The organism is Leyella stercorea, assembly GCF_021531655.1.
Genome location: NZ_JADYUF010000008.1, coordinates 57,672 through 98,260, shown reverse-complemented (window position 1 = coordinate 98,260; position 40,589 = coordinate 57,672). Strand labels below are relative to the sequence as shown.

Sequence of the window (40,589 nt, the reverse complement as noted above, 5' to 3'; positions counted from 1 at the left end):
TGAGAATGACAAGAGATTGGCTGCACTTAGAGAGTATGCTCAAACGGCTTGAATTCTAAATCCGAAACTTGAGTTATATTTTTGCAAGCGTAATAAACAATTCTTGATATGAAAAACCTGAAATCTTTCGTAGGACTTGTATTAGTTCTTTTTGCATCATTATTTTTTGCATCATGTAATGATGACGTAGAGGAAACAATGGAGCAAGAATGGGCTCATGTATTGGACAATCATGGAGTTGCGTACTCTTTCAGTGACAATGGAAACTGTTTTGGTGATGGCGGTGGCATAGGCCAAGCGGACTTTAACAAGATGTTCATTGGGCATGGATGGAAGCACTATGCCACATGGGAAATAGACAAGAACGGCAAACGACAGTCTGGTAAATATTATAGCAACATGATAGGCGCGACTCCAGAAAATTACTATTTTGATAGTGACACGAAACTGACCACTTACTTCAATTCTGATGCTGACGGTGGCGCTGTAAAGAAGACGGAAGTTACTTATACATTTAATGGTAGGTACAATGGTACGCCGCGTACAGTTTTGTTGCTTGATAACAACGAATACATTCAGATAACGGGATGGACCCTTGGTGCTCAACCAACTTTCTGCATGGTTCATCCGTTGGCAACAAAAGCTGATGGAACAACCGTCTATGGTGTCTCTTTATATGTGCAGATGACAGACAAAGAACTGAAGGCTATGCAGGATAGCGCTAAATAAAATATCGGTCAAGCAAAGATGACAGCTCTTTGCTTGACCGATGTCGTTTATTCTTTCTTTATGTATTCTGTAATTTGTTTTTCCAAAATAGGATAAGTGGTATAATAGAATTGGGATATTTGGTATAATAAATTTGGAATAAATGGTATAACAGAATTGGGATATTTTGTATAATAATATATTAAAGCCATTCATTTTCAATGCATTTGAGAAATGGCAGTTATGGACTGATAGAAATAAAATTAGGTGGGGAGAAAAATATAGAAGAAGGAGCGAAGAATCTGAAACTCCTTGCTTCTAAAATAGACACCACAAAGATGAAAGCTCCATCCTTCCTGATGATTCTTACTGGTACAACAAAGTATGCAATACGACGTGAGGATGGGGTGTATATAGTTCCTATAGGATGTCTTAAAGACTAATTATCTTGTTCTTAGTGTCCCATGCGTGAGGTATCCACCTCCTTTACTGTCTTCTCCTTGTAGCCGCCGAACTTATAGATAACTGCGAAGGTGAAGGATGCCCAGTTGTAGTTTACCTTCATACGGTAGTCCTGGTTGCCTTGTACTGAACGTGTGTCGAATTGGTTGTTGAAGATGTTGCTGCCATTAAGGCGCAATCCCCATTTACCGTCATGCGACGACCATTGCAACTTGGCATCCATTCTGAAGATAGGACTTATGTCGTAAACTCCTTGTATTGCCTTTGACTGAATGAACGGATTAAGAATTAGACGCAAGTCCTGTGTGCTGCAAAGTTTTACGGATGCCGTGCCTCCAAGTATAACCGACAGTTTCTTGCGATCGAACGGCAAGTCGAAGAAGTGGCTGCTCTTGTCGTGCTTGTAGGTTCCTACTGCAAACACGTTGCCGTTGAGCCATTTGCCTGCACTGAATATGGCTGATGCCTGCAATCCATAACTATTGGAAAAGTCGAAGTTGGTTTCCTTCATTATCACAGCCATGCGGTCTGTGGTCTGATATGGCAACTGAACGAAATAGTCGGGCTTCAGGCTTGCAAAAGCCATGAGCGTATAGCGTCGCTTTATCTGCCACATCAGGTTGACATTATAATAAGAGAAGGGTTTCAAGTTGGGATTGCCATGTATCTCGGTGTAGGTGGACGAGTAGAACACATTGCTCATAGTGGACCAATAACTCGGGAACTCAGAGTTGGAACTGAATGATAGATTGAGCAAATGGTTGTCGTTGACGTTCCACAAAGCATTAAGCGTAGGATATACGCGCCACTCATCCCATACGGGCGAGTGGTATTGCTCGGCAGCAACGGATGCTTCAACACTAATAGCCTTGTTTATCTGCTTGCTGAAACCAGCATATATGTTCCATATCCGTTCATTATTGTCCACGCTGCTTGTTCCATCAGGCAGGATGGTTCCATCCTTACCAATCGTGGTCTGATAACTCTTATTGCTCGTGAATTGCCCTTTGACGCCATACGACAATCCCCAACCGTGTGCCAAAGAATGAGTTTGGTCGGCTGTGAACATCCATTTGTTGATAGTCTGCTTGCTGCCGCTTGTCAGGTTGCGTTCAGTTTCATTTTTGTTTTCCGTGGTCATCGTACCATCGAGGGCTTGTTGCTGAGGCGTGCGATAGTAGGTGTACGAACCGCTAAGGGTAAGTCCGAAAGGAAGCGCGTAGTTAACGTCTACATTGTGCAGATATTCATGACTGTCATGATGCATTCCGCTGATGCTCGATCCGGTCGTATGGCTGTTTGAACTTGTCTTGTCCCATTGTCCAGTATAGGCTACGTCAAGACGATGGTTCTTGCTAAAGGTATAATTCATACCCAGTCGGTAGTCGTGTGTAATGCCAAACGACTTCTGCCCGGTTTCGTCATTATAGTGTATACGATTGTTGCCAAGTGGATGATTGGCTATGCGTGAAGACTCGCCGTATGAATTGCCGTTAACTAATTTATACTGTGCATCCAGTCCGAACTTGCCTCTTTGCATGGAAAGATATAAATCGCCAAACCCTTTGGCGTATTTGTTTTGCACCAAGCCACCAATGATTTGTCCTGATAGTTGATTGGTGCCGGCATAGTCTTTAGTGACGATGTTGATAGCCATACCACGTACATGATAGCGAGCAGGGGCAGACAGCATCACCTCGGCTTTAGCCAACTGTGCGGCTGGCATTGCCTTCAAGCGTTCAGCCAGTTGCTCTTGTGTCAATGTGGTGGCTTGTCCATTGATAATCAACGTTACTTCATTGCCTGAGAAAGATATGCTGCCTGTGGCATCGCTGACACCAGGTATGCGCGTCAATGCCTCATAAGCATTGTCGGCAGGCAACTGCTTCATCAGCAACGGCATATTGTACGACAGCATACCACGCTCTGCCTTGACAATAGGGCGCGATCCTTTTACCATCACTTCAGGAATATTGTGCATCATGGTTTCCATGGTGAGCGAATCCTTCTGTGCATTGTCTTGTGCGTTGGCAGTTATGGCAGCCGCAACAAGAAGACCTGTAAGTAATAATCTGTTCATTTTAATTCGCTTTATATTGTATTTCTTTGTAAAAGTAACTAAAATCTAAAAAAAAACGAACAAATGTCAGATATATTTTGTGAAATGTACATTTTGTTGTTGTGAACAAAGTTCTTCTTCTTTTATGTATTCTGTTATTCTCATATATGAAATTTGCTATTGCGACAAAAAAACATTAATTTTGTCGCAAAATCTGCGACGTTATTCTATGCATAATGTCGCATTTAACAAAAAACGCTCTATGTATAATACTGCACCGTCGCATTACGTTGATTCTGTCGTATCGGTTATGCTCGATGCTGTAAACAATTATGACCAGCCATTGACCAAAGAGAAACTTTGTGCATGGCAAGCGTCATTCTTTCCGACCGGTTTCAGTGAGGGTTCACAAATAGAAGTAGGTAGGTATCGTACAAACGAGGAACATATTGTTTCGGGTATGTTTGGCAGAGAGAGGGTGCACTATATAGCTCCGTCACCAGAACGTTTGGAGAAAGAAATGGCGGCATTTATTGAATGGTTCAACAAGAATGAGAACATAAGTTCTGTAATACGTTCTGCAATAGCCCATTTCTGGTTTGTCAGCATTCATCCTTTTGAGGATGGTAACGGACGACTTGCACGAATTATTTCTGACATGTTATTGGCTCGTGCTGACAGAAGTGAGTTCCGTTTCTATAATATTTCTTCACAGATAAACAAGGACAAAAATCACTACTACGATATATTGGAGAAAATCCAACATGGTGATGGCGATATAACAGAATGGATTTCATGGTATGCCAATACTCTGTCCACTGCACTCGATGAAGCAGAAACCATAGTTACTACGATTCTGAACAAAAGTTTCTTCTGGCAGAAGGCGTCGTCTGTTGCATTTAGTCAAAGACAAACTGATATTCTCAATCTCTTTCTTGACGGTTATGAAGCTAAAATAACTTCGAAACTATGGGCATCATTGGCGAAATGTTCAAAGGATACTGCAATACGCGATATTCAAGACCTTATTGAAAAAGGCATCTTACGCGAGGATATACCAGGAGCCAAGCGTCCGAGCTATTCCATCGTATACGACCCTGACGATATAACAGTATTCTTCTCTGACATTAACATAACAGAAAACAATAATGCTATATATCTGACAGCATTGTATAAGGGCAAACAACAGGTACGTGAACGGATTTTGCCATTAGATGCAGAGCGCTTCAAGAAGGGTGATTTGCCATTGGAAAATCTGCTTGCCAAGTATTGCTCATATATAAAAATGAGTTAATGATAAAAATTTTACAGATTCTTTCAAACAACAAGGCGTACAACCTGAATCCGTGCGGTTTCGGTTGTACGCCTTGTCGTTATTTATTCTTTGTCTGATGGTTCAGACATTATAAGTTCTTTATTTCAGCACTACTTTTCTTGTTACGGTCATTCCCGTATTTGCGTCGTACGTGCTGCGCATATATACTCCAGACACTGATGGCTTGCCGTTAAGCAACATACCGTTGAGGTCGTACCAGCGTGTGTTGGTGTCGTCATCGGCTGTGATGCCGTCAATGAACGTGGTCTTTCCGAATGTCACCTCAAACGGCAACTTGTAAGAGCCGCATATAGCGTCTTCTGCAAAGTCGAGTGTTACGTCCGAAAGCCATGTCTGTCCGTCCTTGGCAAGCATGAATCTCAGTGTGCACTTGCCATCGCCAGGTACGGTGAAGTAAGCATAGCCATCGGCATCGGTAAACTCTGCCGTGCGACACTCGTCGCCTGCGAATACTCCAACCTCTGCATCTTGCTGCACTGCGCCGTCAAAGGTCACGCGAGCTGTTATGGTCATATTGCTCGGATACTTGTGGTGGTCGATGGGTGAGAAGCTGTACTGCTTACATTGGGCTGCTGCCTTCTTCTGAACATAGGCTGGCAACGATGAAGGATAGTTGAATGTCCTTACGTTTGCGCTTGCGCTCTGCAGCATATATCCCTGTCCGGGAGTGAGAGCCTTCAGCGAGCCTGTCCATTCGTAGCCGTCGAACAAGGCAAATCCATACTGTCCCTTTATCATGTCGCCGTCCTGCGGATCCATTCCTGCAAGAGCGTCGGCTACGGAAGCAGTCTGCGTATTGTTGTAGGCTATCCAGTTCCAACCAGGCACTACAGTGATGGTGCGGTCTTCCTTCGAACCATATCTGCCAATGAGCTTGAGCACCTTGGTGCTTGACATTCTCGCCTTGTACATCGAACGGTTGTCTACGTCGAATGTCTTGCCATACCATGTGCCCTTGTCGCAGTTGGCAAACTCGTCCTTGGTCTTCACCGTCTCCACACCGTCGGCAACACTGGCAAATACACTGCTGACGTTCATGTCGTCGGCATTAACGTAGAACGAAGTCCAGTTCCAACCAGTGCTGAGAAGCGTTGTCTGCTCTATCTTGTCGGCAGTTTCGATGAGAAGCGGAGCTGCGTACTTGCCTATGAGTACGTTGGCGCTGAACGTCACGTCTTGCGATGTTGTAGTGACGGGATACATGATGCCGGTGCTTGCGTCGTACGCCTTGAAGGTGAGCACCTTGCCTGCGTCGTCGTCATTGCCATATACATCGAGCAGCAGGAAACTGTTGTCGTAACGTTCATTGTATGCAGGATGGGCTATGCCGCGGCATTCTCCGTCAACGAATACACCTACGATATCGTCGGCATCATAGCTCGGCTTGCCGAGGATGGAGAGTGTTCCGATTATGCTCATCGTACTCTCATACTTGCCCTTGTCTACAGTCCAGTCAGGCTTGTCGCCTTCCATCGTGAGTGAGAGTGTGAGCGGTGTGGCTATGCCGTCGTTGCCGGTAAGATATACGGTCTCATCATACTTGCCCACAGGTGTAGCCTCTGTCACTTCGAAGCTTATTGTCTCCGTGGCGAGCGGATCGACGGTGCCAAACTCAGTGTCTGCCTTGAGCCATGAAGGCATGCCGCTAATGGTCCACATCTGCTGCTTGCCGCTCTTGTTGGTGAAGCTTGCCTCGAAGGTGTGGCTCTCGCCTGCCTTCTTTGTCATCTTAATAGAGTTCTCGCTCCATGCCAGCTCATTGTTGTTGATGTATGCACTCCAGCATACGGGCAGCGAGAGGTTGCCGTTGACGTCGCGCAGGTCGCGGACGGTGAAGTTGAGCGTACATGCTGCAATAGTGGCAGGAGTCTCGTTGAGGGTGATGACAATCTTGTTGTCGCTTGCCGTGAACGAATAGTCGACGTTAGTCTCAGTCTTCTTCTCTCTCAAGGCAGGAGCCTCGTCGGTGAAGGTGAGCGCGTCGGCATATACCGCCTTATGGTCTGTGCGAAGCATGTCGTCGTCGGTGCTCACGGTCACCACCTGATTGTAGGCATCGAGCGTATTCTTCTCAAACGGATAGTATGCCACGAGTCCTTGCTCGGTGCCGTTCAGTCGCATCTTGCGGCGCGACTTCAGAATGTCGGCACTAAGAGTAGCGTTCCATAGGCGTATCTCGTCAATGCCAGCCACGAGCTGTCGGTCGTACTTATACGCTCCGTCCTCTGTAAGTGTTCGGCGTGCGCCAACAATCATTCGGTCGCTTGCCGTTGTTCCGATGCCAGTCACGCTTGTTGCCATGGTGCGCTCACCGTCCACATACACGGCAGCATTGCCGTTGCGCAGGATATTGAGTGCCACGTGGTGCCAAGCCTTGTCTTGCAGCGAACTTGTGCCGGCAGAGAAGGTATTGTCGCCCGAAGTGAGTTGCAACACACCATCGGTGTTCATCCACAGTTCCACCTCGCCAGCCTGCAGCAGCTGGGTTTCACCCTTCTGCTTGTCGGCGCGCATCCACAGTTCGATGGCGCAGTTGTCGGCAGCGAGTGGCGATACGTCGGCGGTAGGAATGTCGAGGTGCGATGTTCCGTCGAGCGTGATTGCCTTGTTCTCGTTGTTGAGATACCAGTTTTCGCCAGGCATGCGCAGGTGTCGGTTGCGGGCATAGTCGGTGATGACGGTGCCTTCGCCCTCATCCATCTTCCAGTAGCCAATCAAGTGGCGCGTTGCCGGGTTCTTAGTCTTGTTCTTCTCCATCAGTGCCGCTGTCATGTCGTGAGCCTCGTCCCACAGTGTGAGTTCGTGAATTGCTCCAGTCATGTGCTGTCCGATGGCGAGTGGTCCGTTGCCTTCGTAGGCAGCCACAGTCTCATCAGTGAAGATATCGGTGGTGGTGGCGTCTTCTGCCACGGCTGCCTTCAGGGTATTGCCCTTATCGGTAACGGCATAGTTCATTGTGAGGTATGCCCACTTGTCGGTAAGCATCTCTGCCTTCGACGTATAGACGTTGCTGCCGATCTTCACCTGGAGGTGGCGGTTGTCGTCCACGCCTACTACGAGCTTCTGCTGTCCCTTACCGTGTGAGAGCAATGTGCCTGCGCCCTTGAGTTTGACCCAAGCGTCGATGGCAAAGCTCTTGCCTGCCAGATTGATGTCGGCCTCGGTAGAGGCTGTATTGGCTGTGCCGGTCATGCCGAGAGCGGTGGCGTGCGACACCTCAGCGCCGTTGAGCACACCGGTGACGATGAAGTTGGCGGTCTTCGTGAGTTCGCCCTTGAGGAAGTTCTCGTTAAACTCGATGCTCACGTCGTCCCCTGGCGATAGGATGCCGTTGGTAGGCGTAGGCATACCGAGCGGTTGCGGACGCTGCATGTCCTTTACGAGGGCTATCTCCTCACTGGTGTTGTACACCTCCTCATTGCCGTACGTGCTGACGGAGAGAATGCGGAAGGTGTAGTCGCCGTCGCTGAAGTTGTGCATAGGCAACTTGTACGACACGGTGGCTGTGCTGGGCAGCAGCTCGTTGTTCTGGGTCTTGTCGGCCTCGTTGATTACGTATTCGCGAACCAGTGTCCAGTCGGTGTCGCCCTGCTTGCGATACTGTATGCGGAACGCCTTGAGGTTGTGGTAGTCGCGGTCGAACTGGTTGAACGAGATGTTCAGGTCGTCGCCGGTCTGCGAGTTGAGCGTAGTGCGGTCGAGCTTCATCGTCACTGCCGATGATGAAGGCACGAACTGTGCCGATACGTATACGGTGTCGGCTATCTGGTCCCATGTGCTTGTCGGGTCGTACTGCGACTGTGAGGCGAGCACGATGCCGATGTTCTTGTAGTCGAGCACGCTGGTGTTGGTCTGCCAGAGCTGCATGGCCTTGGTGACGGTCTGACCAGCCGGAATCTTGATGATGCGGTTGTCGGTGAGCGGCATGCCGTCGATGGTTATCTTGGCACCGTCGGGATTGCTCTCGTCAATCATCAGGAGCTTGTAGTAAACGTCCTCGTCAATCTCTGAGGCGTTGGTGAGACGCAGCGTGTAGTTGGCGGCGCTGCCCGTAGGCACATTGCTTACCGTAGGCACATCCACCGTGATATGCGGCACCTCGATCTGCATGGTGGCTTCCATGATGGTGGTGCCCGGACGATAATACTTGGTCTTTACCTCGCCTTCGTACGGACCTGAGGTCTGTCCGCCGCGTGTGCGGAAGATGGGAGAATAAGCACCATACTTATATACGTCCACTGTCAGAGCGTCGTCGTCGCCTTCCTCAGCAAGGGTGTAGCTGAATGACGACAGCTTGGTGGTGCCGCTCTCCCATGTGTTATGCGTTCCACCTCCTGTGCGTGTGGAAATATGCGTTTCGACACCCAACTCGTTAAAGGCGGCAATCCATGTCTTGTCGAGAATGACGTTGGCTGTCAACGTCCAGTCAGTCGTACTTCCATGACTTTCTTCAACCTGTGTGCTCATGTTGACGCTGCTGCCCGAGTCGAACGAGAAGTTCTGGTCGATATGCTTCTCACGATTCTCATAGGCAAGCACCTTCTCCTTCTCGTTGGCGGCGAGCGTATTCTCCCAAATCTGGATTTGTGAGTTGCACCATTCCACTGAGTCGCTATAGCATTGGTTGTTATTGCTGGGCGCAATCATGGTGTACGACGGTCCACTGATGGATACATGCTTGGTGGCTTTCGAACCCCATGCCTTCTTGTCGTGGTTGGAACTTCCGAAGCGTGGGTCGTCGGCGGCAAGCGTAGTGAGGTAGACGGTATGTCCCGTGGTGTTGCTGAATCCCTGGGTGCTGGCAACGGTCTGTAGCAGACTGTTGCGCATGGCGCGCAGGTTGGGCAACAATACGTTCTCCACATAGTTTTCAGTGTAGTTGAACATGGTCTTGAAGTTGAGTCCCGTGGTCACAACGTCTTTCAGTTCCAATGCTGCCTTGTCGCTCGTTCCTTGTCGGCGGAAGTTGACATCGCGTGCCAATCCATAGATGAGATTGGTTGCTGAACCGATAAACACGTCGCCATTGGCACCCACATATTCGGAAGCCGACGAGGTGGATATGGTACGTGTGGTAGTTACGGAACGGCTCCAGGTAGAGGCACTCTCTCCTTGGGTAGTAACGTTCAAGCCGGCTGAGGCATCGTAAGTGTTTTTAATTTCATCTATCTTGCCTATGCCTATGCCTCCGGTGAGCGTTGTGATGTCGAATCCGAACTTGCCTGTGGCTATCACCTCATTCTCAGTGCTCCATACGCCACCATAGCTCGTTGATTTCGAAGTGACGGTTCCGCTGGTCCATTCGGCGCTTGAGCCGGTTCCGGGAGGGTCGCGCAGAATCATCTCCACAACGTCGGGACCGCTCGTCACGAAGTTGTTGCCCGTGGGCAGCGAACCGAGAATGATGCCGTTCATGCCACTGCCGTCCCAGTTGTAGGTACGGTCATCGATGTCATAGCTGATGGAGAGGGTGCGTGTGTATGGCGCGGTGATGTTGGGCAGACCTGCCTTCCATGTGTAAACGGCGCAACCGAGACTGTCGAGTTGCAATTGATTGCTCTCCAGTTCCACCAACGAACCTGCAGGTTTGCCAGCCGTGTTGTTCTCAAGATATACAGATTGCGAGGCTGAGAGGGCGTTGTTGATGGTCACCACATTATTGCTGAGCGGCACGCGCGATGCCACGGGCTGGTTCTTCACGTCGTGGTTGACATACTCCTCGAAGCCTTTAAGGTCGAAGGTGTAGTTCTCTTCGCTTTCGAAGATGGCACCACCATAGTTGTAGGTCACCTTGCCGTTGGTGTCGATGGTGTAGATGTCGTCGATGGCGAGCTTGCCGTTGGCATCCTCAATCTCATATTTCGACAGTCCGAAGGCTCCGTCGTCGTGGCCACGCTGGGTGACGGTGAACGAGGGTGCGCTATGATAGGTCTGACGAAGTTTGCAGTTGTAGGCATACTCATGACGCGCTCCATTCTCTGTGACCAAGGTGTCGGTCAACTGCATGAGCGGATTGGTGGCGTCGACGGTGGTTGCATCGCCAACGCTCAGGCCAGTTGCCACGACCTTTATGCTCTCCACATTATACATAAGCGGGGGAACCATGGCAGAGAACTCACCCGTGAGCGAGTCGGTGCGTATGAAAATCTTCTTGGCGGCATCGCCCGCGCCGCGCCATGAATGGCTGGCAATGGTGCTGGTGGCTGACTCTACGGTAGCCTTGGCGGTGTTGGTTTCGTAGCTATACGACGTGCCGTTCAACTTCTTCACCACGTTGAGACGATAGCGGTCGTTGGTGGGGCTGAGAACGAGTTCGGTGATTCCGATGTTGTTATGGCTTGCTCCGAATCCGACAGGCTTCTCGCCCTCAATGCTTCCACCTACCACACGGCCCGTGAAGTTGACGAGCGTCTGGTCGATGAACTCCATGTTCTTTATCTCGCGGTCGAACGTAATCTTCACGCCGGCTCCGTTCGGGTCGGCTGGGTAGCGTCCGGCTGATGCAAACACATGACCGTCCTTCTTCACCTGGATGAAGTGGTCGCCGATGGGCACGCTGATGGTGAATGTGCCGTCCTCAGCCGACTGTATGAGTTCGCCGTCGCGACTGCATATCGTGCCATCTACATAGAATGTGCATCCCTCCACGGGATAATCGGTGCCTTCGTAGAAGACGGTGCCCGATACGGGGAACGACGATACGTCGGTGAAGTCTACTCCGCTATGCACGAGCGACGAGGCGCTGACGTAGCGTGTGGAATAGGTGGGCGAGAATTCGTGTACGCCCAAGGCGGGGATGACCATATAGTTGGTGCCTTCGCCCGTGAACGGTACGCCACGGATGACGAAGTTGCCTTGAGTGTCAGTCAGGGCAAAGAGGCCAAGCTGTTGCGATGTCGGGATGATGCTTCCAGTGGGCAATGTGCCGGCGCCGAGGCGTGCGTGGTTGCCGTTTGCCACGCCACTCGTCTTCGAGTAGTCGTAGGCGGTGGTCTGTCCGCTGAAACCTTCGTCGACGGGCCAGTAGGCCACGAGTGCGTCTTCCGTTCCGCAAAGGGTGTGGTTGTAGTTGGCGAGAATCTCCTCACGGCTCAATGCCTTGTCGCTGAACACGCGCATCTCGTCGATGTAGCCCGTGAAGGCACGGTCGGCCGACGACTGGTAGCTGCCGCCGAGACACAATCCGGTGTCGTCGGCATCGGCAAACAACACCTTGGCGTTGAGCTTGTCGGCGAGTGGCACGACGGTAACAGAATCGTCAGCGTTGACGGCGGTAACGGTGGCTGCGCCCGCTGCATCAACGGCGAGGGTGAGCGATGTGAAGGCGTTAGGCTTCAGATAGATGCCCGTAGATGCCGAAGCGGATGCGCCCTTGAGGGTGAGCGGATAGCCCTTGCCATCGGTATCTGCCGCACCGAGCGTCAGTTGCAACTTGCCGCCGAGGTCGAGAATGGTTGGTGTGGTGCCCGTCTGCGAATCGTCGGGGCGAATCATCATCTGCAGGGTGTAGGGCTTTGAGGCGAAATACTTGTTGAGCGTCTCGCTGTCCTTGCTAAGGAACACGCCATCGCCGGCTCCCGACACGCGGAGGGCATAGAACTGTCCGCCCTGCTGCTGTGTGCCGTCGCCACGTACCAATGCCACGCGGGTGCCTGCCACGGCTGTTCCGGTGCCGTAGGTGATGCGGCCCGACACGATGCCGGTGGCGCGACTGAATCCGTCGTCGCTCTTCTCAAGGCGCGTGTCGCTGCCGTCGCACGTGGTGATGCTCACCACCTTGTAGTCGTAATATTGTCCGGGCAGCGCCGTCTGGTCCTCATAGTAATAGGATGAGGCTGTGCCGCTGGTCTTGTAGATGGTGCCCCATGTGTCGGTGCCCTTCACGCGGCGTGCCACCTCGTAGCGTGTCACGTCGGCTCCCACCTGGTCGGCTTCCCATGCCACCTTCACCAGTCCGTTGTAGTCGCCCTTGGTGGCGTTGACCGCTGTAACCTGCGAGTTGCCCGTGATGCGGCCCTCCAGAATGTTGGTGCTTGAGAAGAGCTTGTTCTCGAGCATCGTGGTCTGCACCTTATATATATAGGTGGGGCAGAGCTTTAGGTCGCGCGTGTCGGTATATTCGTATTGCGTCTTTCCCTTGTCGGTAACGTTGACGGTAGCCACCTCCGTCCAGTCGTCGCCAGGCTGTCCGTTCTTACTTTCGGTGCGGAGCAGCTTGAAGGCATAGCTTTCGTTGCCCTTAAACTCGGGGCATTGCCATTTCACCGTGATCGATTTCTTGTCAGACACCACGTCGGTGATGTTGATCGGGAACGAGCGCTGCACGAATTGCGTAGTGCTTTCCATTTATCTGGACAGCAGTTTGCCTGAAGGCGAATTGGTAGGTACAAAATAAATCTGATAGACGTATTTTTGGTCGTAATCAGGCACATCGTCCGTGTATTTTCGTGTATTATACGGAATGTCGCTTGCTACTTTCGTTTTGTCCTCTGGGTGCCCGTCAGGGTAACGGTAGATACTCCATGTGCCATTTGCATAACAAAGACCACCAGAGGCTTGCCATGTCAATAATATTTGTTTTTTCCACATGTCGGTGGTTGCATCTACATTGCAAGGAGCGTCGTACCTGTAAGGCATATCCATCTGCCAGCCAAATATAATCGTACTGGGTCGATCGTTGGGAGTTACAGTAATTGATTTTTGTCTATATAGATAGAATGAAGACCCATCCGTTTCGTTATACGAAAGCGTCAGTCCATTATAGGTGGATGAGCCCTTGCTGTAGGTCTTGTAAACCGCTTGGTTCATTGTGGAAGGGTCGAAGTAGCGCTTGCCGTTGCCGTAGTCTTTGTAATACGAGCCGTCGGTAGTCATAGCCACGGTGGTTGGGCCGTAGCTCGTGTTGAGCGAACTTCTCGTTACCTTCAGCGAGCCATAGGTACGTTCGTAGTTTGGGCTGTCCGAAAATATGTTCCTGATAGCTTGGGTTCGGAACGTGCGTTCCTCAAACTTGATGCTTCCGCCTGGATTGGAACTATCGCCGTTGAGCTTCCACTTACCGCGAATCTTTACGTCGTGCTCGGTAGCCACAGCCATCTTGTCCATGTAGATGACCATCTCCACCCAGAACTGCCCGTTCACTTTTCGTGGATCCCAGAAGCGTACAGTGTAGTTCACGCCGTCAACACTGTTGGTGTAGGTGCTGCCCCACCATCCGTTGTTACCGCGCTGGTCATCCAGTCCGGAGGCGTTGCCATTGCCTGAGGACCATGCCAACTCCCAGTCGGGTGAGCAGATGTATTTGCCATCTACATAAACGGCGGGACCTTTGTGGTCCCTCTCTGTTTCGTCGTGCAGAAAATAGCCGTCGCCGCCCCACGTGTCGTAGAACCAAAAATAGACGGTGATCCATGGCTCGTTCACCGTGGGATGGTGCGAGATGCGCGAGTTGTAGGTGTCTCCGTCATAAATAGTGCCGAAATGTGCTCCGGCATACGTCTGCCGCGGCACGACCATAGCCATGACCAGCAGGAGTAATGTCCAAAAGATGTTTGGTAATGAGTAAAGTTTGTTTTTCATAAACGTTTAGTTTTTTTTTGCAAATTTAAACGATTATGAACAAATGAGAAGCGTAAAAAAGTGCGTTGTGGTTACAAAAAGCGCATAATGTAACCAAAAATAGCCCTAAAGTATCACTATATAGTCTTCGTCTCCCAGTCGGTTGGCGACACGCCCGTCTTGCGCTTGAAGGCACGATAGAGGTTCACTCTGCCTGCAAAGCCCGTCTCTGAGGCGAGTGCGTCGAGCGTGTGCTGCTTGAGCCATCCATTCTCGATGAGTCTTGCTGCCTCTGCCACACGATACTCGTTGATGTATGTCTTGAAGTTGATGCCACGACAATGATTGATGGCTGTAGAGACGACACGATGACTCTTGCCGCATAAGGTTGCGACATTGGCAATGGAAAGGTCGGGAGTCTTGTAAAGAGCCTTCTCCTGCATCAGTCGTTCTATCTGTTCCATCAGCGATTGATCGTCTTCAGTAGCCGTGATGTCGGCTGATGCGTTGTCGGCTGAAACGTCAATCGGCATTTCTTCCGTATCAGTAACTTCGCATGCAGAGTCTTCCAATGGCTCCTTGATTTTCGGGAAGATGTACACGTAATTCATAAATCTTACGGCGAACACAGAGTAATAGACCACCGCCGTGAGCATGAACAGCAGTTGCGTAAGCGGTGTTATCATCCACGCGAACAGCAGGGCGATGATGCCAACGCCGAATGCACTGTAGAAAGCCACGGGCACCCAATGCAGTCGCTTGCGCTCGCTGTCGGAGAAATAGTTGTCCATGAGTTGGCGATAGTGCTTGTAGTAATGGTTGAACAGCGCTACGTAGCGTGCCATGAGCAACATGTAGAAAAGCGAAAAAGCATAGAAGACATACTGCCGGCTGTCTGGCGGACAAACGGCAAACAGCACGAAGGCTACAGCAATGCTGACAGCTACCACCAAGGTTTCGTTAAAGGCAGCACGCTTGGTGAAGAAGCTGATGTCGAGCAGTGCAATGAGCGAATAGGTGAAGAGGAAGGCTTGCGTTATGCCGATGGCTATTACTATCATACTGTTGAGCAAGTCGCCCACAAGCGACTGCTGCGAAAACGTCTCGCAGATGAGTGCTGCACAGTAGACAAGGAACGTGACCCCCATCACCTTGCGTGCAAATGCATAATTCTTGAGCTCTTCCTTATCGGGTATGGTAAGTAAGAAGAGGCATATACCGAATGCAAGCATCATTCCCGGAATGATGTATGCTGTCAGTAAGTTATATAGGAATATCAACATAATATAGCTGTTATAAAAGAGCCGCGCTGCATTCTCTGCGGCGCGGCTTTAAATTAATAGTAAAGTGATGACTATCAGTTTTTTTATTCTTTGAGAAGGTATTATTAGGTGATTGTTTAAAGGTATGGTTGTCGCCCGTTCCATCTCTTGCGAGAATGGTCTTGGCGTGTTGTGTCTGTATGGTTTAAATTGGTTGTTATGATATGATGATAATTTTCGACTGCAAAGATAGTTCCATTTTTTCGGATACCAAAACTTTTGTAAAAGAAATGTTTGAAAAAACTTGATTTTAACATTTCACGTCTTAATTTTCAGCCCGTTTACGGCTGAATATGTGTTTTTTTGCTAAGTTTTTCCATTTCCACTTCCTTCACTTTGCGGAACAGATCGGATGCGAAAACGAGGTCGTTGAGGTTCTCGTTTGTAGCTCCCATCACGTCGTCTTTGGTGCCCTGCCATTCCTTTCGGCCCTTGTATATGAACAGGATGTTTTCGCCGATGCCCATCACCGAGTTCATGTCGTGGGTGTTGATGATGGTTGTGATGTCGTATTCTTTTGTGATTGACGACAGCAACTCGTCGATGACGAGCGATGTACGAGGGTCGAGACCCGAGTTCGGTTCGTCGCAGAACAGATATTTGGGGTTGAGTACGATGGCTCGCGCAATGGCTACACGCTTCTGCATACCTCCCGATATTTCGCCCGGAAACTTCTGCTGTGCGTCGATAAGATTCACGCGGTCGAGACATTCTTGTGCCCGGCGTACGCGTTCACGATAGTTCATCGACGAGAACATGTCGAGCGGGAACATTACGTTCTCCAATACCGAGAGCGAGTCGAATAGGGCAGCGCTCTGGAATATCATTCCCATCTCGCGGCGCATTTGCACCTTAACGTCCTTACTCATTGCCACGAAGTTGCGGTTGTCGTACAATACCTCGCCGCTTGTAGGCGTCAGCAGTCCCACAAGGTTCTTCATAAGCACCGTTTTGCCGCTGCCGCTCTGTCCGATGATAAGGTTTGTCTTGCCGTCTTCAAACACAGCGTTGATGTCCTTTAGCACTTCCTTGTCGCCGAACGACTTATATAGATGTTTTACTTCAATCATAGTGGGTTGTTATGTTGTTATGTTGAGGTGTTGCTGTTTTAACTTAGCAACTGTGTGAGGAACACGTCCGAGAACAGAATCAGTACGCTTGAGTTGACCACAGCGTTGGTGCTGGCCTTGCCTACTTCTACCGATCCGCCCTCAACCGTATATCCGAAATAGCTCGACACGCTCGAAATGATGAACGCGAAGACAAGACTCTTGATTATACTCATCCACATAAACCATGAGTTGAACTGGTGTTGCAGTCCGAGCGTAAGGTCTTCGGGCGAGAGGATGTGTCCGATGTAAGCCGTGCCGTAGGCTCCCAGTATGCCCGTAGCAGAAGAGAAGATTACGAGGAAGGGCATGATTGTGACCAGTCCCAGTATCTTCGGCAGAATGAGATAGTTGGCTGAGTTGACACCCATGATGTCGAGGGCGTCAATCTGCTGCGTAACGCGCATGGTGCCCAACTCCGAAGCGATGTTCGATCCTACCTTGCCTGCCAGAATAAGACACATGATACTTGACGAGAACTCAAGCAACAGAATCTCACGCGTAGTATATCCCGACACCCATCGGGGCATCCACGGGCTCTGGATGTTGAGCTTCATCTGGATGCAGATAACGGCACCGATGAAGAACGAGATGAGTAGCACGATGCCTATAGAGTCAACGCCGAGCGACGACATCTCCTTAATGTACTGCTTGAAGAACATGCGCATGCGCTCCGGGCGTGCCAATGAGCGTCCCATCAGCATGAGATAACGTCCGAACGTGTTTAAGTATTTCAATATCAACATAATTATGGTTGTGCTTTATTTATATTGAATGCAAAAGTAGCAATAAAAAGACAAAAACTATTCATAAGATTTAAGTTTTTGTGTTTTATTTGGGGGAAATGATATTTTGTTTTACCTTTGTATCGGTTTTTATATATGCTAAACCCAATCAAGAACAGATATGAATGATATAAAAGAAGATATGGCGGCAGCTGCCGACACTAAGCCCCACTGCATGGTGCTCCGCGCCGAAGGACTTGTGAAGCGTTATGGCAAGCGTACCGTTGTCAACGACGTGTCGATAAATGTTCGTCAGGGCGAGATTGTAGGACTTCTGGGACCTAACGGAGCAGGAAAGACCACATCTTTCTATATGACCACAGGACTCATCGTGCCCAACGGCGGACACATATACATCGACGACAAGGACATAACCAGCTTCCCAGTGTACAAGCGTGCACGCTCCGGCATAGGATACCTGCCTCAGGAGGCGAGCGTATTCCGCAAACTGAGCGTCGAAGACAACATTATGTCGGTGCTCGAGATGACCAATCTCACACGCAAGCAGCAACTTAAGAAGTTGGAGGAACTTATTGCCGACTTCAATCTGGGCAAGGTGCGCAAGAATCTTGGCGACCAGTTGTCGGGTGGCGAACGCCGTCGTACGGAGATAGCACGCTGTCTTGCCATCGACCCTAAGTTCATCATGCTCGACGAACCCTTTGCTGGTGTCGACCCGATTGCCGTCGAAGAGATACAGCATGTGGTGTGGCGACTGAAATACCGCAACATCGGCATCCTCATAACTGACCACAACGTGCAGGAGACGCTTACCATTACCGACCGTGCATACTTGTTGTTTGAGGGTAGGATTCTGTTCCAGGGCAAGCCCGAAGAACTCGCCGAGAACGAAGTGGTGCGCGAGAAATACCTCGGTTCGACATTCGTGCTGCGCAAGAAGGACTTCCAGCTTATCGACGAACAGAAGCGCAAGCGCGACCAGGACCGCGAACTCAACGACTGATAATATCATTAGTACACGTCAGAACACACACATTTATGAAATACTTATTAGTATCCGACATACACGGATGTCTGCCGACACTTCAGCAAGTGCTCGATTTCTACGACCGCAACCAGTACGACATGCTGCTCATTCTTGGCGACATACTCAACTACGGACCCCGCAATCGCATCCCCGAAGGCATCGACCCGAAGGGCATCGTTGAGCTTCTCAACAACAGAAAGGACAGTATCGTCGCCGTGCGTGGCAACTGCGACGCCGAGGTAGACCAGATGCTGCTCGAATTTCCAATCATGGCAGACTACGCCATCATCGTTGATGGCGGTCGACGCATGTTCATCACCCACGGACATGTATACAACGAGCAGAACCGCCCAGCTCTTGCACACGACATATTTGTGTACGGACATACACATCTGTGGAAACTTGAGCCTGCCGAAAACGACGGCATCGTGTGCAATCTCGGTTCGATAACCTTCCCAAAGGGAGGCAACGAACCCACATTTGCCACCTACGACGACGGCCCAATGCGCATCAGACGTATGGACGGCAGCGTGATAAAGGAATTATTTTGAAATTTTTTGAAATATAGAAAGTCTTCCGTGCGTGATGCATAGAAGGCTTTTTTTCGTGTCAAATGTATAACAATAAAAAATGGGTTAAAATGTTGTTTGGCAACACTTTAACCCATTTTTAAGTCGGGATGACTGGACTCGAACCAGCGACCTCACGCCCCCCAGACGCGTGCGCTAACCAACTGCGCTACATCCCGAACTTCTTGTAAGCGGGTGCAAAGATACACACTTATTATGAAACAGCCAAATAAAATGCCGACAATTTTGGAAAATAAATTAAAATACTTATCTTTGCACTATATTATAATAAGGTATAGCCGGCAATGCCGGTTCAACAAATAAACAATAAATATATATGCAATACATACTCAAGGCACCTGCAAGCTTCAATGCCACCATAAAACTACCTGCATCCAAGAGCATCAGCAACCGCGCGCTCATTATATACGCTCTGTCCAACAGCGATGTGCTGCCGCAGAACCTTTCGGTGTGCGACGACACGGAGGTTGTAGTGAATGCCTTGATGAGCAATCCCGACGTCATCGACATCAAGGCGGCAGGCACAGCCATGCGCTTCATGACAGCCTATCTGTCCGTAACGCCCGGCGAGCACGTCATCACCGGAACCGAACGCATGAAGAACCGCCCCATAGGCATACTCGTTGACGCGCTGCGCTATCTCGGTGCCGACATCGAATACGTTGCCAACGAGGGCTATCCGCCGCTCCGCATCAAGGGACATCCGCTCGAAGGAGGCTATCTGGAGATTCCGGGCAACGTCAGTTCGCAATACATCTCGGCGCTGCTCATGATTGGTCCGGTGCTCAAGAACGGACTGGAGCTGCGCATGACGGGCGGCATCATATCGCGTCCGTACATCGACCTCACGCTGTGGATGATGCGCGAGTTCGGAGCCGATGCCGACTGGAGCGACATGGAGACCGTAAAAGTCAACCCCCATCCGTACAACCAGCACAAGTATCTGATTGAGAGCGACTGGAGCGCGTCGTCCTATTGGTATGAGATGATGGCGCTTACGGACGACACCGAGTCGCAACTGATGTTTGAAGGACTCATGGACGCTTCGAAGCAGGGCGACTCCATCGTCAAGTACATATACTCGCTGATGGGCGTGAAGACCCGTTTCGCCGAGCGCGCCGACAATGACGCTATGCCAACCGTTACGCTCAAGAAGCAGCATTGCATGTTGCCGCGACTCGACTACGACTTCATCTCGGCTCCCGACCTGGCGCAGACCGTTGTCGTGACGTGCGCATTGCTCGACATTCCGTTCAAGTTCACCGGACTGGCGAGCCTTAAAATCAAGGAGACCGACCGCATAGAAGCATTGAAACGCGAATTGCGCAAGCTGGGATATGTGCTGCGCGACGAGAACAACGACACGCTGATATGGGACGGAGCGAAGTGCGAACCCACCTTCGAACCTATCGATACGTACGAAGACCATCGCATGGCTATGGCGTTCGCACCGGCTGCTATCAAGTTCCCCGGACTCCGAATCAACGACCCGTATGTAGTGACCAAGTCGTATCCGCAGTTCTGGGACGACCTCGAATCGGCTGGTTGGACTATCGAGAAAATCAAATAGAAAACCAATAGTAAAACCATCGTCCAGCAAAAGGACTCCTTTTAGGGTGCAAAAGGACTCCTTTTACCATGCAAAAGGACTCCTTTTGGAGTGCAAAACGAACCCTTTTGAAGTGCAAAAGGACTCCTTTTGAAAACCATACGTATTTATCGCTAAATAAAACGATATAAAAATGCTGATTCTGATACTTTCAATACTCCTGCTCGGCGTGATTGTAGCCATAGCCTCAAAGGTGGCTTCGCGCGGCAAGAATATCGAAGATGCCCCTATAAAGGTGGAGCAGACATGTGCCACATGCAACGGTACGCCCGAGACGAAGTGCGAGCAAGACTGCATGATGGAGGCGTCGACCAAGCCGATAGAATACTTCGACGACGAAGAACTCGACGCTTTCAGCGGACGACAGTCGGACAGTTACACCGACGACGAGGCTGAGCAGTTCTCCGATGTGCTCTATACCATGCGCCAGGACGAAGTGGCAGCATGGTGCCGCAGCCTGCACCTGCGTGGCATCGAACTGCCCGACCAGATAAAAGACGAAGTGTATATGCTCCGCACCAATTAATAATTCAACATTTAACACTTAACATTCAACATTCCACTCTCAACATTCAACATTCAAAATCCCGTGTTTCAGCGTTCCCGATACATCATATTCCTGTTTGTTGCCGTCATCATCATCTCGGCGACAGGATGCTCTACGCAGAAAAACACGGCAATGACACGCCGCTGGCACGCCTTCAAGGCACGCTACAATACATATTATAATGGTACGCTTGCGTACATCGACGCATCCGAAGAGAAGGAGAACGGCAACCGCGACAACTACACCGAGCTGCTGCCGTTGTACACCGTGGCTAACAAGCAGAGCCGTGAGTTGGGCAAGGCAGGCTACGAACGCGCCATAGAGAAGTGTCAGAAGACCATCCGACTGCACAGCATCAAGCGCCGACCCGTGTGGGACAAGAAGCGGCGCAAGACCCAACGCGACCGTGAGTGGCTCTCCCGACGCGAGTACAATCCCTTCTTGTGGCGTGCATGGATGCTGATGGGACGCTCGCAGTTCTACAAAGGCGACTTCGACGAGGCTGCTTCTACCTTCGCCTATATGTCGCGGCTCTACCGCACGCAGCCTGCCATATACGGCAAGGCGCGCGCATGGCTTGCCAAGTGCTACATCGAGGAGGGATGGAACTACGACGCCGAGGACGTGATACGTGCCACACGGCGCGACTCTATACACTGGGCTGCACAGAAGGAGTGGGACTATACGCTCGCCGACTACTATCTGCGCACCGCCGACTATGCCAACGCTGCCAAATATCTGCGCCGCGTCATACGCCACGAGATGCGACGCAAGCAGCGTGCACGCGAGTGGTTCATCATGGGACAGATACAGACCCTGCTCGGCAACAAGACGGCTGCCACCGATGCCTATCGCCGTGTGATAAGGCAGAATCCGCCCTATGAGGTGGAGTTCAACGCACGCATAGCCATGACCGAGGTGATGTCGGGTACGCAGTCGAACAAGATGATAGCCCGGCTCAAGCGCATGGCGGCTTCCGACAAGAACAAGGACTATCTCGACCAGGTGTATTACGCCATCGGTAACATCTATATGGCGCGTCGGGATACTGCAAACGCCATCTCGGCTTATGAGCGTGGAGCTGCAAGGGCTACCCGTTCGGGCATAGAGAAAGGAGTGCTGTTGCTCCGTCTGGGCGACATCTACTGGCAGCGCGAACGCTATGCCGACGCACAGCGCACGTATGGTGAGGCAATAGGACTGCTCGACCACGACCGCCCCGGCTATGCTCAGCTCAACCAGCGCTCTAAGGTGCTCGACGAACTGGTGCCATTCACCGAGACCGTTCATCTGCAAGACTCGCTGCAGCAGCTCGCCCGTATGGACGAAGCGTCGCGTAATGCTGCCATCGACCGCGTCATCACGCAGCTCAAACGCAAGGAACGCGAGGAGCAACGGCTCAAGGCCGAACAGGAATCAAGCAACGGCACTCAGCCGGACGGTGCAATGGACACGGGCAATTCCAACCGGTTGAACCAGCAACGGCCTCTCAACAGCAGCACTTCAGCCGCCATGAAAGGCGATAAGGCGCAATGGTACTTCTACAATCCTATGGCTGTGAGCCAGGGCAAGACCGCTTTCCGGAAACTCTGGGGCAAGCGCGAGAACGTAGACAACTGGCGGCGCACCAACAAGACCGTTGTAGCTGTGGGCAATAACGACGATGAGGCTGTGGCTGACACTACAGAGTTTGTTGCCGACTCGATTCCTGCGACTCTGCCCGACAGCGTTGTTGCCGACCCGCACCAGCGCGAATACTACTTGGCGCAGATACCCTTCACCGACGAACAGAAGGCCGAAAGCGACCGTCTGATTATGGACGCACTCTACAATGCGGGCGTAATATTCAAGGACAAGCTCGACAATCTCACGCTCTCCGAGCGCAGTCTGCTGCGTCTCATACGCCAGTACGAATCGTCCGAACGCATCCCCGATGCCTATTATCACCTCTTTCTGCTCTATATGCGAAAGGGCGACAAGCCCACAGCCGACTCTTATGTCAGTCTGCTGAAGCGCAACTATCCGCACAACGAATTGACTGTGCTGCTGTCCGACCCCAATTATGTGGAGAATGCACGCTTCGGCGTACACATCGAAGACTCGCTCTACGCCGCTACATACGACGCTTTCAAGGCTGGACGCTACAACGAAGTGAAGGCTGGCGTGGAACTTTCGGGCAGCCGTTTCGCCCTCGGTGCCAACCGCGACAAGTTCGTCTTCATCGGCGGACTGTCCAAGCTGAACGACGGCGATGCCGCAGGATGCGTTGAAGACATGCGCACCGTGGTGGAGAAGTATCCCGAGAGTGGTGTGGCTCCGCTCGCCGGAATGATTGTCAAGGGCGTGGGCGAAGGCCGCAAGTTGTATGGTGGCAAGTTCGACATTGACAATGTGTGGCAACGACGTGCCGCCGTGCTTGCCGACAGCGACTCTGTTGCCACCCGACAGTTGTCGGCTGAGCGCAACACTCCGTTCGTATACATGGCGGTTTACGCTCCCGACTCGGTCGACGAGAACCGTTTGCTGTTCAATATAGCCCGTTACAACTTCACGAGCTATCTGGTTCGCAACTTCGACATTGCCATCGAGGACGTGGGCGGAATGCATAGCATGACCATAAGCGGTTTCCGCAACTACGACGAGGCTCTGCAATACGCCCGACAGCTGCACAGTCAGAAGCCCGTGGCACAGCTTATGGCTCACGCTCGCAGCGTGATAGTGAGCGAGGAGAACCGCCAGTTGCTCGGACAGCAGTTCAGTTACGACGACTACGACCGTTTCTATGCACGACACTTTGCACCGCTCAAGATTGCCGACGAGCCGTTGCTCAACGAGCCCGACTATACTCCTGAGCCCCCGTCTGACGACAATTACGCTCCGGATGTGCCCGATACAGCACCCGACGTTGATGCCGACAATGACAATAAGACCTACATCACTATCGAGGATAATGATGCCGCGACCGATAGGAAGAACGCTGCAACTGACAATACGACGACCGTTGTGACAGAAAAGAAACCTGCTGCAGCAGACAAGAAGAACGCTGCGGCAGACAAGAAGCCCGTTTCGGCAGACAAGAAGAATGTCGTGAACGATAAAAAGAAACAGAAACAGCCCGTTGAGGTGGACTTGAATGACGAGTATTACGACCTCGAAGGCTTCTAAAAAATATAGGAAACATGACTACAGGACACCTGTTGTGGGTTGACGACGAGATAGAAATGCTGCGCGCCCACATTATCTTTTTGGAGAAGAAGGGCTATGACGTCACCACCGTCAACAACGGCAACGACGCCATAGAGGAATGTCGTAAGCGCAATTTCGACCTCGTGCTGCTCGACGAGATGATGCCCGGAATCACAGGACTCGAAACATTGCAGCAGATTAAGGAAATTTCGCCCTCTACACCAATCGTTATGGTGACCAAGAGCGAAGAGGAGAACATCATGGATCAGGCCATCGGACAGAAGATTGCCGACTATCTTATCAAGCCCGTCAACCCCAGTCAGATTCTGCTCGCACTCAAAAAGAACATCCACAAGAAGCAGATTGTCACCGAAGTGACACAGACCGGCTATCGCAAGGAGTTTCAGGACATAGCAATGCGCATCATGGACTGCAACACTTTGGACGACTGGAAGGACATATACCGCCGCCTTGTGCGTTGGGAACTTGAACTCAGTTCTGCCGATTCGGACATGACGGAGATGCTGCAGATGCAGAAGGAGGAGGCAAACAACTCCTTCGCCAAGTTCGTTCGAAAGAACTATCTGTCGTGGGTGGCTCCCGGCACAACCCAAAGGCCGTTCATGAGTCCCGATATATTTAAGAAATGCGTGTTCCCGGCAGTCAATAACGGCGAGAAAGTGTTTCTCATTGTCATCGACAACTTCCGCTACGACCAGTGGCGCACGCTCGCCCAGGACATAGGCGAGATGTTTGATGTCAATGAAGACATGTATATGAGCATCCTGCCTACAGCCACGCAGTATGCCCGCAACGCCATATTCTCCGGTCTGATGCCCGAACAAATAGAGCGTATGTTTCCCGATTTGTGGGTCGACGAGGACGAAGAGGAGGGCAAGAACATCAATGAGGAGCCGCTCGTACGTACGCAGATAGAACGCTATCGTCGCCACGATACATTCTCATATCACAAAATCAACGACTCGGCAGCAGCCGAACGGCTGATAGAACGACTAGGCGAGCTGAAGAAGAACGACATCAACGTTGTGGTGTTGAACTTCATCGACATGCTGTCGCACGCACGTACGGAGTCGAAGATGGTGCGTGAGCTTGCCAACAACGAGTCGGCTTATCGCAGCATAACCCTCTCGTGGTTCCGACACTCGGTAGTTGGCGAGCTGCTTAAGGCCCTTGCGCAGACCGACAGCACCGTTATCATCACCACAGACCACGGAAGTATCAGGGCATCGAAGCCCATAAAGATAATCGGCGACCGCAACACCAACACCAACCTGCGCTACAAACTCGGCAAGAATCTCAACTGCCAGTCGAAGGAAGTGTTTGTTGTCAAGAATCCGCACGATGCGCAATTGCCTGCGCCCAACCTCTCCACGTCGTACGTTTTCGCTACAGGCAACTCCTTCCTGGCATATCCCAACAACTACAACTACTATGTGTCGTACTATAAGGACACGTTCCAGCACGGTGGAATATCAATGGAGGAAATGCTCATTCCGCTCGTTACGCTGAAGAAGAGGTAGAGGGAAGCCCCACCCCCAGCCCCTCCCCCGCAGGGAGGGGAGCGATATGAACCGACTGCTTAGTAGAAAATTTACAATAATCAATTAATAAATCATACAGCCAACTATCCCTCATCCCAACAAAATCACATTACTCCCCTCCCTGCTGGGGAGGGGTTGGGGGTAGGGCTTCCTCCCTTTCTATTGTGAGGGGTTGGGGATAGGGCCTTTATTTTGTTTATTTATGGAAATAAGAATAAACACATTGGCAGACATAAACGAGGCTGCCAAGCAATTCATTGCCAACATGGGCGACAGCAAAGTGTTCGCCTTCTACGGCAAGATGGGAGCCGGCAAGACAACATTTGTCAAAGCCGTATGCGAGGAACTGGGCGTAGACGATGTCATCACATCGCCCACATTCGCCATCGTCAACGAATATCAGTCGGCAACAACGGGCGACAGCATATTCCACTTCGACTTCTATCGTATCAAAAAACTCGACGAAGTGTACGACATGGGATATGAGGACTACTTCTACAGCGGTTCGCTCTGCTTCCTCGAATGGCCCGAACTCATCGAAGAACTCCTGCCCGAGGATGCCGTTAAGGTAACAATCGAGGAGACACAGGACGGCAGCCGACTGATAAAGTTTTAATAACGAATAGAAGGAGGGAATCAAAAGTCAAAGCAGTACGCCCCAAAGGGGCAGAAGCCCATAGCCCAGGGCAACACCCTGGGTAAATGTATCACAAACACCAATGCGCCCTGCAAGGGCAAAAGCGTTAATTATCAATGCTTTTGCCCTTGCAGGGCGTTGTGTTATTATTAATCCGTCTACCCAGGGTGTTGCCCTGGGCTATGTGCTTGTTGGGCTTTCAGCCCGCTTTGCTTGACTTTTGACACATCCTCCGGAGCAAACAATAACGGAACGGCGGACTCCCGTCCGACGCGCAAACTGACAGTATTGACATCTTTAATATAGATATTACTGATTTGGTTTGTGCGTCGGACGGGAGTCCGCCGTTATTGTTTTGGCTTAAACTCTTGGTTCGTACGATGTTTATTCAGATGGAAATTAGCAATGTGAATCAGCTTTCGGACGAACCTGACATTTTCCTTCCCGTTTACTCCTCCAGTGCCGCTGTAAACTCGCGGTGGAATGTTGAGAAGAAGTGGATGATTTCGTTGCGTGCCTCTTCGTCGAGAGTCCATACGCTTTCTTCGCCGTTGCGGTGGGCCTGTATGCGGCGTACGCAGCGTGCAATCTTTCGTTTGTTGTTGCGAGCCTGCAACTGGTCGCCCTGGATGGGGTTCTGCGAGATGTACGAGAAGGCAACGAGACGCTTCATGAATGTTTCGTATCGATTGAAGAGCAGAGCCTGGCGCATCATCTTTTCGGGGGCGTTGTCGAGATTTTCCATGTCAATCAGACCCTCAAGATGCTCGTGGCTCCAGTCGTCCTCGCTCAGCCAGAACCACTGGAATCCGTATTTCTGCTCCATAGCCATCAGTCGTTGTGCTATTGAGTCCTCGTCCTGGGCATCGGCAGCACTGAATACGCCGAAGGCGAAACGTGCCAGAGCCACGCCGTTGAGCTCTACTTCGTCGGCACCTTCAACGTCTTCGCCGCTCAGAATAACACGCCAGCGCAACGACTTGTTCTTGATGAGAGCCGAGTGTGCCCCCATCAGGATGTCAGAGAGCGGACCTTCGGCGTCAATCTCGCCCACCAGCGCCATACGGTTGCGCATGTCGCGTATTGACAGGCGCGCATCGTCGCCCAACACGCACATGTAGTTGAGCTTGTCGTCAGCCAACGACACCTGGAAGCGGTCGTTGTTGCTGTCGCCGACGAATGCGTAGCGATAGTCAGCCAGGTTGTTGTGTGTGATGTTTATGTCGCCCGTGATGCGCTGACCCTCAGCATCTGTTATGCAGAATCCCACATACGGGATGGTGAGACGTATTGTGAAGGGGTTGCCTTTGCGCGGAGTGAGTCGGCAGGCGATGCCGTCGTCGCCGAAATCGTCCTTGCGCAGCACGTAGCCTTCGTCCGTTCGCTCAGCCTTATCAATCACAACATTGCCGTAATGCCATGTAAAGTCGAACACAATCTCGTTCTCGTCGTTGCGCACAACCTTAACGAAGCGGTCGGGCGACACGCCCAGATATACTGCTTCGGCAGGCTTCACCTCCTCGTCGTCGTCGCCGAGCACAGCCATCTGCAGACGTCCGATAGTGGGGTCGTCCTCCCATTCGTCGTCGGCAGCGTTGTCGGTGCGGAACACCACGAAGGTGAGACGGTGCTGCTCGCGTGTGCCGTCGGGGCGGCAGAGGAAGTAGCTTGTCTCTTCAGGAATATATATAGGTGAGCTTATGTATGGGCTTATGCAACGAGCCGAAAATTCCAACTCTGTCCATGCAGAGCCAGTAGATGTAGTATTATTGGTAGCCATAAAAATTATAATGTTATCCTTTGGGGCTGCAAAGGTACTCATTTTTTGTGACATTTGAAAGCATGCAGGCACAAACAAATTGCATTAGGCAGAAGTTCGGATTTATGCCGAAAGCCTGAATTATTGTATATTTATACATTGCATATCCGCTTATCAGCTATGATAGACTATGCCTATAGTATTAGTCTACAATTTGTTTGCAGCATTTCGGCAGAACCTTTAACTTTGTATTCTCGTTTTCGGGAAACCGTATAATTATACATAAAAACGAATGAAAATCGTTGGTCTGAAAAAATGTAGTCCTTTTGGCATGCAAAAGGACTCGTTTTGGTGAGCAAAAGGACTCCTTTTGGAGTGTAAAAGGACTCGTTTTGGAATGCAAAAGGACTCCTTTTGAAAAACGCACCGAAAACGTCGGTCCAACGCTGATTGTTTTACAGTAGAATACAACCAATATTTACATGACAAAAATGTCGGAAAACAAAGAACAGAATCTTAAGAAACGTCCGTCTGCAGCGATGTCGCTCATGCCGCTCCTGGTTCTTGTAGCCCTGCTCACATTCGTAATACGTGCCTTTGGCAGCGACTCGCTTGCCGGTGCGTCGCAGATAGCCCTGCTTGCAGCATCGGCATTCTGTGTGCTCATAGGCATGTGGAGGCTCAATGTGCCGTGGTCGAGTTTTGAGAAAGCCATAGTCAAGAACGTTTCGAGTGTGGCAAGCGCCATAATCATACTGCTGCTCATAGGTGCGCTCGGTGGGGCGTGGATGCTGAGCGGAGTGGTTCCCACCTTAATATATTATGGCATGCACATCATCCATCCCGACATATTCCTCGTGTCGAGCTGCATTATCTGTGCCCTCGTAAGCGTAATGACGGGATCGTCGTGGACCACCATTGCCACGATAGGCATTGCGCTGATGGGCATAGGCAGGGCACAGGGCTTTGCCGACGGATGGATAGCCGGAGCCATAATATCGGGTGCCTATTTCGGCGACAAGATTTCGCCGCTGTCTGACACTACAACTCTGGCGTCCGGCTCGTTGGGCGTTCCGCTGTTCGACCATATACGCTATATGGTCTACACCACCGTTCCGTCGATAGTGATAGCGTTGATGGTGTTTGCCGTGGCAGGACTGCTGTGCGACACCAACACCGCCCAGGACATCGGTACGTTTGCGCTTGCGCTCAAGTCGCGCTTCTGCATATCGCCGTGGCTGCTGCTTGTGCCCGTGCTCACGGGCGTGTTGATAGCCAGGCGCGTTCCGCCCATCATCACGCTGTTCCTCTCGTCGCTCATGGCGGTAGTGGCTGCCGTGGTGTTTCAGGCCGATGCGCTGCGCGAGATTGACCCCTCGATGTTCAAGGCGGCTATGCGTTGTCTGTACGACAGCACTCAGCTTGCCACCGACGATGCCACCCTTGCCGGACTGGTAGGAACGCGCGGCATGGCAGGAATGATGGGTACGATATGGCTGATAGTGTGCGCCATGTGCTTTGGCGGATGCATGTCGGCAGGCGGAATGGTTGGCGGCATCACCCGACTGTTCATCCACATGGTCCACAGCCGTACGTCGCTCGTGGCGTCGACAGCCGCTTCGGGTGTCATGCTCAATATAGCCATAGCCGACCAGTATCTGTGTATATTGCTGACGGGCAATATGTTTCGCGACATTTACGACCGTGAGGGCTACGAACGCAGGCTCCTGAGCCGCACAACCGAAGACTCGGTGACGGTGACATCGGTGCTTGTGCCGTGGAATACGTGCGGAATGACGCAGAGCACGGTGCTCGGCGTGTCTACGTGGACATATCTGCCATACTGCGTATTCAACATTCTCTCGCCCATTATGAGCGTCATTGTAGCTGCAACGGGCTATGGCATAGTGCACAGAAAACCGTCGGTTAAGGATACAACAGAGTAGTAAAAGATAAAAAAATATAACAGAATTGCACGAAACGGCTGTATATAAATAATTATTAATAACTTTGTCGTATTATACTTTAAACCAAGATTGTACTAATAACTTAAAACAACAATGAAACGACAAATCAAATTGTTCGTTGCCGTATTGATTGCGGTGATGATGGCTGTGCCTACTATGGCTGCCAAGAAGAAGACAACTGCACAAGAACCCGACCGCAAAGTGTGGGCAGACCTGTGCTACAAGATAGCCCGTCCGGTGCTTGAAAATATGAGCAAGGGCAATTTCCAGAAGGACTTCACGCTCGAACTGAGCCCCAAGTGGGACGGCCGCGACACACGTGTGGCTTATCTTGAGGCTTTCGCCAGACTCATGGCGGGCATCAGTCCGTGGATAGCGCTGCCCGACGACGGCACTCCTGAGGGAGCGCAGCGCAAGCAGCTGCACACATGGGCAATACAGGCATACAAGAATGCGGTAGACCCTAACAACCCCGACCATATCACATGGCTCTGCAACGTGGCTCAGCCGCTGTGCGACGCTTCATATCTCGTGGAGAGCTTCATGCGCGCTCCCGAGGCAACATGGGACCAGCTCGACAACGTAACCAAGCAACGCTACATCGACGGACTCAAGAGTCTGCGCACAATAAGCCCTGCCTACAACAACTGGCTGCTCTTCCGCTGCATGGTTGAGGCTTTCTTCATGAGCATAGGCGAGGAGTATGACGGATATGTAATGACCGTCGGACTGCGCAAGATGAGCGAGTGGTATCTGAGCGACGGATGGTATAGCGACGGTCCGGAGTTTGCCATGGACTACTACAACGCTTATGCCATGCACCCGATGATGGTTGAGGTTGTGGAGATATGCAAGAAGCACAACTTCCCCACACCCGTTTCGCTCGACCTCGCAGTGAAGCGCATGAACCGATACAACGAAATCATTGAGCGATTCATCTCGCCCGAGGGCGCATACCCTGCCGTAGGACGCTCTGTAATATATCGTATGGGCGCATTCCAGACACTCGCCATGTCGGCTTGGAAGTACGGATTGCCCGAAAGCCTGAGCAACGGTGGCGTGCGTTCGGCACTCACCGCCGTAATGAAGCGTATGTTTGCCGTCGACGGCAACTTCACCGACAAGGGCTATCTGCAGCTCGGCTTTGCAGGACACCAGCCCGGACTTGCCAACTACTATTCAAACAACGGCTCGCTATACATGACATCGCTCGTGTTCATGCCGCTCGGATTGCCAGCCACGCATCCCTTCTGGACAGCTCCGGCAGAGCAGTGGACATCGCAGAAGGCGTGGAGCGGACAGCCGTTCCGTGAGGATTATCACACCTCACTGCGCAAGTAGACCATTCATAAACGAGAGTGTGCCACAACGCGTCATTGCCGTTCGGGGCACTCTCCATTATACTAATAAACTAAAATAAACATAGAAGAACAATGAAGAAAAGCTATTTGGCAATCTCGCTTCTCGCGCCGCTCGCTGCACAGGCAGCCTACGGAGCCAAGAAGGTGAAGACAACAACCGACCCGAATCGTCCTAACGTCATCATCATCCTTGCCGACGACCTCGGCTATGGCGACCTTGGATGCTACGGGGCAAAGAACGTCAAGACTCCTAATGTCGACCGGCTCGCAAGTCAGGGCATACGTTTCACCGACACACATGCTATCGCTGCCACAAGTACACCGTCACGCTACTCTATACTTACGGGCGAATACGCATGGCGACGTCCCGATACTGACATCGCACCGGGCGATGCCGGCATGATCATACGTCCCGAACAGTACACCATGGCAGATATGTTCCGCAGCCAGGGTTATCGCACTTGCGCCATCGGCAAGTGGCACTTGGGCATCGGAGCCGAAACCGGCACGCAGGACTGGAACGCTCCGCTGCCTGCATCGCTCTCGGATATAGGCTTCGACTACCACTATATCATGGCTGCTACAGCCGATCGCGTGCCGTGCGTATTCATTGAGAACGGCAATGTAGCCAATTATGACCCCTCGGCACCAATACATGTGAGCTACAAGAAGAACTTCCCGGGCGAACCTACTGGCAAGAACAACCCCGAACTGCTGTACAATCTGAAGTCGACACCGGGCTGCGGTCACGACCAGTCTATCGTCAACGGCATCGGACGCATTGGATATATGAAGGGTGGCGGCAAGGCTTTGTGGAAGGACGAGAACATCGCCGACTCTATCACATCGCACGCTATCAACTTCATCAAGGCCAATAAGAACAATCCGTTCTTTATGTACTTCTGCACCAACGACGTGCATGTGCCACGCTTCCCGCATCCGCGCTTCCGCGGACAGAGCGGTATGGGACTGCGCGGCGACGCTATCGTGCAGTTCGACTGGGCTGTAGGACAGCTCATGGAGACTCTCGACAAGCTCGGTATTGCCGACAATACCATCATATTGCTGTCGAGCGACAACGGACCCGTTATCGATGACGGCTATCAGGATCAGGCTGCCGAGCTGCTCAACGGTCACAAACCAGCCGGACCGTGGCGTGGCAACAAGTACAGCGCATACGAAGGCGGCACCGCAGTGCCTATGATTGTACGCTGGCCGGGCAAGGTCAAGGGCGGACAGACATCTGCAACGCTCACCTCGCAGATTGACTGGATGGCGTCGTTGGGCAATCTCATCGGTGCACGATTCCCCAAAGGCAGCGCTCCCGACAGTGAAAACCGACTCGGCAACTGGCTCGGTACCGACAATACCGACCGTCCGTATGTGCTCGAACTGGCTTACAACCGATGCATGTCGGTGCGCACCAGTGAATGGAAATATATCGAACCTAGCGACGGACCGAAGATTCTCAGCTGGGCACCGGGCATGGAGACAGGTAGCGAACAGCAACCGCAGCTCTACAACATTAAGAATAATGTGTGGGAGAAGGAGAATGTAGCTACCCAGCATCCGCAACTCGTGTACGACATGCAGAACATTCTGCGCAAGGCACGACAGAAGAGTGGCAAGTAAGAACTTGAATAACACTGCTTGCTTAGTAGGGGTGTCAAAACTCAAAACAGCACTCCACGAATGGGCAGAAGCACATAGAGGGTGTGCAAAAGTCAATTATACGGGCTGAAAGCCCAATAAGCACATAGCCCAGAGCAGTGCCCTGGGGATATGAATTGATAAAAAGCAAACGCCCTGTAAGGGCAAAAGCGTTAATAATCAATGCTTTTGCCCTTACAGGGCGTTTTGTTATTTGGGGCACTTTTTACCCAGGGTGTTGCCCTGGGCTATGTGCTTCTGCCCCTTCCGGGGCGTGCTGCCTTGAATTTTGTTGCTCTCTGGCTATGTGCTTATTGGGTTTTCAGCCCGTATAATTGTATTTTGTAATGTCCTGGGCGTTACTCTTCGTCGTTGATAGCCTCAAGAAGCTTCACTGCATCGACATACTGTGCAATGCCTTCAGCCACCATCTTGGCGTCGCGCATGGCAAGAACCACTGTTGAAGGACGGTTAACCACGTCGCCACCGGCAAACACTCCCTGGCGTGTAGTCATACCGTAAGGCTTCTCACGTGTAATGACGTATCCGCGGTCGTCAACGTCTATGCCCTTGGTTGTAGACACGATGCGGCTGGCAGGAGTCGAACCAAGAGCCATAAGCACATAGTCGGCCTTCTCTACACGGCGGTTGCCCTCCTTGTCTTCAATCACTACCTCAGTCATCTTGCCCTCATCGTTGCTGTGAATCTCAACGATGTTCGACTCCCAGATGAATCCTACGCCTTCCTTTACGGCATCGTCATACTCCGAACGCAATGCGCTCATCTCGTTGATGGTGCGGCGATAAACCACGTTTACGCTCTCTGCACCCATACGTATGGCTGTACGTGCAGCGTCCATGGCGGTGTTTCCACAGCCGATAACGAAGCAGCGGTCGCCCTTCTCGATAACAACCTCCTTGCGTTCGAGGTTGCCCTCGTTGTACAGACTTACGCGGCGCAAGAACCAAATGGCCTGGCGTACGCCCTTGATGTCGCCTCCCGGAATCTGAAGCTTCTGCGGACGGCCCGTACCTGTACCCATAAATATAGCGTCAAAGCCCTGAGCGAAGAGGTCATCAACGGTATAATCATTGCCGATAGTGGTGTTGCAGTGGATGATAACACCCAGTTCCTCCATCTTCTTAATCTCTCGGCGTACAATATCCTTAGGCAAACGATACTCTGGAATACCGAACATGAGCACGCCACCGGGTTCCGGTTCCATCTCGAAAATCTCCACATTGAATCCCTGACGCGAAAGATCGCCGGCGATAGTGAGTCCGGCAGGACCTGAACCGATTACAGCCACACGTCCGCGGGTCTTCGGTTGCAGTTTCTCACGAATCAGTCCCATGTTGCCGTCGAAGTCGGCGAGGAAGCGTTCGAGCTTGCCTACGTGTATTTCCTGGCCCTTCTTGCCGAGCACGCAATGTCCCTCACACTGCTTCTCGTGAGGACATACGCGTCCGCACACAGCCGGCAGATTACTCTTTTCGTTAATGATGTGCATGGCATTGCCGAAGTTTCCCATCGACAACTCGTGAATCCAGTCTGGTATGTCATGGCTTATTGGGCATCCCTTCTTGCACTGTGGTACCTTGCAGTGCAGACAACGCTTGGCTTCTTCGATAGCCTCGTGCATGGTATATCCCTCGTTAACCTCTTTGAATAACTTCTTTTCCTGTTCCATTTTATTGTTAGCTTTTAGTTTTGTTGAATGGTTCCATTGGGTTTCCAAACATGTTTTGCTGCAAAGTTAGGCTTTTTTCACTACAAATTGCTGCAAAAATGTACACTTATTTGTACATATTATGAATATTGGAAGATATATAAGTTAAATATGTTAAAACCTAAGTTGTCGCACGCACATACATTATTATTTTAAGTACTTTTGTAAATTATGACATCACTGATAAAAAAACTGACATCACTAAAACAATAATATGCAAACAAACAACAAATTAAAGCAACCGCGGCAGGCTGCGATTGCTTTGGCAATGCCCCTCGCTCTTGCCGGAATGACACTCATGCCACAGGGCATCAACGCCATTCCGCTGCGCTCGGGGCTTGTGATTGAACATCCAATCGCACAAACCGATGAGACATTTGCAGTAAAAAATGTGGCTCAGATCAATCCGCACACCATCGAGATCAACTACACCGACGGCCGGCAGATGACCCTCGACTTCTACGGCGACAACATTTTGCGGATGTTTCGCGACGATAAGGGTGGGGTAGTACGCGACCCTCTGGCTACACCTCCGGCAAAGATACTTGTCGAATCGGCACGTCGCAAGACCGGAAACCTTAGCGCTATCGACGTAGACGGAACTCTGCAGATAACCACACCTGCCGTAAGTGTCAACATCGACAAGCATACAGGCAACATGAACATTGTCGACCTGCGCACCGGCAAGACCGTTATCGAGAACCTCACACCAGCCAAAATAGACAACGGAAGCACATCAGTCACCATGCGTTCGCATGATGGCGAGTACTTCTATGGAGGTGGAGTGCAGAACGGCCGTTTCTCACATCGTGGCGAGAGCATTGCCATTGAGAACACCAACAGCTGGGTTGACGGTGGCGTAGCATCGCCCACACCGTTCTACTGGAGCACCGGTGGCTACGGCGTGATGTGGAACACGTTCCGTCCGGGACGTTACGACTTCGGCCACGACACTCCGGGTGAGGTGCGTCTGCAGCATTCAGAGGACTATCTCGACATGTTTGTAATGCTTGACGAGACTCCCGTACAGTTGCTCAACGACTTCTATCAGCTCACAGGCAACCCCGTTCTGATGCCGAAGTTCGGTTTTTATGAGGGCCATTTGAATGCCTACAACCGCGACTATTGGAAGGAAGACAAGAACGGAGCAATGGTTTTCGAGGACGGCAAGATGTATAAGGAGAGCCAGAAGGACAATGGCGGAACCAAGGAGAGCCTGAACGGCGAGAAGAACAACTATCAGTTCTCGGCACGTGCAGCCATCGACCGCTACGTCAACAACGATATGCCGCTGGGATGGTTCCTCCCCAACGACGGATATGGAGCCGGTTACGGACAGACTGGTACGCTCGACGGCAACATAGACAACCTGCGTCAGTTTGGCGACTATGCCCGTTCGAAGGGCGTGGAGATTGGTTTGTGGACACAGAGCGACCTTCATCCCAAGGCAGGAGTAGAGCCTCTGTTGCAGCGCGACATCGTTAAGGAGGTGCGCGATGCCGGAGTGAGAGTGCTGAAGACCGATGTTGCATGGGTAGGCTACGGCTATTCGTTCGGATTGAACGGCGTTTCCGATGTGGCTCAGGTCATGCCATACTACGGATCGGATGCGCGTCCGTTCATCATTACGCTCGACGGATGGGCAGGAACACAACGTTACGCCACCGTATGGAGCGGCGACCAGACCGGAGGCGACTGGGAATACATACGTTTCCACATACCTACATTCATTGGTTCGGGTCTGTCGGGTCAGCCAAACATCACGAGCGACATGGACGGAATATTCGGAGGCAAGAACGTTCCGGTGAATGTGCGCGAGTTCCAGTGGAAGACCTTCACACCGATGCAGCTCAACATGGACGGTTGGGGAGCCAATCCCAAGTATCCGCACATACTCGGCGAGCCGGCTGCAAGCATCAACCGCTCTTATCTGAAGCTTAAGTCGATGCTCATGCCATACACCTATACCATAGCCCACGAGGCAATAGACGGCAAGCCGATGATACGTGCCATGTTCCTCGACTATCCCAACGACTACACCCACGGCACCAAGACCGAATACCAGTTTATGTACGGTCCGTCGATGCTCATAGCTCCTATATACCGTGAGACACGTGCCGACAAGGACGGCAACGACATACGCAACGGCATATATCTGCCCGAAGGCACATGGATAGACTACTGGAACGGCGACGCATACGAGGGCGGACGCATCGTCAACGAGTATCCGGCACCGCTCTGGAAGATTCCGGTATTCGTCAAGGCTGATGCCATCATTCCTATGACCAATCCCAACAACAACCCGTCGCAGATACGTCAGAACTACCGTGCTTACGAAATCTACGCTTCTGCCAACGGAACTTCTGCCTTCAAGGAGTATGACGACGACGGCAACACGACCCAGTATCTGCATGGCAACGGCGTGACTACCGACGTAAGCGTATGCACCGACGGCAAGGGACGTATGCGTGTAGACATCCAACCGGCTCAGGGCACGTACGACGGATATGAAGCCGAAAAGCTCACCGAGCTGCGCGTCAATGTGACACGTGCTCCGAAGAAGGTGACGGCAAAGGTTGGTAAGACCACCGTCAAGCTCACACAGGTGCAGACACTCGCCGAATTTGAGAAGGGCGACAACGTGTATTACTACGATGCCGAGCCCAACCTCAACCGCTTCTCTACTCCTGGCACCGATGCAGCAAAGGTTGTGATAAAGAAGAATGCGCAACTGCTCGTCAAGATACAGAAGACCAACGTCAGCGACAACGCCATAGCTGTGGCTATAGACGGTTTCGAATTCAACACAGCCGGACGTATGCTCACACACAGCGGTGCGCTCGCGGCTCCCGAAGCACAGATTGCTGAGGCTGGATGTGGCGTGTTCAACCTCACTCCTTCGTGGAAACCGCAGCCCAATGCCGACTATTACGAGATAGAATACGACGGCATGCTGTATTCTACCATTCACGGAACGCAGTTCAGCATCGACCAGTTGCAACCAGAGACCGAGTATAGCATGAAGGTGCGCGCAGTCAATCGCGACGGAGCATCCGACTGGACAACGGTCAAGGGAAAGACCCTCAACAACCCGCTTGAGTTTGCCATCAAGGGCATAAAGGCACAGACATCGTTCCAAGACCAGCCCGGACAGAAAGTTTCAAAGCTCTTCGACTTCGACAAGAAGACCTCATGGCACTCACAATGGGGCAAGGGCGAAGCCATTCCGGGCGATGTGACAATCGACCTGCGTTCGGTCAACAAGCTCGACCGTATGGAATACATTCCGCGTGAGGATGCCGGCAACGGCACAATCATGGAAGGCACAATCTCTTATAGTATAGATCGCCAGAAGTGGTCGACACCGGTTCCGTTCGTATGGAAGGCCGACAACACCACAAAGACATTCACGTTCGAAGGCAATCCGGAGGCTCGTTATGTGCAGATGCACCTGACCAAGGCCGTGGGCAACTTCGCTTCGGGTCGTGCCATGTATATATATAAGGTGGCAGGAAGCCAGAGCGTGCTGCAGGGCGACATCAATCACGACAACCGCATCGACGAGAACGATCTCACCTCGTATATGAACTACACCGGACTAAGACGTGGCGACAGCGACTTCGACTATGTAAGTGCGGGCGACATCAACCGGAACGGACTCATCGACGCATACGACATATCGTGCGTGTCGAACGAACTCGACGGCGGAGTATATCCCAAGAACGACCATTGTTCGGGTTCGCTCGTGCTCACACCGAGCCGTACCACATTCGCCGCAGGCGACGTTATAGAGCTGAAGGTGCAGGGCAAGGCGCTCCACTGGGTCAACGCTCTGAGCTTCGCATTGCCTTACAACACCGACCAGCTGGAATATGCAGGCATCGAACTGCTCAACATGAAGGAGCTGGTAAACCTCACCTACGACCGTCTGCACACCAACGGACAGAAGGAACTGCTGCCTACATTCGTCAATCGTGGCAACAACTTCCTGCTCGACGAGGGCGACAGCGACCTATTCGTGCTCAAGTTCAAGGCCAAGAAGGCAGGCAAGTTCACGCTGAAGATGAAGGACGGCATGCTCGTCGACCGCAATCTCGGCACGACTCTGCTGAAGTAATAGAACCAAAATGTTAGAAGGACGTAAAGTCAAAAGTCAAAGCAGCACGCCCCGAAGGGGCAGAAACACATAGCCCAGAGCACCGCCATGGGGTAAAAGTATCACAAATACCAATGCGCCCTGTAAGGGCAAAAGCGTTAATTATCAATGCTTTTGCCCTTGCAGGGCGTTTTGCTTTTATCAATCCGTACACCCAAGGCGCTGCCTTGGGCTATGAGCTTATTGGGCTTTCAGCCCGTATAATAGACTTTTGCACACCCTCCTGAGCAAACAACGGTACAAATCATTAATAATAAAGATGATATGGCTGACTGCTCAGGCTATGGCGAGGACGCCATAGCCTCCTACTGTTAACCCAATATTCTGCTTCATAATCTCACAAATCATACCACTCCCCTCCCTACGGGGGAGGGGCTGGGGGTAGGGCTTACTCCCCCCTCTTTCAAAAAGGACTCCTTTTGGCTTTCAAAAGGAGTCCTTTTGCTATGCAAATGTAGTCCTTTTGGCAGGCAAAACGAGTCTTTTTGCAACCCAAAAGGACTACATTTGAAAAACGGCGGTTGCCGAAGCGCATAAAAGGGCAATTATTACGGTTCATCCGATATTGTCGAGTGATAATGATAGAAGTTGTGATGCTTGAGATTGTATTGACAATACAAATGGTAGGAGGCTATGGCGTCCCCGCCGTAGCCTGAACAGTTGGTAGAAACATTCTTATTGTAATTACTTGCACCGCTGCTTGCTCAGGCTATGACGAGGACGCCATAGCCTCCTGTAGTTTGTCCTTATTATAACAATAATATAACTCCAAATGCCGGATGGGCAATTATTGCTGTTGCAAACATCTTAAACTATGGCGAAAAACACAGAACCGGAATAAAAGTTGTTAAATGTTTGTGTGGTATGTACCATATTAATATTAATGTTGGTAACTTTGCACCCGGAAAACTTAAGCAGCGGGTTGAGTTTTCCTTAAGGCTTCCGTATTGTCAGCCGAAAGGCATGGCATACGCTATAACAACATATTAGTTAGGGAAAAATAAATAGTAAAGTAAATAAATCAAAAGACAAAAAATTTATTTAGTAAAACATAGGTATGAATAAAACAAAGATTTTACTGATTGCAGTTTTGACTGTAGTGCTCGCCTCTTGTGGTGGCGGCAAGAGTGGCGGTAAGCCTAACTTCGGCGACAATGAGTACGCCGTACGTACTGTGCAGGGTCAGAATGCTGACCTCCAGACCACTTATCCCGCAACAATCAAGGGTGTTCAGGACGTTGAGATCCGTCCGAAAGTTTCAGGTTTCATCACAAAGCTCTGTGTCAAGGAAGGTCAGCAGGTGAAGGCTGGTCAGCTCCTCTTCGTCATCGACAACGTTACATACGCTGCCGCTGTACGTCAGGCAAGGGCTGCCGTGAACGCCGCCAAGGCACAACTCAACACTGCCCGTCTTACATACAACAACTCTCAGAAGCTCTTCAAGAACAACGTTATCGGTTCGTACGAGCTTCAGTCGTCTAAGAATGCAATGGAGAGTGCTGCCGCTC

Annotated in this window: 23 protein-coding genes, 1 tRNA gene and 2 pseudogenes (1 of these 26 only partly in view); 17 read left to right on the top strand and 9 right to left on the bottom strand. The window is 51.3% G+C overall.

Features of this window, described 5'->3' with window-relative positions:
* The first annotated feature begins 108 nt into the window (after positions 1–108).
* A complete protein-coding gene (locus tag I6E49_RS03930; protein ID WP_235400574.1) occupies positions 109–729 on the top strand; it encodes a hypothetical protein in 621 nt (206 codons plus the stop codon).
* 200 nt (positions 730–929) lie between these two features.
* Positions 930–1,151: pseudogene (locus tag I6E49_RS03925) on the top strand (AAA family ATPase); the annotation flags it as partial.
* Between the two features lie 11 nt (positions 1,152–1,162).
* On the opposite strand, the gene I6E49_RS03920 reads toward I6E49_RS03925, so the two are convergent.
* Positions 1,163–3,250 (bottom strand): outer membrane beta-barrel family protein, encoded by a 2,088-nt coding sequence (locus tag I6E49_RS03920; protein ID WP_235400572.1) that lies wholly within the window; start codon positions 3,248–3,250, stop codon positions 1,163–1,165.
* A gap of 250 nt (positions 3,251–3,500) precedes the next feature.
* Here I6E49_RS03920 and I6E49_RS03915 point away from each other — a divergent pair.
* Positions 3,501–4,523 (top strand): annotated as a pseudogene (locus I6E49_RS03915) (Fic family protein); the annotation flags it as partial.
* A gap of 120 nt (positions 4,524–4,643) precedes the next feature.
* Here the strand turns inward: I6E49_RS03915 and I6E49_RS03910 are convergent.
* The 5 genes from I6E49_RS03910 to I6E49_RS03890 all read right to left on the bottom strand — a co-directional run bounded on the left by I6E49_RS03910 (position 4,644) and on the right by I6E49_RS03890 (position 17,300).
* Positions 4,644–12,911, bottom strand: coding sequence for a LamG domain-containing protein (locus tag I6E49_RS03910; protein ID WP_235400569.1), 8,268 nt, complete (start codon positions 12,909–12,911; stop codon positions 4,644–4,646).
* Positions 12,912–14,144 (bottom strand): hypothetical protein, encoded by a 1,233-nt coding sequence (locus I6E49_RS03905; protein ID WP_235400568.1) that lies wholly within the window; start codon positions 14,142–14,144, stop codon positions 12,912–12,914.
* A gap of 116 nt (positions 14,145–14,260) precedes the next feature.
* Complete coding sequence (locus tag I6E49_RS03900; protein ID WP_235400567.1) at positions 14,261–15,406, bottom strand: helix-turn-helix domain-containing protein; 1,146 nt, start codon at positions 15,404–15,406, stop codon at positions 14,261–14,263.
* 320 nt (positions 15,407–15,726) lie between these two features.
* On the bottom strand, positions 15,727–16,515 hold the full coding sequence (locus I6E49_RS03895) for an ABC transporter ATP-binding protein (protein ID WP_235400566.1): 789 nt from the start codon (positions 16,513–16,515) through the stop codon (positions 15,727–15,729).
* Between the two features lie 38 nt (positions 16,516–16,553).
* The gene (locus I6E49_RS03890; protein ID WP_235400565.1) at positions 16,554–17,300 is read right to left on the bottom strand and encodes an MlaE family ABC transporter permease; all 747 of its coding nucleotides are present in this window, start codon (positions 17,298–17,300) and stop codon (positions 16,554–16,556) included.
* Between the two features lie 160 nt (positions 17,301–17,460).
* On the opposite strand from I6E49_RS03890, the gene lptB reads away from it, so the two are divergent.
* The gene (gene lptB, locus I6E49_RS03885; protein WP_235400564.1) at positions 17,461–18,303 is read left to right on the top strand and encodes an LPS export ABC transporter ATP-binding protein; all 843 of its coding nucleotides are present in this window, start codon (positions 17,461–17,463) and stop codon (positions 18,301–18,303) included.
* A 35-nt stretch (positions 18,304–18,338) separates the two neighbouring features.
* On the top strand, positions 18,339–18,878 hold the full coding sequence (gene yfcE / locus I6E49_RS03880) for a phosphodiesterase (RefSeq protein WP_235400563.1): 540 nt from the start codon (positions 18,339–18,341) through the stop codon (positions 18,876–18,878).
* A gap of 123 nt (positions 18,879–19,001) precedes the next feature.
* Here yfcE and I6E49_RS03875 read toward each other — a convergent pair.
* Positions 19,002–19,075 (bottom strand) — tRNA-Pro (locus I6E49_RS03875).
* Between the two features lie 158 nt (positions 19,076–19,233).
* On the opposite strand from I6E49_RS03875, the gene I6E49_RS03870 reads away from it, so the two are divergent.
* From I6E49_RS03870 to I6E49_RS14410, 6 genes are all read left to right on the top strand, one after another.
* Complete coding sequence (locus tag I6E49_RS03870; protein ID WP_235400562.1) at positions 19,234–20,487, top strand: 3-phosphoshikimate 1-carboxyvinyltransferase; 1,254 nt, start codon at positions 19,234–19,236, stop codon at positions 20,485–20,487.
* Between the two features lie 172 nt (positions 20,488–20,659).
* On the top strand, positions 20,660–21,052 hold the full coding sequence (locus tag I6E49_RS03865) for a hypothetical protein (protein WP_235400561.1): 393 nt from the start codon (positions 20,660–20,662) through the stop codon (positions 21,050–21,052).
* Positions 21,053–21,205: 153 nt separating this feature from the next.
* Positions 21,206–24,238, top strand: coding sequence for a tetratricopeptide repeat protein (locus tag I6E49_RS03860; RefSeq protein ID WP_235400579.1), 3,033 nt, complete (start codon positions 21,206–21,208; stop codon positions 24,236–24,238).
* A gap of 14 nt (positions 24,239–24,252) precedes the next feature.
* Entirely contained in the window at positions 24,253–25,800 is a 1,548-nt protein-coding gene (locus I6E49_RS03855) for a bifunctional response regulator/alkaline phosphatase family protein (RefSeq protein WP_235400560.1), read from the top strand.
* A gap of 223 nt (positions 25,801–26,023) precedes the next feature.
* On the top strand, positions 26,024–26,437 hold the full coding sequence (tsaE, locus tag I6E49_RS03850; RefSeq protein ID WP_235392104.1) for a tRNA (adenosine(37)-N6)-threonylcarbamoyltransferase complex ATPase subunit type 1 TsaE: 414 nt from the start codon (positions 26,024–26,026) through the stop codon (positions 26,435–26,437).
* 103 nt (positions 26,438–26,540) lie between these two features.
* Entirely contained in the window at positions 26,541–26,675 is a 135-nt protein-coding gene (locus tag I6E49_RS14410; RefSeq protein WP_262911509.1) for a hypothetical protein, read from the top strand.
* A gap of 231 nt (positions 26,676–26,906) precedes the next feature.
* Here the strand turns inward: I6E49_RS14410 and I6E49_RS03845 are convergent, their stop codons facing one another.
* The gene (locus I6E49_RS03845; protein WP_235400559.1) at positions 26,907–28,238 is read right to left on the bottom strand and encodes a hypothetical protein; all 1,332 of its coding nucleotides are present in this window, start codon (positions 28,236–28,238) and stop codon (positions 26,907–26,909) included.
* Between the two features lie 470 nt (positions 28,239–28,708).
* Here I6E49_RS03845 and nhaC point away from each other — a divergent pair, with 470 nt between their 5' ends.
* The 3 genes from nhaC (at position 28,709) to I6E49_RS03830 (ending at position 33,177) form a co-directional block, all read left to right on the top strand.
* Entirely contained in the window at positions 28,709–30,163 is a 1,455-nt protein-coding gene (gene nhaC, locus I6E49_RS03840; protein ID WP_235400558.1) for a Na+/H+ antiporter NhaC, read from the top strand.
* Positions 30,164–30,277: 114 nt separating this feature from the next.
* Complete coding sequence (locus tag I6E49_RS03835) at positions 30,278–31,525, top strand: DUF2264 domain-containing protein (protein ID WP_235400557.1); 1,248 nt, start codon at positions 30,278–30,280, stop codon at positions 31,523–31,525.
* Positions 31,526–31,617: 92 nt separating this feature from the next.
* Entirely contained in the window at positions 31,618–33,177 is a 1,560-nt protein-coding gene (locus tag I6E49_RS03830) for a sulfatase family protein (protein ID WP_235400556.1), read from the top strand.
* Positions 33,178–33,554: 377 nt separating this feature from the next.
* Here the strand turns inward: I6E49_RS03830 and I6E49_RS03825 are convergent, their stop codons facing one another.
* Positions 33,555–34,886, bottom strand: a complete 1,332-nt coding sequence (locus I6E49_RS03825; protein WP_235400555.1) for an NAD(P)-dependent oxidoreductase — start codon at positions 34,884–34,886, stop codon at positions 33,555–33,557.
* 253 nt (positions 34,887–35,139) lie between these two features.
* Here I6E49_RS03825 and I6E49_RS03820 point away from each other — a divergent pair, with 253 nt between their 5' ends.
* The 3 genes from I6E49_RS03820 to I6E49_RS03810 form a co-directional block, all read left to right on the top strand.
* Positions 35,140–39,042, top strand: a complete 3,903-nt coding sequence (locus tag I6E49_RS03820; RefSeq protein WP_235400554.1) for a TIM-barrel domain-containing protein — start codon at positions 35,140–35,142, stop codon at positions 39,040–39,042.
* Between the two features lie 113 nt (positions 39,043–39,155).
* Positions 39,156–39,308, top strand: a complete 153-nt coding sequence (locus I6E49_RS03815) for a hypothetical protein (protein ID WP_235400553.1) — start codon at positions 39,156–39,158, stop codon at positions 39,306–39,308.
* A gap of 830 nt (positions 39,309–40,138) precedes the next feature.
* A protein-coding gene (locus tag I6E49_RS03810; protein ID WP_235400552.1) for an efflux RND transporter periplasmic adaptor subunit crosses the window boundary here: on the top strand, positions 40,139–40,589 show its 5' portion. Its footprint extends 752 nt past the window's final position; 451 of the gene's 1,203 nt are visible here — the first part of the coding sequence; its start codon is at positions 40,139–40,141; its stop codon lies off the right edge, out of view.

Bases quoted from the DNA above. Each gene is read 5' to 3' on its own strand.
- I6E49_RS03930 (WP_235400574.1), top strand. From the start codon at position 109: ATGAAAAACCTGAAATCTTTCGTAGGACTTGTATTAGTTCTTTTTGCA.
- I6E49_RS03870 (WP_235400562.1), top strand. From the start codon at position 19,234: ATGCAATACATACTCAAGGCACCTGCAAGCTTCAATGCCACCATAAAA.
- I6E49_RS03820 (WP_235400554.1), top strand. From the start codon at position 35,140: ATGCAAACAAACAACAAATTAAAGCAACCGCGGCAGGCTGCGATTGCT.
- I6E49_RS03900 (WP_235400567.1), bottom strand. From the start codon at position 15,406: ATGTTGATATTCCTATATAACTTACTGACAGCATACATCATTCCGGGA.
- I6E49_RS03890 (WP_235400565.1), bottom strand. From the start codon at position 17,300: ATGTTGATATTGAAATACTTAAACACGTTCGGACGTTATCTCATGCTG.
- yfcE (WP_235400563.1), top strand. From the start codon at position 18,339: ATGAAATACTTATTAGTATCCGACATACACGGATGTCTGCCGACACTT.
- I6E49_RS03825 (WP_235400555.1), bottom strand. From the start codon at position 34,886: ATGGAACAGGAAAAGAAGTTATTCAAAGAGGTTAACGAGGGATATACC.
- nhaC (WP_235400558.1), top strand. From the start codon at position 28,709: ATGTCGGAAAACAAAGAACAGAATCTTAAGAAACGTCCGTCTGCAGCG.
- lptB (WP_235400564.1), top strand. From the start codon at position 17,461: ATGAATGATATAAAAGAAGATATGGCGGCAGCTGCCGACACTAAGCCC.
- I6E49_RS03815 (WP_235400553.1), top strand. From the start codon at position 39,156: ATGCGCCCTGTAAGGGCAAAAGCGTTAATTATCAATGCTTTTGCCCTT.
- I6E49_RS03910 (WP_235400569.1), bottom strand. From the start codon at position 12,911: ATGGAAAGCACTACGCAATTCGTGCAGCGCTCGTTCCCGATCAACATC.
- tsaE (WP_235392104.1), top strand. From the start codon at position 26,024: ATGGAAATAAGAATAAACACATTGGCAGACATAAACGAGGCTGCCAAG.
- I6E49_RS03855 (WP_235400560.1), top strand. From the start codon at position 24,253: ATGACTACAGGACACCTGTTGTGGGTTGACGACGAGATAGAAATGCTG.
- I6E49_RS03895 (WP_235400566.1), bottom strand. From the start codon at position 16,515: ATGATTGAAGTAAAACATCTATATAAGTCGTTCGGCGACAAGGAAGTG.
- I6E49_RS03830 (WP_235400556.1), top strand. From the start codon at position 31,618: ATGAAGAAAAGCTATTTGGCAATCTCGCTTCTCGCGCCGCTCGCTGCA.
- I6E49_RS03865 (WP_235400561.1), top strand. From the start codon at position 20,660: ATGCTGATTCTGATACTTTCAATACTCCTGCTCGGCGTGATTGTAGCC.
- I6E49_RS14410 (WP_262911509.1), top strand. From the start codon at position 26,541: ATGCGCCCTGCAAGGGCAAAAGCGTTAATTATCAATGCTTTTGCCCTT.
- I6E49_RS03905 (WP_235400568.1), bottom strand. From the start codon at position 14,144: ATGAAAAACAAACTTTACTCATTACCAAACATCTTTTGGACATTACTC.
- I6E49_RS03920 (WP_235400572.1), bottom strand. From the start codon at position 3,250: ATGAACAGATTATTACTTACAGGTCTTCTTGTTGCGGCTGCCATAACT.
- I6E49_RS03845 (WP_235400559.1), bottom strand. From the start codon at position 28,238: ATGGCTACCAATAATACTACATCTACTGGCTCTGCATGGACAGAGTTG.
- I6E49_RS03835 (WP_235400557.1), top strand. From the start codon at position 30,278: ATGAAACGACAAATCAAATTGTTCGTTGCCGTATTGATTGCGGTGATG.
- I6E49_RS03860 (WP_235400579.1), top strand. From the start codon at position 21,206: ATGACACGCCGCTGGCACGCCTTCAAGGCACGCTACAATACATATTAT.